General features: G+C 72.2%; 48 protein-coding genes and 3 tRNA genes (2 of these 51 only partly in view). 32 read left to right on the plus strand and 19 right to left on the minus strand.

The features are described from left to right. The 3 genes from EV562_RS14660 to moeZ all read left to right on the plus strand — a co-directional run. Nucleotides 1–691, plus strand: the 3' portion of a protein-coding gene (locus EV562_RS14660; RefSeq protein ID WP_133887238.1) for an NAD-dependent epimerase/dehydratase family protein. The gene continues 368 nt to the left of window position 1, outside the view; the window shows 691 of its 1059 coding nt (coding positions 369–1059); its start codon lies off the left edge, out of view; its stop codon occupies nt 689–691. Continuing rightward, a complete protein-coding gene (locus EV562_RS14665; protein ID WP_133887239.1) occupies nt 679–1428 on the plus strand; it encodes a spherulation-specific family 4 protein in 750 nt (249 codons plus the stop codon). The genes EV562_RS14660 and EV562_RS14665 overlap by 13 nt, the downstream gene beginning before the upstream one ends. Before the next feature lie 63 nt (nt 1429–1491). Then, a complete protein-coding gene (gene moeZ / locus EV562_RS14670) occupies nt 1492–2670 on the plus strand; it encodes an adenylyltransferase/sulfurtransferase MoeZ (RefSeq protein WP_133887240.1) in 1179 nt (392 codons plus the stop codon). A 116-nt stretch (nt 2671–2786) separates the two neighbouring features. Here moeZ and EV562_RS35080 read toward each other — a convergent pair whose 3' ends face one another. The 5 genes from EV562_RS35080 to EV562_RS14690 all read right to left on the minus strand — a co-directional run bounded on the left by EV562_RS35080 (nt 2787) and on the right by EV562_RS14690 (nt 9342). Further along, on the minus strand, nt 2787–2960 hold the full coding sequence (locus EV562_RS35080; RefSeq protein ID WP_166661784.1) for a hypothetical protein: 174 nt from the start codon (nt 2958–2960) through the stop codon (nt 2787–2789). Nucleotides 2961–3040: 80 nt separating this feature from the next. Further along, a tRNA-Trp gene (locus EV562_RS14675) sits at nt 3041–3115 on the minus strand. Between the two features lie 124 nt (nt 3116–3239). After that, nucleotides 3240–4781: an alpha/beta hydrolase gene (locus EV562_RS14680; RefSeq protein WP_133887241.1), complete on the minus strand. Its 1542-nt coding sequence runs from the start codon at nt 4779–4781 to the stop codon at nt 3240–3242. 140 nt (nt 4782–4921) lie between these two features. Continuing rightward, on the minus strand, nt 4922–6475 hold the full coding sequence (locus EV562_RS14685) for an alpha/beta fold hydrolase (protein ID WP_133887242.1): 1554 nt from the start codon (nt 6473–6475) through the stop codon (nt 4922–4924). A gap of 89 nt (nt 6476–6564) precedes the next feature. Continuing rightward, nucleotides 6565–9342, minus strand: a complete 2778-nt coding sequence (locus EV562_RS14690) for a lysylphosphatidylglycerol synthase transmembrane domain-containing protein (protein WP_133887243.1) — start codon at nt 9340–9342, stop codon at nt 6565–6567. Nucleotides 9343–9528: 186 nt separating this feature from the next. Between EV562_RS14690 and EV562_RS14695 the strand changes: the two genes are divergently transcribed. From EV562_RS14695 to nudC, 5 genes are all read left to right on the plus strand, one after another. Continuing rightward, complete coding sequence (locus EV562_RS14695; protein WP_133887244.1) at nt 9529–9957, plus strand: MGMT family protein; 429 nt, start codon at nt 9529–9531, stop codon at nt 9955–9957. Nucleotides 9958–10319: 362 nt separating this feature from the next. Next, nucleotides 10320–13913, plus strand: a complete 3594-nt coding sequence (locus EV562_RS14700) for an ATP-dependent DNA helicase (protein WP_166661786.1) — start codon at nt 10320–10322, stop codon at nt 13911–13913. 126 nt (nt 13914–14039) lie between these two features. Continuing rightward, nucleotides 14040–17552, plus strand: a complete 3513-nt coding sequence (locus tag EV562_RS14705) for an ATP-dependent DNA helicase (protein WP_166661787.1) — start codon at nt 14040–14042, stop codon at nt 17550–17552. Nucleotides 17553–17562: 10 nt separating this feature from the next. Next, the gene (locus EV562_RS14710; protein WP_133887247.1) at nt 17563–18984 is read left to right on the plus strand and encodes a dipeptidase; all 1422 of its coding nucleotides are present in this window, start codon (nt 17563–17565) and stop codon (nt 18982–18984) included. A gap of 159 nt (nt 18985–19143) precedes the next feature. After that, nucleotides 19144–20088 (plus strand): NAD(+) diphosphatase, encoded by a 945-nt coding sequence (gene nudC, locus EV562_RS14715; RefSeq protein WP_166661788.1) that lies wholly within the window; start codon nt 19144–19146, stop codon nt 20086–20088. An 89-nt stretch (nt 20089–20177) separates the two neighbouring features. Here the strand turns inward: nudC and EV562_RS14720 are convergent, their stop codons facing one another. After that, nucleotides 20178–20420 (minus strand): mycoredoxin, encoded by a 243-nt coding sequence (locus tag EV562_RS14720; RefSeq protein WP_030400692.1) that lies wholly within the window; start codon nt 20418–20420, stop codon nt 20178–20180. A gap of 183 nt (nt 20421–20603) precedes the next feature. Here EV562_RS14720 and EV562_RS14725 point away from each other — a divergent pair, with 183 nt between their 5' ends. From EV562_RS14725 to EV562_RS14740, 4 genes are all read left to right on the plus strand, one after another. Beyond that, entirely contained in the window at nt 20604–22808 is a 2205-nt protein-coding gene (locus EV562_RS14725) for an ATP-dependent DNA helicase UvrD2 (RefSeq protein WP_208298352.1), read from the plus strand. A 164-nt stretch (nt 22809–22972) separates the two neighbouring features. Continuing rightward, complete coding sequence (locus EV562_RS14730; RefSeq protein WP_166661789.1) at nt 22973–23305, plus strand: hypothetical protein; 333 nt, start codon at nt 22973–22975, stop codon at nt 23303–23305. A gap of 175 nt (nt 23306–23480) precedes the next feature. After that, a complete protein-coding gene (locus EV562_RS14735; RefSeq protein ID WP_133887250.1) occupies nt 23481–23849 on the plus strand; it encodes a WhiB family transcriptional regulator in 369 nt (122 codons plus the stop codon). Continuing rightward, nucleotides 23846–24169, plus strand: coding sequence for a hypothetical protein (locus tag EV562_RS14740; protein WP_133887251.1), 324 nt, complete (start codon nt 23846–23848; stop codon nt 24167–24169). Before EV562_RS14735 ends, EV562_RS14740 begins: the two co-directional genes overlap by 4 nt. Before the next feature lie 122 nt (nt 24170–24291). On the opposite strand, the gene EV562_RS14745 is transcribed toward EV562_RS14740, so the two are convergent. Next, entirely contained in the window at nt 24292–25707 is a 1416-nt protein-coding gene (locus EV562_RS14745) for an AarF/ABC1/UbiB kinase family protein (RefSeq protein ID WP_133887252.1), read from the minus strand. Further along, a complete protein-coding gene (locus EV562_RS14750) occupies nt 25700–26914 on the minus strand; it encodes a TOMM precursor leader peptide-binding protein (protein ID WP_133887253.1) in 1215 nt (404 codons plus the stop codon). Before EV562_RS14750 ends, EV562_RS14745 begins: the two co-directional genes overlap by 8 nt. Nucleotides 26915–27187: 273 nt before the next feature. Here EV562_RS14750 and EV562_RS14760 point away from each other — a divergent pair, with 273 nt between their 5' ends. From EV562_RS14760 to EV562_RS14775, 4 genes are all read left to right on the plus strand, one after another. Beyond that, entirely contained in the window at nt 27188–27784 is a 597-nt protein-coding gene (locus EV562_RS14760) for a M48 family metallopeptidase (RefSeq protein ID WP_166661790.1), read from the plus strand. A gap of 137 nt (nt 27785–27921) precedes the next feature. Continuing rightward, nucleotides 27922–29661, plus strand: coding sequence for a TerD family protein (locus EV562_RS14765; protein WP_133887255.1), 1740 nt, complete (start codon nt 27922–27924; stop codon nt 29659–29661). A gap of 13 nt (nt 29662–29674) precedes the next feature. Next, a complete protein-coding gene (locus EV562_RS14770) occupies nt 29675–30355 on the plus strand; it encodes an AIM24 family protein (protein WP_133887256.1) in 681 nt (226 codons plus the stop codon). Between the two features lie 15 nt (nt 30356–30370). After that, nucleotides 30371–31126 (plus strand): AIM24 family protein, encoded by a 756-nt coding sequence (locus tag EV562_RS14775; RefSeq protein ID WP_133887257.1) that lies wholly within the window; start codon nt 30371–30373, stop codon nt 31124–31126. Between the two features lie 66 nt (nt 31127–31192). Here EV562_RS14775 and EV562_RS14780 read toward each other — a convergent pair whose 3' ends face one another. Together EV562_RS14780 and EV562_RS14785 are read right to left on the minus strand one after the other, a co-directional pair. Then, entirely contained in the window at nt 31193–31708 is a 516-nt protein-coding gene (locus EV562_RS14780) for an NUDIX hydrolase (RefSeq protein ID WP_133887258.1), read from the minus strand. Next, nucleotides 31705–33198, minus strand: coding sequence for a zinc-dependent metalloprotease (locus EV562_RS14785; RefSeq protein ID WP_133887259.1), 1494 nt, complete (start codon nt 33196–33198; stop codon nt 31705–31707). The genes EV562_RS14780 and EV562_RS14785 overlap by 4 nt, the downstream gene beginning before the upstream one ends. A gap of 192 nt (nt 33199–33390) precedes the next feature. Here EV562_RS14785 and EV562_RS14790 point away from each other — a divergent pair, with 192 nt between their 5' ends. The 4 genes from EV562_RS14790 to EV562_RS14800 all read left to right on the plus strand — a co-directional run bounded on the left by EV562_RS14790 (nt 33391) and on the right by EV562_RS14800 (nt 36566). Further along, nucleotides 33391–34512, plus strand: a complete 1122-nt coding sequence (locus EV562_RS14790) for an SDR family oxidoreductase (RefSeq protein ID WP_133887260.1) — start codon at nt 33391–33393, stop codon at nt 34510–34512. Between the two features lie 136 nt (nt 34513–34648). Further along, nucleotides 34649–35110 (plus strand): molybdenum cofactor biosynthesis protein MoaE, encoded by a 462-nt coding sequence (locus tag EV562_RS14795; protein ID WP_133887261.1) that lies wholly within the window; start codon nt 34649–34651, stop codon nt 35108–35110. A gap of 145 nt (nt 35111–35255) precedes the next feature. After that, entirely contained in the window at nt 35256–35420 is a 165-nt protein-coding gene (locus EV562_RS35090) for a hypothetical protein (RefSeq protein ID WP_007444545.1), read from the plus strand. A gap of 51 nt (nt 35421–35471) precedes the next feature. Beyond that, nucleotides 35472–36566 carry a PDZ domain-containing protein gene (locus EV562_RS14800; RefSeq protein ID WP_133887262.1) on the plus strand — a complete coding sequence of 365 codons (1095 nt, stop codon included), beginning with the start codon at nt 35472–35474 and terminating at the stop codon, nt 36564–36566. 39 nt (nt 36567–36605) lie between these two features. Here EV562_RS14800 and EV562_RS14805 read toward each other — a convergent pair whose 3' ends face one another. Further along, nucleotides 36606–37148: a PPA1309 family protein gene (locus EV562_RS14805; protein ID WP_166661791.1), complete on the minus strand. Its 543-nt coding sequence runs from the start codon at nt 37146–37148 to the stop codon at nt 36606–36608. A 164-nt stretch (nt 37149–37312) separates the two neighbouring features. On the opposite strand from EV562_RS14805, the gene EV562_RS14810 reads away from it, so the two are divergent. The 3 genes from EV562_RS14810 (at nt 37313) to EV562_RS14820 (ending at nt 42543) form a co-directional block, all read left to right on the plus strand. Continuing rightward, nucleotides 37313–40315 (plus strand): UPF0182 family protein, encoded by a 3003-nt coding sequence (locus EV562_RS14810; protein WP_133887470.1) that lies wholly within the window; start codon nt 37313–37315, stop codon nt 40313–40315. Nucleotides 40316–40402: 87 nt separating this feature from the next. Continuing rightward, nucleotides 40403–40476, plus strand: a tRNA-Met gene (locus EV562_RS14815). Between the two features lie 231 nt (nt 40477–40707). Continuing rightward, entirely contained in the window at nt 40708–42543 is a 1836-nt protein-coding gene (locus EV562_RS14820) for a tetratricopeptide repeat protein (RefSeq protein ID WP_208298353.1), read from the plus strand. A 269-nt stretch (nt 42544–42812) separates the two neighbouring features. Here EV562_RS14820 and EV562_RS14825 read toward each other — a convergent pair. Beyond that, a tRNA-Met gene (locus tag EV562_RS14825) sits at nt 42813–42886 on the minus strand. 65 nt (nt 42887–42951) lie between these two features. Continuing rightward, the gene (locus EV562_RS14830; protein WP_133887265.1) at nt 42952–43368 is read right to left on the minus strand and encodes a Fur family transcriptional regulator; all 417 of its coding nucleotides are present in this window, start codon (nt 43366–43368) and stop codon (nt 42952–42954) included. 153 nt (nt 43369–43521) lie between these two features. Between EV562_RS14830 and EV562_RS14835 the strand changes: the two genes are divergently transcribed. After that, complete coding sequence (locus tag EV562_RS14835) at nt 43522–44973, plus strand: catalase (protein WP_133887266.1); 1452 nt, start codon at nt 43522–43524, stop codon at nt 44971–44973. A gap of 82 nt (nt 44974–45055) precedes the next feature. Here the strand turns inward: EV562_RS14835 and EV562_RS14840 are convergent, their stop codons facing one another. Both EV562_RS14840 and hisN read right to left on the minus strand, forming a co-directional pair. Beyond that, nucleotides 45056–45463: a CBS domain-containing protein gene (locus EV562_RS14840; RefSeq protein WP_166661793.1), complete on the minus strand. Its 408-nt coding sequence runs from the start codon at nt 45461–45463 to the stop codon at nt 45056–45058. 131 nt (nt 45464–45594) lie between these two features. Continuing rightward, the gene (gene hisN, locus EV562_RS14845; protein WP_133887268.1) at nt 45595–46395 is read right to left on the minus strand and encodes a histidinol-phosphatase; all 801 of its coding nucleotides are present in this window, start codon (nt 46393–46395) and stop codon (nt 45595–45597) included. 194 nt (nt 46396–46589) lie between these two features. Between hisN and EV562_RS14850 the strand changes: the two genes are divergently transcribed. Further along, a complete protein-coding gene (locus EV562_RS14850; protein WP_133887269.1) occupies nt 46590–47213 on the plus strand; it encodes a TetR/AcrR family transcriptional regulator in 624 nt (207 codons plus the stop codon). Nucleotides 47214–47223: 10 nt separating this feature from the next. Here EV562_RS14850 and EV562_RS14855 read toward each other — a convergent pair whose 3' ends face one another. From EV562_RS14855 to EV562_RS14870, 4 genes are all read right to left on the minus strand, one after another. Beyond that, nucleotides 47224–47547, minus strand: a complete 324-nt coding sequence (locus EV562_RS14855) for a multidrug efflux SMR transporter (RefSeq protein ID WP_087807323.1) — start codon at nt 47545–47547, stop codon at nt 47224–47226. Nucleotides 47548–47685: 138 nt separating this feature from the next. Beyond that, nucleotides 47686–48699, minus strand: coding sequence for a ribosome small subunit-dependent GTPase A (rsgA, locus tag EV562_RS14860; RefSeq protein ID WP_133887270.1), 1014 nt, complete (start codon nt 48697–48699; stop codon nt 47686–47688). Nucleotides 48700–48711: 12 nt separating this feature from the next. Next, nucleotides 48712–50028, minus strand: a complete 1317-nt coding sequence (aroA, locus tag EV562_RS14865) for a 3-phosphoshikimate 1-carboxyvinyltransferase (protein ID WP_133887271.1) — start codon at nt 50026–50028, stop codon at nt 48712–48714. Between the two features lie 138 nt (nt 50029–50166). Further along, nucleotides 50167–50889 carry a M50 family metallopeptidase gene (locus EV562_RS14870; protein ID WP_133887272.1) on the minus strand — a complete coding sequence of 241 codons (723 nt, stop codon included), beginning with the start codon at nt 50887–50889 and terminating at the stop codon, nt 50167–50169. Between the two features lie 50 nt (nt 50890–50939). Here EV562_RS14870 and EV562_RS14875 point away from each other — a divergent pair, with 50 nt between their 5' ends. The 7 genes from EV562_RS14875 to EV562_RS14905 all read left to right on the plus strand — a co-directional run. Beyond that, complete coding sequence (locus EV562_RS14875) at nt 50940–51755, plus strand: SOS response-associated peptidase (RefSeq protein WP_133887273.1); 816 nt, start codon at nt 50940–50942, stop codon at nt 51753–51755. A gap of 1 nt (nt 51756) precedes the next feature. After that, nucleotides 51757–52422: an alpha/beta family hydrolase gene (locus EV562_RS14880; protein WP_166661794.1), complete on the plus strand. Its 666-nt coding sequence runs from the start codon at nt 51757–51759 to the stop codon at nt 52420–52422. Between the two features lie 275 nt (nt 52423–52697). Further along, nucleotides 52698–53381, plus strand: a complete 684-nt coding sequence (gene sigR, locus EV562_RS14885; protein WP_121749131.1) for an RNA polymerase sigma factor SigR — start codon at nt 52698–52700, stop codon at nt 53379–53381. Then, complete coding sequence (rsrA, locus tag EV562_RS14890) at nt 53378–53689, plus strand: mycothiol system anti-sigma-R factor (RefSeq protein WP_133887274.1); 312 nt, start codon at nt 53378–53380, stop codon at nt 53687–53689. Before sigR ends, rsrA begins: the two co-directional genes overlap by 4 nt. A 160-nt stretch (nt 53690–53849) precedes the next feature. Beyond that, the gene (locus EV562_RS14895) at nt 53850–55175 is read left to right on the plus strand and encodes an HD-GYP domain-containing protein (RefSeq protein ID WP_133887275.1); all 1326 of its coding nucleotides are present in this window, start codon (nt 53850–53852) and stop codon (nt 55173–55175) included. 634 nt (nt 55176–55809) lie between these two features. Next, nucleotides 55810–56985, plus strand: a complete 1176-nt coding sequence (locus EV562_RS14900) for a metal-dependent phosphohydrolase (RefSeq protein ID WP_243860066.1) — start codon at nt 55810–55812, stop codon at nt 56983–56985. A 113-nt stretch (nt 56986–57098) separates the two neighbouring features. Next, nucleotides 57099–57671, plus strand: partial view of a hypothetical protein gene (locus EV562_RS14905; protein ID WP_133887276.1) — the 5' portion only. It continues 408 nt past the right edge of the window; the window shows 573 of its 981 coding nt (coding positions 1–573); it begins with the start codon at nt 57099–57101; its stop codon lies off the right edge, out of view.

Here is a 57671-nt window from a genome sequence, read left to right on the forward strand (position 1 = left end):
CGTGCCCCGCCCCGGCGGCCCGTACGGCGTCAGCAAACTCGCCGCGACCGAACTCGTCCTCGGCTCCGGCCTGGACGCCGTCGTCCTGCGGGTCTTCTCACCCGCGGGGCCCGGCACGCCCGCCGGCTCCCCGCTGGGCCGGCTGGCCGAGGCCATGCGGCGCGCGATGCAGTCCGGGGACGGCGAACTGCGCCTCGGCGGCCTGGGCGCCCAGCGGGACTTCATCGACGTCCGCGACGTCGCCCGCGCGGTGCACGCCGCCTCGCTCTCCGCGGCCCAGGGCGTCATCAACATCGGCTCCGGCCGTGCCGTACGCCTGCGCGACGCCGCCGCCACCCTCGCCCGGGTCGCCGGATACGGCGGCACCCTGCACGAACTCGACGGCCCCCCGGGGGTACTGCGGCCCACCATCGGCCATCCCCGCACCGAGTCCGTCGGCCACCGGGTCGACGCCCTGGGCCATCACCGCACCGACGCCCTCGGCCACCACCGTCCGGACCCCCTCGGGAGCCGCGGCGAGCGCACCGACCCCGAGCACCCGGCACCGGCCCCCCACCCGTACCCCGACGGCTGCGGCAGCTGGCAGCAGGCCGATGTGCGCACCGCACGCGACCGGCTCGGCTGGCGGCCCCGGATCGGCCTCGAGGAGTCCCTCGCCGACATCTGGATGGAGGCGGCGTGCCGTATCTGACCAGCACCAGAGCGGGCACCGCGAGCACCGGCGTCCGTACCGGCTTCGGCGTCCCGGGGCTGGCCCACCCACTCGTCGCCCCCGACGAGTGGGCGGGCCTCGGCTGCCCCGGCACCCCGCTGCACTGGGTCGTCCTGAACGTCGCCGACGGTCCCGGTGCCCACCCCGACCCGCGCTGCCTGGAGGCCGCCGGGCGCCTGCGCAACGCGGGTGTCCGCGTCCTCGGGCACCTCGACGCCGCTCACGGGGCCCGCAGTCTGGGGGAGCAGGTCTCCGACGCCCACCGCTACCTCGACTGGTACCAGGTCGACGGCTTCCTCCTCGACCACTGCCCCTCGGACCGGGCCGCCCTTCCGGAGGTCCGCCGCACGGTCAGCACCCTCCGGGCGAGCCGTGACGATGCCCACATCGTGCTCGGACACGGCGCCCACCCGTACCCCGGATACGCCGAGAACGCCGACCAGCTCGTCACCTTCTCCGGCTCCTGGGCCGACTACCGCTGGTCCCAGGCGGCCGAGTGGAGCGCCGACTATCCGCCCGACCGCTTCTGCCACTTCGTCCACGGTGTGCCGCGCGGGCACCTGGAGGAGGCGCTGCGCATCGCCCGCTGGCAGGGAGCCGCGACCATCTGGTTCACCGACCGCACGGACTGCGGCGGGCGCACCGACCCCTGGGAGACGATGCCCGGCTACTGGGACGAAATCGTCTCGCGGGTCGGGACAGGTGTCTCGGAATGAAAAAGGCCGTGGCAGTGTTACCGGGAGAACAACCGTAACCACTGACCGACCAACGGAGTCCCCGTGTCGCTGCCACCCCTGGTCGAGCCGGCCGCCGAGCTCACCGTAGACGAGGTCCGCAGGTACTCCCGCCACCTGATCATCCCCGATGTGGGGATGGACGGGCAGAAGCGGCTGAAGAACGCCAAGGTGCTCGCCGTGGGCGCGGGCGGCCTCGGCTCGCCGACCCTGATGTACCTGGCGGCAGCCGGTGTCGGCACGCTCGGCATCATCGAGTTCGACGAGGTCGACGAGTCCAACCTGCAGCGGCAGGTCATCCACAGCCAGGCCGACATCGGCCGGCCCAAGGCCGAGTCCGCCCGTGACACCATCAAGGGCATCAACCCCCTGGTGGAGGTGGTCCTTCACCAGGAGCGGCTCGAGGCCGACAACGTGATGGACATCTTCAGCCAGTACGACCTGATCGTCGACGGCACGGACAACTTCGCGACCCGCTACCTGGTCAACGACGCCTGCGTGCTGCTGAACAAGCCCTACGTGTGGGGCTCGATCTACCGCTTCGACGGCCAGGCCTCCGTCTTCTGGTCCGAGCACGGCCCCTGCTACCGCTGCCTCTACCCGGAGCCCCCGCCCCCCGGCATGGTCCCCTCCTGCGCCGAGGGCGGCGTGCTGGGCGTGCTCTGCGCGTCCATCGGCTCCATCCAGACCAACGAGGCCATCAAGCTCCTCGCGGGCATCGGCGAGCCGCTGCTCGGCCGCCTGATGATCTACGACGCTCTGGAGATGACGTACCGCCAGGTCAAGGTCCGCAAGGACCCCAACTGCGCGGTCTGCGGCGAGAACCCGACCGTCACCGAGCTCATCGACTACGAGGCCTTCTGCGGCGTCGTGTCCGAGGAGGCCCAGGCGGCGGCCGCCGACTCCACGATCACTCCCAAGCAGCTCAAGGAGTGGATCGACGACGGTGAGAACATCGAGCTCATCGACGTCCGCGAGCCGAACGAGTTCGAGATCGTCTCCATTCCGGGCGCCCGCCTGATCCCGAAGAACGAGTTCCTCATGGGCTCGGCCCTGGAGAGCCTCCCGCAGGACAAGAAGATCGTCTTGAACTGCAAGACGGGTGTCCGCAGTGCGGAAGTCCTCGCGGTCCTCAAGTCCGCCGGCTTCTCGGACGCCGTCCACGTCGGCGGCGGCGTGATCGGCTGGGTCAACCAGATCGAGCCGGAGAAGCCCGTCTACTGATCACCGGCACCGCCCACCGGCGAGGCTGAAGAAGCCCACGGCTCTGACCAGTTCAGAAGCCGTGGGCTTCTTTGCTTGTCGCTTGGCTTCGAACTGCCCCGGACAGCACCCGGACGTCACCTGCTGCAGGCGGCAGCGGCCCCGAGAATCACAAGGGCGACCAGGAACATCGCCACACAGCCGCCTACAGCACTCTCCGTCTCGGCGATGATTCCCTTGGGCTTCGGTCGAGACCTCTCGTAGTCGCGGATGCCCCGTGCCACCGCGCGCCTGATCTCGTCTTCGTCCACGTGCTCTCCCCGCGTCCTGAACCAACACGGGCAACCTACCGTTGCAGTAACCGCCGTTTCGCGGGGGAGGTCGGAACGGGCGAAACCAGCCGGATTCGAACCGGCGTCCTCGCGGTTTTGGAGACCGCGCGCGACGACCTCTGCGCTACGGCTTCGCCCGGCGGGGATCTTAGCCGACCGTGTATCGGAGAGACCCGGCTTTCGGTACCTTCGGTGGTCATGGGTGGCGGGGCACGACCTGGCTTCTGATCTGCTGACCGGTGCCCGCCCCCGCCGTCGTCATGAGCAGACCTTGCCGTCCTTCGGTACCGTCCCCTTCAACAGGTAGGCGTCCACCGTCGAGTCGACGCAGTCGCTGCCGCTGCCGTAGGCGCCGTGGCCCTGGCCTTTCCAGGTCAGCACCGTGCCGACGTCCTTGCCCAGCTCGTCCGCCATCCTGCGGGCGCCCTCGTAGGGCGTGGCCGGGTCGCCCGTGTTGCCCACCACCAGGATGGGGGCCGCGCCGGGGGCGCTCACCTCCGGCGTCTCGTGCCGGCCGGCCACCGGCCAGTCGTGGCACCAACCGGCCGCGTCCCAGCCGAGGAAGGCGCCGAAGACGGGTGAGACGCTTTCGAGCCTCGGCAGCAGCTTCTTCGTCTCCTCCACGGTGGGCCGTTGCTTGTCGTCCAGGCACGAGATGACCCGTTGCGAGTGGGTCGTCGTGCCGTAGTGCCCGGAGGGATCGCGCTCGTTGTAGCCGTCGGCGAGCGCCAGCAGTTCGGAGCCGTCCCCCTCCTCGGCGGCTTCCAGCGCGCTGGTCAGGGACGGCCAGCTGCCCTCGCTGTACAGGGGCAGGACGATGCCGGTGAGCGCGAGTGTCTGCGTCAGCTCGCGCCCGGGGGAGGAGGTGGGCAGCGGCTCCGCGTCCAGTCGCTCCAGCAGGTCGGTGATCTTCCGCGACCCCTGTTCGGGTTCCTGCCCGGTCGACTCCAGGTAGTCGTCCAGGGCGCGTTGGAAGCCCCTGGCCTGGTTCTCGGCGTGGCCCATCGTGTCGGCGCTCGGGTCGACCACGGCGTCGAGGATCACGCGTCCCACGTGCTTCGGGAACAGGTGCGCGTAGACACCGCCGAGTTCGGTGCCGTAGGAGATGCCGAAGTAGTGCAGCTCATCGTCGCCCAGGACGTGCCGCATCAGGTCCATGTCGCGAGCGGTGTCCGCGGTGGAGACGTGCCGGATGAGCGCGCCGGACGCCTTCTCGCAGCCCTTGCCGAAGTCGGAGGCGTCCTTCAGATAGGCCCGCTCCTCGGCCGGGGTGTCCGGCGTGGAGTCCACCGACTCGGCGGCGTCGATCGACTCGTCGGAGCGGCAGCGGACCCCTTCGCTTGCGGCCACTCCGCGCGGGTCCCAGCTCACCAGGTCGTACCGCTCGTGCAGGGAGGAGACGGTGTCGGCGTAGGACGGCATCGTGGCGACGCCGGACGCCCCCGGGCCGCCGAAGTTGAACAGCAGGGAGCCGACGGGGTCGTCCCCGGTGGACCTGGAGCGGATCAGCGCGAGGTCGATCGTCTCGCCTCCCGGCTGCGACCAGTCCAGCGGCGCCTCGAGCGTGGCGCACCTCCAGTCGCCGTCCGGCGCCGGGGCCTCGTCGGTTCCCTCGCAACGGGCCCAGTCCAACCTCTGGGACGCCAGTGCCTTCGGCACCCCGGGCGGCGCCACCGCCGAAGGGCCCGCGTCGCTGTCACGTCCCTCGTCCCTGTCCTCGTCGGACGAGCCGCCGCTGCAGCCCGCCGTCAGCAGTGCGGCGGCGGCCGTCAGAGCCGTCCACCTCGCGAGACGCGTCATGTCCTCTCCCCCCTGGCAAGCCGTCCGCGCCGTGCGGCGGATGGCGTTCCTGCCATGTTAGGTGGAGTCAAAAACGCCCACCGAGACCTGTGGATAACGCTCTGACCTGGCGGGTTTCCCAGTTTTGGCGTCGACTCGGGTCAGGAGCACACCGTGTTGGCCGGCGGTACCTTGCCGTCGAGCAGGTAGCCGTGCACCGCGTTCTGCACGCACCGGTTCTTGCTGTCGTAGGAGCCGTGCCCCTGTCCCTTGTAGGTCAGTTCCACGCCGACGCCCTTGCCCAGCGCGTCCACCATCCTGCCGGCACCCTCGTAGGGCGTCGCCGGGTCGCCGGTGTTGCCGATCACCAGGATCGGCGGCGCACCGGGCGCGCTGACGTCCGGATGGTCGGCGGCTCCGGCCACCGGCCAGTCGGTGCAGCCGACCATGGACCAGGCGAGGTAGTCGCCGAAAACCGGGGAGGCGTCGCGGAACTCGGGCAGCTTGCCCTGCACGTAGGCGGTGTCGTACCGCGGTTTGTCGTCGGCGCAGTTGATGGCGACGTTGGCGGCGGTGATGTTGCTGTACTCGCCGTCCTCGTTGCGCCCGTTCAACGAGTCCGACAGCACCATGAGCACGCGTCCGTCGCCGTCGTACGCCTGCTCCAGGCCCTCGGTGAGGTACTCCCAGAAGTCCTTCGAGTACAGCGCCTGCGCGATGCCGCCGGTCGCGGCGGTCTCGGTGAGCTTGCGGGGGAAGACACCGGGGATCGGTTTGCGGTCGAGGTCCTTCAGCAGCCGGGCGATGCGCGCCTTGACGTCCTCGGCCGTGTCACCGACGGGGCAGTCCTCGGTCTTCGAGACGCAGTCCTCGGCGAAGTTGTCGAGCGCCAGCTGGAAGCCCTTCGCCTGTCCCAGCGAGCTCTGCTCCGAGGTCTGCGTCGGATCGACGACCGCGTCGAAGACGGCACGTCCCACGTGCTTGGGGAACAGGTGGGCGTAGACGCCGCCGAGTTCGGTGCCGTAGGAGATGCCGAAGTAGTGCAGCTTCTCGTCGCCGAGTACCTGGCGCATCAGGTCCATGTCGCGGGCCGCGTCGGTCGTGCGCACGTGCGGAAGGACCTTCTTCGAGTTCTTCTCGCAGGCCCCGTTGAACTTCTCCGTGTTGGCCACCAACGCGGTGCGCTCGGCCTGGTCGTCGGGGGTGGCGTCCTGCTGGAAGTAGGTGTCGAGCTGTTCGTCGTCCAGGCACTCCACGGGATCGCTGCGGCCGACGCCGCGCGGATCGAAGCTGACCAGGTCGTAGCGGGTGCGCAGTTTCGCGTAGTCCTGGCCGAACGCGGGCAGTGTGGTGACGCCGGAGCCGCCCGGCCCGCCGAAGTTGAAGACGAGCGAGCCGATCCGCCGGTCCGGCTCGCCGCTGGCCTCGGCCCGGATGAGCGCGAGGCCGATCGTGGCGCCCTCGGGGTCGTCCCAGTCGAGCGGCGCCTTCATCGTGGCGCACTGCCACGCGTCGCCGTCGGGCAGGGGGGAGGGCGCGGAGCCGCCGCCCTCGGCCTCGGACGGTGCCCCGCAGTCCTTCCAACGCAGTTCCTGGCCCCACAGGTCCTCGTCGTCGTCCTCCTGCGACCCACCGCCGCAGCCCGCCAGCAGGGCGGACAGTGCGACGGCGGTGGCGGTCAGGGCGGCGGCGCGCAGCCGGGAAGGATTCGGCATGCGTCCATCGTGCGGCCGCACGGGGACACCCGCGCGGGCCCGGGGCCGTACGAGGTACGGGGCGTCCTTCGGGGCTCCGGCGCGCCCGGTTACAGCGCCTCTTTGCGCGTGAGGTGGTTGAAGACCAGCCAGCCCGGAAGAACCGGCAGCCACAGGGTCAGCAGCCGGTAGAGCAGCACCGCGGGCGCGGCGACCTCCTTGGGAAGGCCGACGGCGATCAGACCGACCGTCAGCGTCGCCTCCACCGCGCCCACACCGCCCGGCGTCGGCGCGGCGGACCCCAGGGCGTTGCCCGCGAGGAAGACGACCGCGACACTCGCCAGACTGATCGACGACGAGTCGTCGCCGAAGGCGCGGATCGAGGCGTCCAGGCACATCACGAAACAGGCGGTGAGCAGCAGCATGCCGCCGATGCCCGTGACCAGCTTCTGCGGCCGCTGCAGCACGTCCAGCATGCGCGGCACGACCCCGGCGAAGAGCGACCTCACGCGCGTGACGACGAACTTGCGCAGGAACGGCACCGACGTCACCACCAGCACCAGCACCGCCACGGTCAGCAGGCCCGCGATGACCGTCCGGGACGGGGACAGCGACGGTGTCTTCTCGGTGCCGGTCAGGTAGCCGAAGGACAGCAGCATCAGGATGTGGCAGCCCAGCCCGAACAGCTGGGACGCGCCGACACTCGCCACCGCCAGCCCGGGACGCACGCCCGCGCGTTGCAGGAAGCGGGTGTTCAGGGCGACGCCGCCGACCGCCGCGGGGGCGACGATCTTCACGAACGACCCGGCGACCTGCGCGGCCACCGTCCGCGGGAAGGGCACCTTCTCGGGCACGAAGCCCAGCAGGGACATCGCGGCGGCGACGTAACTCGCCGCCGAGAACAGCACGGCCGCGGCCACCCAGCCCCACTGCGCGTTCGAGATCAGCGGGCCGAACTCGATGTGGGTGAGCTGCGTCAGCAGGAAGTAGGCGCCGATCGCGCCGGCGATGAAGCTGATCAGCGTGCGCGGCCGTACCCGCTCCAGGCGCGCCGGTTCGACGGGGGCCTGCGGTCTGATGCGCAGCACGGCGTGTCGGATCTGGGTGAGCAGGTCCTCCTCGCGCGCCTCCTCGATGGCCTCTTCCACGGCCCGCTTCTCGGCCCGCTGCTCGGCACGCACCGCCTTCTTGTCCGGTTTGTCGGACTGGGTGGACTCGCCGGCCCGCTCCGCCGTGTGGCTCGTGGCGCCGTGCCCGGCTGCCTCCGCACGGGCCAGCTTGGCCTGCCGGGACGACTCCAGCACCGCGTCCCGCTCGCGTTGGGCACGCTCCCGCGCCAGCCTGCGCAGGGTCGCGCGCGTGGAGCGGCTGAGCGCGATGGGCTGCAGCATGGGCAGGCAGTCCGCCACGCTGTCGGGGCCCAGGACCCCCACCGCCGACGCGACCGCGCGCTCGGCGCCGACCCGCAGGCCCAGCGTCACCAAGAGCTGGGAGACGTCCATGCGCAGCAGCAGGTCGCCGGCGGCGATCTCACCGATGCGCAGGTCGGTGAGGATCACCGTGCCGGAACGATCCACCAGGATCGCGTCGCCCACCAGCCTGCGGTGCGCGATGCGGCGCGACTGCAGGGCCCGCACCTGCTCCCAGGTGTCGCGCAGCAGGTCGTCGGTGATCTCCTCGTCCGCCAGCGAGTCCAGGGAGCGCCCGCCGGTGTGCTCGTAGACCAGCATGACGGCGTCGGGACCCAGCTCCGAGGTCGCGATCAGCTTGGGGGCGTTGGCGCCGGCCGCGATGGCCGCGTACGCGAGCAGCGCCTCCTGTTCCAGGGCCTGCCGCAGCGAGGGGAGGCTGCTGCGGGTCGCGAAGCCGCGCAGGGTCAGGTTGCGCCACGCCCGGTAGAAGAAGCCCTGCGCCTGCTGCTCGCGGTCCACCACCGTCACGTCGAGCGGCCGGCCGTCCTCCAGCGTGACGAAGTAGCGCCGGCCCCGGTCACCGGTCTCGACGCTGTCCGACGGCGCTTCCTGCCGCGCGGCGGTCACCGGCCGGAAGCCGACGTGCCGCAGCCCCGCCATCAGCGTCCGGCCGGTGGGGCGGACATTGGGGGAGCCGACGGCGTACAGGGTGCCGTAGGCGACGGTCCAGCCGATGAGGACGGTCAGGATGATCGAGAACGGAGTCGTGTAACCGGTGACGAGCATCGAGAAGGCGTCGAGGAGCAGCACGATCCACAGCACCGCACGCCAGCGGGGTCTGCGGGACATGCCGACGGCCGTCATGTACGCGATGACCGGGGCGAGGTAGCCGTGCACGGGGTCGGTCAACGCGTGGATGTCGCCCGGCGACGGCTGGGTGAGCGCCTCCTGGATGGAGCCGGGAGCGGCCTTGGCGACCCACAGGTCCGTGGCGAGCGTCACGCCGTGCGCGAGGACCGCCGCGAGTACGCCGTCGGCGATCCGCAGCCCGTCCCGCTTGATCAGCCGCTCGATCGCGAACGCGACCGGCACCAGGAGGATCGCGATGCTGGAGGCCAGCCCCGCGATCTTGATGAGCAGGTCGGGTGCCTGTCCCGTGCCCTTGTTGATGTCCTGTTCGAGGCCCGAGGTGGTGCCGTGCGCGAAGGCGGCGACGGCCAGGAGGAGGGCGACGGCGAGCACGCCCACCAGGAGGCGGACCAGGTCGGAGGGACGGTGCACGCGCGCGGGGAGCAGCGGTTCGTCGCCCTCGACCTCGTCGATGTGGGCCACGTCGTCGGGGTCCGCGGCCGTCGCCGACGGCCCCTCGGCCGCCCGGTCGCCGGTCTTCTCGTCCCCCGCGTGCGCGGCGTCCGGGCGCGCGGAAGCGTCAGAGGTGCCCTCGGCGTCCTCGGGGTGCGCACCCTGCTGCTTCATCGGCTCTTCTTGCTCTCGTATCACTGGTCACCGCCCGCACGATGGTGGCATGCCGCGTCGGCCTCGGCAGGCATCAGGGTGCCGGTGCGGGCCGCACAGTCTGCCCGAAGCGCCCCGTTCCGGGCGAGGGACGCGCACCCTCGGGAGCGCGCCGCGTTGTCGGCGGGGTGCGGCAGGATGGGTCGGATGAGCGAGCAGAGCCTTCCGGACGGCGCCGGTCCACAGCACGCGGACGCGCTGCCCGAGTACGCCGAGCGGGTCCTCGACGTCACCGAACTCATCCCGCCGGGCCGCGTCATGACGTACGGGGACGTGGCCGAGTACCTGGAGGAGGGCGGCCCCCGCCAGGTCGGCCGGGTGATGTCCCTCTACGGCGGTGGCGTTCCCTGGTGGCGTGTCGTGCGCGCGGACGGGGCGCTGCTCGCGGGACACGAGCTGGAGGCGATGGACCGCTACCGGGAAGAGGGCACGCCCCTGAAGGAGGCGAGCAGAGCCGCCGAGGGCCACCTGCCTCGCCTCGACCTGAAGCGGGCGCGGTGGGACGGCGGCGACCGGGCACAGGGCGACGGCGGACACACCCAGGGGCGCGGCGGACGCGGACAGGGTCACACCTGACAGCTTCCGCCAAGCCTGCGGCCGATGTGTGACCTGTGATCCGTATGAGGGAAACCGGACGCTTCGGGCATGTCCGTGGCATGACGTACGTTCGTGGGGCAGGGGGCGCTCGTGCCGTGAGTGACCCGGGGGAAGAAGCGGAAGCACTGCTTCTGCCGCTTCCGTCGGCGTAGCGTCGGCCGGACGCGTCCCTCTCATCCCGTGGCCACCGCCCCGCCCGCGGCGCGGACGGCCCACCAGCACACCCACCAGGACCGGCGAACCACGTGAGCTCCTCTTCCTCCGACGGACACCCGTCGCACCCCCAGGTGCGACGGGGGAGCCGTGGCGCTTACCGACTGGTGCGTACCCCGCCAGCACGCATGGACCCCCCTCGTCTGGACGCCGCACAGCGCGCCGTGGTTGACCACCGGGCCGGGCCGCTGCTCGTCCTGGCGGGCCCGGGCACCGGCAAGACCACCACCCTGGTCGAGTCGGTGGCGGAGCGGATCGCCGAGGGCGGCGACCCCGAGCGCATCCTGGTGCTCACCTTCAGCCGCAAGGCGGCCGTCGAGCTGCGCGACCGGATGGCCCTGCGCATCGGAGCCGCGCGTGCTCCCCGGGCGACGACATTTCACTCCTTCGGTTACGCCCTGGTCCGCGCCCACCAGGACAGTGACCTCTTCGCGGAGCCCCTGCGGCTGCTGTCCGGACCGGAACAGGACGTGGCGGTGCGGGAGCTGCTCGCCGGGCAGGTGGACCTGGAGCGGCTCGGGCTCGCCCACGTGCGCTGGCCCGACGAGCTGCGTGCCTGCCTGACCACCCGCGGCTTCGCCGACGAGGTCCGCGCGGTACTGGCCCGCAGCCGGGAACTGGGGCTCGGCCCCGAAGCCCTGGGGGCCTTCGCCCGGCGCATCGGCCGCCCCGACTGGCGCGCCGCCGCCGTCTTCCTCGCCGAGTACCTCGACGTGCTCGACCTCCAGGGCGTGCTCGACTACGCGGAACTGGTCCATCGCGCGGTGCTCCTCGCCCGCCGCCCCGAGGTCGCCGCGCAGCTGAGCGCCCGGTACGACGCGGTGTACGTCGACGAGTACCAGGACACCGACCCGGCCCAGGTACGGCTGCTGCACGCCCTGGCCGACGGCGGGCGCACCCTCGTCGCCTTCGGCGACCCCGACCAGTCGATCTACGCCTTCCGGGGCGCGGACGTGAACGGCATCCTCGACTTCCCGGCCGCCTTCCCCCGCGACGACGGCCGACCGGCGCCGGTCGCGGTGCTGCGGACCTCGCGCCGGTCCGGAGCCGCCCTGCTGGGCGCCACCCGGCTGCTGACCCAGCGCATGCCGCTGACCCGCCTGCCCGCCGACAAGGTCCGCGCCCACCGCGAGCTGACCCCGGTACGGGACGGTGGACGCGTCGAGGCGTACACCTACCCGACCTCCGGCACCGAACTGGACAACATCGCCGACATCCTGCGCCGGGCGCACCTGGAGGACGGCGTCCCGTGGGGCGAGATGGCCGTCCTGGTACGCGCCGGCTCGCGCACCATCCCCACGCTCCGCCGCGCCCTCATCTCGGCCGGCGTCCCTCTGGACATCGACGGCGACGACCTCCCGCTGCGTCACGAGCCGGCGGTGGCGCCCCTGCTGACGGCCCTGCGGGCGGTGGCGGAGGCCGAGGCGGGCACGGGAGCGGCGGGGGAGCGGCCCGGGACGGGCACGGCCGGGACCCCGGCAGCCGACGGCCGGACCCGCGAAGCCGACGCCGGTGCCCCCAAAGTCGACGCCGGGGCCCGTGAAGCCGCCGCCAGGACCCTCGAAGCCGGCGCCGACACCCCCGCAGCCGGCGCCGGGACCACCGACGCCGACACCAAGACCCGCGAACCCGGCACCAGGCCCACCGAACCCGGCACCAGGCCCACCGAACCCGACGCCAGGCCCGCCGAACCCGACGCCGGGACCGACGTGGACGTACGGGCCCGGGACGAGGCGCCGACGAGCGACCCGCACGGACCGGCGGCCGAGCCCGTACCCGACGCCGACCGGACCGGGAAGCCCCAGCCCGGTGAGCGCGTGCACCGCGCGGAGGAACCGTGCTGGCTGCCGACCGAGACCGCCGTCACCCTCCTCGCCTCGCCCCTTGCCGGGACGGACGCCGCGGACCTGCGCCGCCTCGGCCGGGCCCTGCGCGACGAGCAGCGTGCCGCGGGCAACCCGCTGCCCCCGCCCTCGGACGAACTGCTCGCGCGGGCGCTGGCCGAGCCGGAGCGGCTCGCCGTGCACGACCCCGCGTACGCGCGCGGTGCCCAGCGACTCGGCGCGCTGCTCCGCAAGGCACGGGAACGCCTGGCCGGAGGCGGCAGCGCCGAGGAGGCGCTGTGGGACCTGTGGAACGGCACCCCGTGGCCCAGCCGCCTGGAACGCTCCGCCCGGCGCGGCGGTGCGGCCGGCCGCAACGCCGACCGCGACCTGGACGCCGTGTGCGCGCTGTTCGCGACGGCCGCCCGCGCGGAGGAGCGCACCGGCGGCCGCGGCGCCCTGAACTTCCTGGAGGAGATCGACGCCGAGGACATCGCGGCCGACACCCTCGCGCGGCGTGCCGTGCGCCCCGACGCCGTTCGCCTGATGACCGCGCACCGCTCCAAGGGACTGGAGTGGCGGCTGGTCGTCGTCGCGGGCGTCCAGGAGGGGCTGTGGCCCGACCTGCGCCGCCGCGGTTCCCTGCTGGAGGCCGACCGGATCGGCCGCGACGGACTCGCCGAACCCCTCACCCCCGGGGCCCTGCTCACCGAGGAACGCCGCCTGTTCTACGTGGCCGCCACCCGCGCGCGTGAACGGCTGGTCGTCACCGCAGTGAAGGCACCGGCCGACGACGGGGACCAGCCCTCCCGTTTCCTGACCGAACTCGGCGTCGAACCCACCGACGTCACCGGCCGGCCGCGCCGCCCCCTCGCCGTCGCGCCACTCGTCGCCGAACTGCGCGCCACCACCGTCGACCCCCGCGTCTCCGCGCCCCTGAGGGAAGCCGCCGCACGACGCCTGGCGCGACTCGCCGCCCTGGCCGACGACGACGGCCGCCCATTGGTGCCCTCCGCCCACCCCTACCGCTGGTGGGGCATGTGGGACCCGACCGAGAGCAAGGTGCCGCTGCGCGACCGCGACGAGCCCGTCACGCTCTCCGGCAGCGCCCTGGACCAGCTCGCCAACACCTGCGCCCTGCAGTGGTTCCTGGGCCGCGAGGTGAAGGCCGACGCGCCCGCGACCACCGCCCAGGGCTTCGGCAACGTGGTGCACGTGCTCGCCGACGAGGTGGCCTCCGGACACACCCCGGCCGACCTCGCCGTCCTGATGGAGCGCCTGGACTCCGTGTGGAACGCGCTCGCCTTCGACGCGCCGTGGAAGTCGGCACAGGAGATGGCCCACGCGCGCGTGGCGCTCGAACGCTTCCTGAAGTGGCACGTCATGGACCGTGCCGGGCGCACCCCGGTGGCCAGCGAGCACGACTTCGAGGTGACCCTGGAGGCCGGCGAATACGAGGTCCGCATCCGCGGGCAGATGGACCGCGTGGAGGCCGACGGCGACGGACGCGCGTACGTCGTCGACTTCAAGACCGGCAAACAGGCACCCACGTCCGCGGAAGTGGCCCGCCACCCGCAGCTCGCCGTGTACCAGCTCGCCGTCCGCGAGGGCGCCGTCGACGAGGTCTTCGACGGGGTACGCCCCGAATCCGGCGGCGCCGAACTCGTCCACCTGCGCCAGGGCGCGCCCAAGCGCGACGGCGGCGAGACCCTGCCCAAGGTGCAGACGCAGGAAGCGCAGCGGGGGCCGGAGGGCGAGTGGGTCGGCGACCTGCTGGCCACGGCGGCCGGCAAGGTCCTCGACGAACGGTTCACCCCGACCACGGGTCAGCACTGCACCCACTGCGCCTTCCGCGCGTCGTGCAGCGCCAGGCCCGAGGGGCGGCACGTCGTGGAGTGAGCGACGGGTCCGGCGGCCCGGGCGACCGGTGTGACACGTCGCACCACAGGGGCTGACCTGCGTTTCCCCCGCCCCGTGGCGGACATCCGGCATCCGCTGTCAGTGGCCGCCGCTAGCCTCTCTGACGTGCCCGCCCATCTCACCGATCCCGAGCAGCTCAAAGAGCTCCTCGGCATCCCCTTCACCCCGGAGCAGACGGCCTGCATCGTCGCGCCGCCCGCCCCGCAGGTGATCGTGGCCGGAGCCGGGTCGGGCAAGACGACGGTGATGGCGGCACGCGTGGTCTGGCTGGTCGGCACCGGCCAGGTGGCTCCGGAACAGGTCCTCGGACTCACCTTCACCAACAAGGCCGCCGGTGAACTCGCCGAGCGCGTCCGCAAGGCCCTGGTCGCAGCGGGCGTGACCGACCCGGACGTGATCGACCCGGACCACCCGCCGGGCGAGCCGGCGATCTCGACGTACCACGCCTTCGCGGGCCGTCTCCTGACCGACCACGGCCTGCGCCTCGGCCTGGAGCCGACCTCGCGTCTGCTCGCCGACGCCACCCGCTACCAGCTCGCCGCACGCGTCCTGCGCGAGTCCCCCGGCCCCTACCCGGCGCTCACCCGGTCCTTCGCCGACCTGGTCAGCGACCTCCTCGCCCTCGACGCCGAACTCGCCGAGCACCTCGTACGCCCCGAGGACCTGCGCGACTGGGACGCCGGCCTCCTGGACACCCTGGAGAGCGTCCGGCTCAGCAACGCCGACCTGCGCAAGGTCCCCGAGGCCGCCGCCGCCCGCCGCGAACTGGCCGACCTGGTGATCCGCTACCGGACCGCCAAACGCCGGCAGGACCTGCTCGACTTCGGCGACCAGATCGCCCTGTCCGCGCGGCTCGCCGGCCTCCCCGAGGTGGGACGCGTGCTGCGCGACGAGTACCGGGTCGTCCTGCTCGACGAGTACCAGGACACGTCGGTGGCCCAGCGCGTCCTCCTGGCGGGCCTCTTCGGCGGCGGCACCGGCCACCCCGTGACCGCGGTGGGCGACCCCTGCCAGGCGATCTACGGCTGGCGCGGCGCCTCCGTCGCCAACCTCGACGACTTTCCCGAACACTTCGCCCACGCGGACGGACGGCCCGCGACCCGGCAGGCGCTCAGCGAGAACCGCCGCAGCGGCGGCCGCCTCCTCGACCTCGCCAACGGCCTCGCCGAGCCCCTGCGCGCCATGCACGCGGGCGTGGAGGCCCTGCGCCCCGCCCCGGGCGCCGAACGCGACGGCACGGTCCGCTGCGCCCTGCTGCGCACCCATGCCGAGGAGATCGACTGGATCGCCGGCTCGATCGCCCACCTCGTGCGTACCGGAAAGGCACCCGGTGAGATCGCCGTCCTGTGCCGCACCGCGACCGACTTCGCCGAGATCCAGGGCGCGCTGGTGGCCCGCGACGTCCCCGTGGAGGTCGTCGGCCTCTCCGGACTGCTGCACCTCCCCGAGGTGGCCGACCTGGTCGCCGTCTGCGAAGTCCTCCAGGACCCCGGCGCCAACGCCTCCCTGGTCCGGCTGCTGACCGGGCCGCGCTGGCGCATCGGCGCGCGCGACCTCGCCCTCCTGGGCCGGCGCGCCCGGCTGCTGGTGAGCCACGCGCGCGTGGAGGGCGACGACGACCCCGACCGCAGGCTCGCCGAGGCCGTCGAAGGGGTCGACCCCTCCGAGGTGATATCGCTCGCCGACGCCCTCGACACCTTCCTGGAGACGCCGCTGGACGGCACCGGGGACGACGACGGGCTGCCCTTCTCACCGGACGCGCGCGTACGGTTCGCGCGGCTGGCCACCGAACTGCGCGAGCTGCGCCGGGCCCTGTCCGACCCGCTCATGGACGTCCTGCACCGCGTGCTCGCCGTCACCGGGCTGGAGGTCGAGCTGTCGGCGTCCCCGCACGCCCTCGCCGCCCGCCGCCGCGAGACCCTGTCGAACTTCCTCGACGTCGCCGCGTCCTTCGCCGCGGGCGACGGCGAGGCCACCCTGCTGGCCTTCCTGGGTTTCCTGCGCACCGCCGCCCAGTACGAGAAGGGCCTGGACAACGCGCTGCCCGGCGGCGAGAACACCGTCAAGGTGCTCACCGCGCACAAGTCCAAGGGCCTGGAGTGGGACGTCGTCGCCGTACCCGGCCTCGTCACCGGCACCTTCCCCAGCGGGCAGGGCCGCGAGAAGTGGACCTCCCAGGGCAAGGTGCTGCCGCACGGCCTGCGCGGCGACGCCGACACCCTGCCCGACGTCGAGTCCTGGGACTCGCGGGGCCTGAAGGCCTTCCACGAGGCCATGAAGGACCACCAGCACACCGAGGAGCTCCGCCTCGGCTACGTCACCTTCACCCGCCCCCGCTCCCTGCTCCTCGGCTCCGGCCACTGGTGGGGCCCCAGCCAGAAGAAGCCCCGCGGACCGTCCGACTTCCTCACGGCCCTGTACGAGCACTGCGCGGCCGGACACGGCGAGATCGAGGCCTGGGCGGACGAACCGGCCGAGGACGAGGAGAACCCGGCCCTGCACCGAGCGGCCGCCGACGAGGTCTGGCCCCTGCCCCTGGACGACGAGGCACTCGCCCGGCGCCGCGCCGCCGCCGAGACGGTCCTCGCCCACCTCGACGCCCTCGCCGGCCGGACGGAAGGCGCCCCGGCCCCGCCCGAGTCCCACGACGACCCGGACTGGCCACCGCCCCCCGAGGACGACGAGGCACCACTCCCCGAGGAAGCGGATCCGGACGACTGGACCGTGGACCCCGACGACTGGGACACCTGGACCACCGACCGCCCCACCGCGCACACGAGCCCCACCGACCCGCAGGCCGGCCCCACCGTCCCCCACCAGGCGGCGCCCCCCGCACAGCCCCCGGCAGCGGCACCGAGCCCGGCACCGGTCCCCGCCCCCGCACGCCTCGCCCCGGAGGAAGCCCGCACGGTCGCCTCCTGGGACCGCGACCTCGACGCACTCACCGGCGAGCTCCTGCGCGCCCGCGAGAGTGTCACCGAAGTGCCCCTGCCGGCGTCGCTGACCGCCTCCCAGCTGCTGAGCCTGGCCGCCGACCCGGACGGCTTCGCCCAGGAACTGGCCCGGCCCATGCCCCGCCCGCCCCAGCCCGCCGCCCGCCGCGGCACCCGCTTCCACGCCTGGGTCGAGACCCGCTTCGAACCGCTGACGCTCCCCCTGCTGGAACCGGAGGAGCTGCCCGGCCGGGACGCGGAGATCGCCGACGAGCAGGACCTGGAGTTCCTCAAGGACGCCTTCGAGCGCACCGAGTACGCCCGCCGCACACCGTTCCGCGTCGAGGCGCCCTTCCAGCTCACGCTGGCCGGCCGGGTCGTACGCGGCCGCATCGACGCCGTCTACAAGGAGGGGGACGGCCCGACGGCGACGTACGAGATCGTCGACTGGAAGACGAACCGCGTCACCACCGCGGACCCGCTCCAGCTCGCGCTCTACCGGATCGCCTGGGCCGAGCAGCAGCACGTACCGCCCGAGTCGGTGACGGCGTCCTTCCTCTACGTACGCACCGGCGAGGTCGTACGGCCCGAAGGGCTGCCGGACCGCGCCGCACTCGAGAGACTGCTGCTCGCCGAGCAGGCCGGTGACGAACCGCACGATCGGGGTGTCCGCGCGGGCCGATAGGCTCGTGAGCATGAGCCACCCCGTTGACAATGCCGTCAATGCTGTCAGCGCTGTCCGCACGTACATCGAACAGCACCGCACCGCCTTCCTCGACGACCTCGTCGAGTGGCTGCGCATCCCGTCCGTGTCGGCTCAGACCGACCACGCGACCGACGTGCGCCGCAGCGCCGACTGGCTCGCCGCCAAGCTGAAGGAGACCGGCTTCCCGAACGCGGAGGTCTGGCCGACCCCCGGCGCCCCCGCGGTCTTCGCCGAGTGGCCCTCCGGTGACCCCCAGGCCCCGACGGTCCTCGTCTACGGCCACCACGACGTACAGCCCGCCGCCCGCGAGGACGGCTGGAGCAGCGACCCCTTCGAGCCCGTCGTCCGCCGCAACCGCCTCTACGCGCGCGGGGCCGCCGACGACAAGGGGCAGGTGTTCTTCCACACACTCGGCGTCCGCGCTCATCTCGCCGCCACCGGCCGCACCGCCCCCGCGGTGAACCTCAAACTGCTGATCGAGGGCGAGGAGGAATCCGGCTCCCCGCACTTCCGTGCCCTCGTCGAGGAGCGCGCCGGGCGGCTCACCGCCGACGCCGTGATCGTCTCCGACACCGGTATGTGGTCCGAGGACACCCCCACGGTCTGCACCGGCATGCGCGGGCTCGCCGAGTGCGAGATCCGGCTGCACGGACCCGACCAGGACATCCACTCGGGATCCTTCGGCGGCGCGGTCCCCAACCCGGCCACCGCCGTCGCCCGCCTCGTCGCGGCCCTGCACGACGAGCACGCGCGCGTGACGATCCCCGGTTTCTACGACGGCGTGATCGAACTCACCGACCGGGAACGCGAGCTGCTCGCCGAGCTGCCCTTCGACGAGCGGCAGTGGCTGCGCACGGCCAAGTCGCACGCCACCCACGGCGAAGCCGGCCACACCACCCTGGAGCGCATCTGGGCCCGCCCCACCGCCGAGGTCAACGGCATCGGCGGCGGATACCAGGGCCCGGGCAGCAAGACGATCATCCCGTCGTCCGCCGTGGTGAAGCTCTCCTTCCGCCTGGTCGCGGGCCAGGACCCGGACCACGTCGAGAAGGCCGTCCGCGCCTGGACCGCCGAGCAGGTGCCCCCGGGTGTCCGCTGCGAGATCGTCTTCCGTCCGGCCACCCGCCCCTGCCTGACGCCGCTGGACCACCCGGCGCTGCAGTCCGTGGTCCGCGCCATGGGCCGCGCCTTCGGGAAACAGATCCGCTTCACCCGCGAGGGCGGCTCCGGACCGGCGGCCGACCTCCAGGAGGTCCTGGACGCCCCGGTGCTGTTCCTCGGCATCTCCGTCCCGTCCGACGGCTGGCACGCCCCGGACGAGAAGGTGGAGCTCGACCTGCTCCTCAAAGGGGCCGAAACCTCCGCCCACCTGTGGGGCGACCTGGCGGAGCACTGGCGCCACGCCCCCTGAGCGCCCCGCACCGTCCGGGACCCGACCGGCATCGCGCGCGGCACACTGGAAAGGCCGCCCGCACCGCCGAGCCCTCCCGGACCCGGTCGCCGCCCGCCGTACGAACCGCTGAACCCGTCTGCCGAACCGAACCGCTCACCGGGGGAGTTGGAAGCACCCGTGACCACCTGGACCGACCACACCGCCGACCGTCCCATCTCGCTCGCCGCCCCCAGCGGCATCGACCGCGCCGCCCACCACCGTCTCGACGAGGCCTGGCTCGCGGCGGCATGGAGCCACCCCTCGACGCGCTGCTTCGTCGTCTCCGGCGGTCAGGTCCTCATCGACGAGACCCCCGACGGGGCCACCGAACTCGTCATGACCCCCTCCTTCGAGGCCCCGCTCACCGAGGCCCACCGCTACTTCCTGGGCACCGACGACGACGGCACCAGCTACTTCGCCCTCCAGAAGGACTCCCTGCCCGGCCGCATGGACCAGTCCGCGCGCCCCGCGGGCCTGCGGGAGGCCGGCCTGCTGCTGTCGGACCGCGACGCCGGACTGATGGCCCACGCGGTCGCCCTGGAGAACTGGCAGCGCCTGCACCGGTTCTGCTCCCGCTGCGGCGAACGCACCGTCATCGCCGCGGCCGGGCACATCCGCCGCTGCCCCGCCTGCGGCGCGGAGCACTACCCGCGCACCGACCCCGCCGTGATCATGGCGGTCACGGACGATGCGGACCGGCTGCTGCTCGGCCGCCAGATGCACTGGCCCGAGGGCCGTTTCTCGACTCTCGCCGGCTTCGTGGAGCCCGGCGAGTCCATCGAGCAGTCGGTGCGCCGCGAGGTCCAGGAAGAGGTCGGCGTCACCGTCGGCCCGGTCGAGTACGTCGCGAGCCAGCCGTGGCCCTTCCCGTCCAGCCTGATGCTGGGCTTCATGGCCCACGCCACCTCGACCGAGATCAACGTGGACGGCGACGAGATCCACGAGGCCCGCTGGTTCTCCCGTGAGGAGCTGGGCGCCGCCTTCGAGTCGGGCGAGGTGCTCCCGCCCTACGGGATCTCGATCGCGGCCCGCCTCATCGAGCTCTGGTACGGCAAGCCCCTGCCGACCCGCAGCGCCTTCTGACCCCCGTCGTCACAAAAGGGGCGGCCCTCCCGCTGCGGGGAGGACCGCCCCTCTCACGCCTGCTACGACGGCCGGGTCCCGGCCGCCCGCTACGCGCCGATTTTCTGCTTCACCTGCGCGAGCGACGGGTTCGTGAGCGTCGAACCGTCGGGGAACAGCACGGTCGGGACCGTCTGGTTTCCGCCGTTCGCCTTCTCCACGAAAGCGGCGGACTCCGGGTCCTGCTCGATGTTGACCTCGGTGTACGCGATGCCCTCGCGGTCCATCTGGCTCTTCAGCCGACGGCAGTAGCCGCACCACGTGGTGCTGTACATCGTCACAGTGCCCGGCATGTCTCTCGTGCTCCTTCGGCGACTCGGGGAAAGCGGCGGCCCGGGGATGAGGTCGCAGGAGGGGAACGTCCGGGACGGCGCCGCCATTCCCGGTGCGTGACGCCCGTCGCATCAGTACGACTGTCGGACCCTGCCTGTGGACAACCGGCTCACCCGTCTCGCGAGACCTGGCAGCATTGCGGTGTGACAGCAGCAACGCACTCCACCCTCTTCCCGCAGGTACCGGACTCGGCCGACGCGGTGCTCGAAGGGCTCGACCCCGAGCAGCGCGAGGTGGCGACCGCCCTGCGCGGTCCGGTGTGCGTGCTGGCGGGAGCCGGTACGGGCAAGACCAGGGCGATCACTCACCGCATCGCCTACGGGGTGCGCGCCGGCATCCTCCAGCCCTCCAGCGTGCTCGCCGTCACCTTCACCAACCGCGCGGCCGGGGAGATGCGCGGCCGTCTGCGCCAGCTCGGCGCCGCCGGTGTCCAGGCCCGCACCTTCCACTCGGCGGCGCTGCGGCAGCTCCAGTACTTCTGGCCGAAAGCGATCGGTGGCTCCCTGCCGAGGCTCGTGGACCGCAAGATCCAGCTCGTCGCCGACGCGGCCGCCGCCTGCCGCGTCCGCCTCGACCGGGGCGAGCTGCGTGACGTCACCGCGGAGATCGAGTGGTCCAAGGTGACCCAGACCGTCCCCGCCGACTACGCCCCGGCGGCGGCCAAGGCCGGCCGTGCGGCTCCCCGGGACCCGGCGGAGATCGCGCAGCTGTACGCGGCCTACGAGGACCTCAAGCGCGCACGCTCCGTCATCGACTTCGAGGACGTGCTGCTGCTGACGGTGGCCGTCCTCCAGGACCGGCACGATGTCGCCGAGCAGGTCCGCGCCCAGTACCAGCACTTCGTGGTCGACGAGTACCAGGACGTCAGCCCCCTGCAGCAGCGGCTGCTCGAGCTGTGGCTCGGCGACCGCGACGACCTGTGCGTGGTCGGCGACGCCAGCCAGACCATCTATTCGTTCACGGGAGCAACCCCCGACCACCTGCTCGACTTCCGCAGCCGCCACCCCGGAGCCACCGTCGTCAAGCTGGTCCGCGACTACCGGTCGACCCCCCAGGTCGTCCACCTGGCCAACGGGCTGCTCGCCCAGGCCCGGGGCCGGGCCGCCGATCACCGCCTGGAGCTGGTCTCCCAGCGTCCCGCGGGCACCGAGCCCGTCTACACCGAGTACACCGACGAACCGGCCGAGGCCGAGGGTGCGGCACGCCGTATCCGCGAGCTCATCGACTCGGGTGTCCCGGCCGCCGAGATCGCGGTCCTGTTCCGTACCAATTCCCAGTCGGAGACCTACGAGCAGGCGCTCGCCGACGCCGGGGTCCCGTACCAGCTGCGGGGCGCGGAGCGCTTCTTCGACCGGCCCGAGGTGCGCAAGGCCGGCAGTGCCCTGCGGGCCGCGGCCCGCTTCGGTGGCAACGACTCGCTCCTCGACGACGTCGTCGACCTGCCCTCGCAGGTGCGCGCGGTGCTGTCCGGGGAGGGCTGGACGACCGAGCCGCCGGCCGGGTCGGGCGCCGTCCGCGAGCGCTGGGAGTCGCTGGCCGCCCTGGTCAGCCTGGCCCAGGACTTCGCCGCCGCCAGAGCCGGAGCCACGCTGGGCGATCTCGTCGTGGAGCTCGACGAGCGGGCGGGTGCCCAGCACGCCCCGACGGTGCAGGGCGTCACCCTCGCCTCCCTGCACTCGGCCAAGGGACTGGAGTGGGACGTCGTGTTCCTGGTCGGTGTCGCCGAGGGCATGATGCCGATCACCTACGCAAAGACCGACGAGCAGATCGAGGAGGAGCGTCGCCTCCTCTACGTCGGTGTCACCCGCGCGCGTGAACGCCTGCACCTGTCCTGGGCGCTGGCCCGGTCGCCCGGTGGCAGGCCGAGCCGCAGGCCCAGCCGCTTCCTGAAGGGGCTGCGGCCCGGTTCGGGCACGGTCGGCGGGCGAGTGGCCGCCGGGGGAGCCGGCGGGGTGGAGCGCGGCTTCCCCAGCGGTGGTGCTGCCGCGGTCGCCGCGCCGAGACGGACCGGTCGGACGCCGGCCCGCTGCCGGGTCTGCGGGCGCACGCTCACCGACGCGGGCGAGATGAAACTGATGCGCTGCGAGGGCTGCCCGTCCGACATGGACGAAGGCGTCTACGAGCGGCTGCGCGAGTGGCGGGCGGTGCAGGCGGAACGCAGTGGGCAGCCCGCGTTCTGCGTCTTCACCGACAAGACTCTGATGGCGATCGCCGAGTCCGTCCCGGACGACGAGCGGGAGCTGGCCCGGATCCCGGGAGTCGGGGCGCGCAAGCTGAACCGCTACGGAGCCGACGTGCTGGCCATCTGTGCAGGCCAGGAGGGAGTGGGGCTTGACGAGGACGACTGATGCGAACTCGTCGAAAAAATAGTTTGCGCATGCCCCGGGAATCCCCATAGGTTCTTGGTCACGGGAACAGCGGCCTTCCCGGAGGCCCTGAATCCGTGCTGTACTTGCATATCCGCGGACTGGTTCGTCCCAGTCCCCCGAGACGCCGAGAGGAGGCGAGCCCAGTGATCAGCATCGAGACCAGCTTCGTTGTCAGCTCCACCGCCAAAATGACCGATTGCTCGGCCGTCTCCCTGTGCATGCTCGGCGCTTCTCTCCCCGGCACCGGTCTGTCCGGCATTCGTGCCGTGCGTCCGGCTGCCGCCGCCGCTGCTCCTGCGGGCCTTCCCGTCCGCGAGCGCAATGAGCGACCGACCAAGGCACTGGAAGCAGCAGTAGCGGCGCAGGCTCAGGCCTATGCCTTTACCGCGACCGGTGCCGGATTCCGGAAGCAGACGACGCAGCACCACCTGATGTGGGCCTTCCGTGGGCCAGAACCCTGGAGTGATCCAGCCTGATCGTCGATCAGGCCGGCGCCTTCAGGGCCGCGGAACCCCACCCGGGATCCGCGGCCCTTCTGTTTGCCCCTGAACGGGGGCGACAGCACGAAGGAGCCTCGGGACAAGAAAAGAACCCGGTACCAAGCCGCCCCCCGGCCAACCGGCCGGAACGACCAGACGAGGAAGACCACTCGTGCAACTCGAAGCGCACGCCCCGTCCGTACCGCCTTCCGACTCGATCCCCAAGCCCTGTTCCACGGAGGACTCCACCTTGACCCCGCTCACCGCGCTCACCGCGCTCGACGACGCCATCGAGAACCTGGGCGTGCCCGTTCCCTGCCGGTCCTACGACCCGGAGGTCTTCTTCGCCGAGTCGCCGGCGGACGTCGAGTACGCCAAGTCCCTCTGCCGCACCTGCCCGCTGGTCGAGGCATGCCTCGCCGGTGCCAAGGAGCGGCGTGAGCCCTGGGGTGTCTGGGGTGGGGAGCTGTTCGTCCAGGGTGTCGTCGTAGCCCGCAAGCGGCCTCGTGGCCGCCCGCGCAAGAACCCGGTTTCCGCATGAACACCGCAGGCACGATCGACCGTCCCCTCACGTACGACCCCCAGAAGCAGGCCCCGATGAAGCCGTCCACCCACGACATCGCAGGCTCCGCGCCTGAAGACTTCACCACCACCGGCGCGAAGGACTCGCGCCAGAACAGGACCCGTGAAATGCAACTCATCCCAGAAGCCCTGGCACGTGCGCATATGCACGACCGCCTGCACGAGGCAGAGCAGGAACGCCGGGCGCTGCGCCTGGTGGCGGCTCGCCGGATGCAGCGACGGGCGGAGCGCGCCTCGAAGCGTGCTCGGCGTGCGCTGGCCATGGCGGTCATGCAGTAAGGCGGTCATGCAGTGATCGCCACACCGGAAGCGGTGGTCTCCCGACGGGGGACGAAACTCGGCACCCGGGGGCCGGTCCGTTCGAACGGACCGGCCCCCACCGTGCGTTCGGCTCCGGTGGATCAGGCCTCCGCGGCCGTCTCCTCCACCTCGTACGCGTCCTCGCCCTCTTCGACGGCGTCCCGGCCCGCTTCCTCGGTCTCGTCCTCGACGGCGAAGCCCACCAGCCACTCCTCCAGCTCGTCGCGCAGCCGGACCGTGGCCCCCAGCTGGCACAGCACTCCGATGGTGCTCAGCGTCACGCGGTGGATCAGCAGATACGCCGGCGGCAGGTTGAGCTGCTTGGCCAGCTGGTACGCCGGGGAGCGGGGGTCACCGATGCGGGCGGCCTGACTGCGCATCCAGCCGCGGGTGAAGGTGAACGCGTCGGCCCTGGCCGGCTCGATGATGGGCAGGAGGTAGTCGAGAACGGCGTCGGGGTCGAGCTCTATCGATTCCTTGACGAAGCCCTCCGTCCGGAGCATCTCGTAGACGGCCTCCGCGTCGCCGTCCAGCGTCATGCGCAAGGCCTCGCCGATGGGCTCCGGCAGACCGCCCGGGAGGCGGTCGACCGTACCGAAGTCCAGCACGCCCAGACGCCAGTCGTCCTCGCCCAGGGGCCCGCCGGGCAGCAGGCGGAAGTTGCCGGGGTGCGGGTCGGCGTGCAGCAGGCCGGTGCGCGCCGGGCCCGAGAAGAGGAAGTGGGCCAGCAGCTGGCCGGCCCGGTCCCGCTGCTCCTGCGTGCCCTTCGAGATGATCTCCGACATTGGGATGCCGTCGATCCACTCGGTGATCAGCACCTGCTCGCACTGGTGGACGACGTCCGGCACCACGATGTCCGGGTCGCCGGCGAAGACCTCGGCGTGGGTCCGCTGGGCGTCGGCCTCCAGGTCGTAGTCCAGCTCCTCCGAGACCCGGTCCTTCAGCTCCGTGATCAGCGGCTTGATGTCCATGCCGGGGACCAGCGGACCGAGCAGGCGGGCGAAGCGGCTGAGCTGGTTCAGGTCGGACAGCAGCGCCTCACCGGCACCCGGATACTGCACCTTGACCGCCACTTCGCGGCCGTCGTGCCACACCCCGCGGTGCACCTGGCCGATCGAGGCGGCCGCGGAGGGCTTGTCCTCGAATTCCAGGAACAGCTCCTGCCAGTCCTCGCCGAGCCGCTGCGCGAGCACGGAGTGCACCGTGCGCGTCGGCATCGGCGGCGCCGCCTCCTGCAGCTTGGTCAGTGCTGCCCGGTAGGGGCCGGCGACCTCCTCGGGCAGTGCGGACTCGAAGACGGACAGGGCCTGCCCGAACTTCATCGCCCCGCCCTTGAGCTCGCCCAGCACCTTGAACAGCTGCTCCGCGGTGCGCTGCTGCAGCTGCTGGCCGACGATCTCCGCGGACTCGCCCACGATTCGCTTGCCGAGCCCCCAGGTGGCCCGCCCGGCGAAGCCGAGCGGGAGCGCGGCGAGCTTGGCGGTCCGGGTGACCGCCTTGCGCGGAAGATCAGACATGCGTCCTCCAAGTCCCAGCCGGCCGCGCCGGTTCCGCCTCGTGGCGTGCTTCCGCTGACGGCCCTTGCCCAGCCATTGTCGCGCGCCACCCCCCGTCCTCGGGGATGTGTTCCTGCTTACCTTTTCCGGCGGCCCCGCAGGGGCACGCGGGGTGCGCCCGGACCGGCCGCAGCTGCCAGCACAGCCCGGGCAGCGAGACCTCCCAGCGTGCACCGGTGCCCGACGGCGTCCGGCCGTCCAGGAAGGCGAGCGCCTGGGCCGCCGCGAACCCCGCGACGGTCGTCGCGAGCGTGAGGTCGCAGGGCGGCACGCGGCGCTGCCGACCGGAGCGCCACTGCGCCACCAGCCGCGGCCAGGCCGGGTCCCGGTCGGTGCGGTCCGCGTGCAGGCAACCGGCGCACCCCGTCTCACCGGGCAGGACGAGCGGGCCGACCACACCGGTGCCCTCCACGACACCGGCGTACAGGTGGGGCGTGCCCGAGGCCATGAGGGGTTCCGCGGCGGCGGGGTCGGGTGCGTGCACCGCCACGTCGTTGCGCGGAGTGAGGACCACCAGGGAGAAACCCGGGACGTCCTCCTCGGGCGGGGTCGCCGGGCTCCGGCGCGACGGCCGGTCGGGAGCGGCCCGGCGGACGACCCGACGGGCGCTCTCGTCCCGGCGGTCGCCGACCGACTCGGCGGGCAGGCCGCCCGGTGCGACGTCCCACGGTTCGACGCGGCCGCCGTCGCGCACGTCGATATCGCCGACGCCCGCGCCCGACAGCACACCGGCCAGCACCGCGCCCACCCGTCCCGCGCCCCGCACCCCCACCCGCAGGGCGCCCCGGGCCGCCAGGTGTCTCATCGCGCCGCCCGGCTCCGAGGTGGTCAGGGACAGGGAGGCCACGTCGGGACGGAGCCGGTCGAGGACCTCCTTCTTCTTCCGCAGGGCGTCGGCGGCCGGCCCGCCGCCCCGGGAGTCGTCGAGGAGGCCGGCCCGCGCCAGGCGCTCCACGACCCGGTCCACGTGTCCTTCCGGCAGGTCCATGCGGTGTCCCGCCTCGCGCAGCAGGGCGGGGCCACGGGTGCCGTTGAGCAGTTCGAGGAAGCTGCCCGTTGCCGTGTCCACCGGGGCCAGCGTCAGCGCGTGCGCCGGAGTCATTCCGAACTGCACGGTGTTCAGATCGCGCCAGCCGCGCCTGAGCGCGGGCTTGACCATCGGATGCATGGCAGGTCCCCCGTATGTCTTCCAGTGTCTTGCGGGCTTCGCGGTTCTTCGCCGGTCGGTCGGGACTCGCCGGCGGTCGCGAGTCCGGCGGCGGTCGGGAATCCGGCGGCGAGTGCCAGCATGCCCGGATCCGCGATGGGGCGTCGAAAGTTGTCCACAGGCGGTGGGTGTTCGTCGTACGAATCGCCGCACCTCCGGCAGGACGGGTGGCGGATCGGCACCGAAGCGTCCCGGAGCCGGGACTTCCCCGGGTGCAGCGGGTAACGTCGTGGCGTGTCCGCCGACCCACTGCACCGTGCCGGGGCGCACCCGCGCACACCCACGAATCCGCCGCCGAGCGGCTCGGGCGCGAGCGCGATCGAGGTGCGCAGGAGCACCCGGCGACGCCGGACGGTATCCGCGTACCGCGAGGGCGATCGGACCGTCGTGCTGATCCCCGCCCGGATGTCCGAGGCGGAGGAGCGACGCTGGGTGAGCGTCATGCTGGACAAGCTGGCCGCGCAGGAGAGCAAGCGCGTCCTCGGCGACGCCGAGCTGGCCGAGCGCGCGGAGCGCCTGTCGGGGCAGTACTTCGAGGGTCGGGCCCGGCCCGCCTCGGTCCGCTGGGTCACCAACCAGAACACCCGCTGGGGCTCGTGCACCCCGTCCGAGGGAAGCATCCGGCTGTCGCACCGTCTCCAGGGCATGCCCGAGTACGTCATCGACTACGTCCTCCTGCACGAGCTGGCGCACCTGCTGGTCCCCGGGCACGGGCCACGGTTCTGGCGGCTCCTGGAGTCCTATCCGCGCACCGAGCGAGCCAGGGGCTACCTGGAGGGCGTGGTCGCCGCGGACCGGCTGCCGCACGTGCCCGGCGCCCGCAACGAGTAGCGCGCGGACCCGGCGGGGCGCCCGCCACGGTCCCGCACGGGTTTCGTACCGGCTCCGTACCGGCTGTCTCCGGTGTCGGTGTTTGCCGTTAGCCTGTCGCGACGCACTCGCATTCGGATGGGGGACGGTCGTAACGCATGGCCAGGGAATTCCAACGCGGCCACAAGGCCAGGATCAGTGACCTCACCGCGGGCACGGATCTGTACGTAGGCGTGCAGATCTCCGGCCCCGGGCTGAGCTTCGACATCAGCTGCTTCGGCCTCGACGCCGACGAGCGGTTGTCGGACGACCGGTACTTCGTGTTCTTCAACCAGCCGAAGACACCCGAGGAGTCCATCCAGCTCCTGGGTGCGCAGGCGGGTGACACGGAGTCCTTCCGGGTCACCCTCGACAAGATCCCCCAGCAGATCCAGAAGCTGTCCTTCACCGCGACGATCGACGGCGCGGGACAGATGTCGCAGGTGGGGCCCGGGTACATCCGGATCGTCGCGGGCGGCGAGGAGGTGGCCCGGTACCCGTTCAGCGGTGCGGAGTTCTCCACCGAGCGTGCCGTGATGCTGGGTGACTTCTATCTGAAGGACGTGTGGCGGTTCGCCGCCGTCGGGCAGGGTTTCGACGGCGGTCTCGACGCACTGCTGAGGAACTTCGGCGGTGAGGTGGCCGAGGAAGAGGCGCCCGCCCCGCAGCAGGCGCAGCAGGCGCAGACCGGGGCCGCGCCGGGCTTCGCCCCGCCCGCCCAGGCCTCGGCGCCGCCGTCCTTCGGTGCGCCCGCCGCCCCCGCCGCCCCCGCTCCGCAGCCCGCCGCGCAGGGTTTCGCCCCTCCCGCCGCGCCGCCGCCCGCTCCGGCTCCGGCTCCCGCCCCCGCGGCCGGTCCGGACGTGCACGCCGCGCAGACCATCGTGGCGCCGATACACACCCCGCCCGGCGGCGCCCCGGTGCCGCCCCCGTCCCCGGCACCCGCGCCGTACGGCCAGCCGGGCGGACCCGGCCAGCCGTCGCCGTACGGCCAGGTGCCCGGGCAGACCGCTCCGCCGCCCCCCGGTTACGGCGGGCCCCAGGCTCCCCAGACCCCGCCCCCGCCGCCCGGCTACGGTCAGCCGGCCGCGCCCCCCGGCTACGGGCAGCCCACCCTGCCTCCGGGCTACGGCCAGCCGGCGCCGCCCCCCGGTTACGGCCAGCAGCCCCCTCAGGGCATGCCGCAGGGCGCACCGCAGGGTGCCGGTGTGACCGCGGCGCTCCAGCAGTACCGGGAGACCGCGACCGGGCAGCGCTGGACACAGCAGAACAAGAAGCTGGTCCGCGTCGACCTCGGAGCGGAGGGCCTGCCCGTGCTCGCCCGGCAGGGCAGCATGGTGCTCTACCAGGGCAAGGTCGACTTCAGCTACAAGGGCGCCGGGTTCGCCGGCCGGGTCGTGGGCAACGCGACCGGCCAGGAGATGCAGCTGATGCGCTGTACCGGCAAGGGGCAGGTCTTCCTCGCGGACAACTCCGCGATGCTGCACCCCATCGAGCTCCAGGGCGACGCCGTGTGCGTCTCCGCGGAGAACGTCCTGGCCTTCGACGAGAGCCTCCACTACGAGGTGCGCCGCATCGAGGGGCACGGGATTCCCGGCGGTGCGCTGTTCACGATGCAGTTCCAGGGCACCGGCACCATCGTCGTCAAGACCCGCGGGGTGCCCGTGGTGCTGCCGGTCACGCCCACCACGTTCGCCGACTGCAACGCCGTGGTCGCCTGGTCCGCCGCAGCCCAGGTCGTGGTCTCCAGCCAGGTGCGCATGCGCCGCAACTCCTACGCGGGCGACACGGGCGAGAGCGTCAACCTGCAGTTCCGGGCCGCTCCCGGCAGCTTCGTCGTCGTCCAGCCGTACGAGATCTGAGGGAGAGCCCGACATGAACCAGCCGCTCGCGGGCTACGCTCCCGCACCCGTCGCCGCCCGCATGGAGAACCACGGCAACCACATGCTGAAGGTCGCCATGCAGACCGGAAACGACCTCTTCGCGCGCGTGGGCTCGATGGTCGCCTACGAGGGCTTCGTCCAGTACGAGCCCAACCCGCCGGCCGTCCGCCAGATCGCCAAGGACTGGATGACCGGCGAGGGCGCGCCCCTGATGAAGTGCTCCGGCGACGGACTGCTCTACCTCGCCGACTACGGCGCCAACGTCGTCGTCATCAACCTCAACGGCGACGGGATCTCCGTCAACGCCACCAACCTGCTCGCCTTCGACGCCCACCTCACCTGGGGCGTGGAGCGGGTCAAGGGCCTGGCGAAGTTCGCCGGGCAGGGCCTGTGGAACACCACGATCTCCGGACAGGGCTGGGTCGCGCTCACCTCCCGTGGCAAGCCGATCGTGGTCGACTGCGGCGGTGGCGAGGACGAGACCTACGTCGACCCCGACGCACTCGTCGCCTGGTCCCCGAACCTGAAGGTGAAGGGCAAGCGCAGCTTCAAGGCGCAGTCGCTGATCGGCCGCGGCAGCGGCGAGGCCTTCCAGATGGCCTTCTCCGGTCAGGGCATCGTCGTCGTCCAGCCCAGTGAGGACAGCACCGATCGCCTCCGGGTCCGGGGCTGAGGGGGAGCCAGAATCATGCAGAGCCCGCTTTTCGCCCACAACGACCAGCAGACCCAGGAAGCCTGGAGCCTGCAGAACAAGCACATGCTCCGCGTCGCCCTGACGGGCCACGACGACGTGCTCGCCCGCAAGGGCACGATGGTCGCCTACCAGGGGCTCGTCGAGTTCGACGCCGAGTACCAGAACAACAGCCAGTCACGCGCGCGGGCGCACACCGGCGAGGGCCTGGACCTGATGCGCTGCCACGGGCAGGGCACGGTCTACTTCGCCAACCTCGCCCAGTGCGTGCACGTGGTGGACGTCGACCAGGACGGCCTCACCGTCGACAGCAGCTACGTACTCGCGATGGACTCGTCCCTGCACCACGAGGTCATCGCGGTGGACAGCCTCTACGGCATCTCCGGCTCGGGGAAGTACCAGCTCAACATCACCGGCCGGGGCAAGGTCGCCCTGATGACCTCGGGCTCTCCCCTGTTCATGCAGGTGACGCCCGACAAGTACGTCAACTGCGACGCCGACGCGATCGTCGCCTGGTCCACCGGCCTGCGCGTGCAGATGCAGGCCCAGACGCACTCCTCCGGGGTGTGGCGGCGCCGCGGCAGCACCGGCGAGGGCTGGGAGCTGAGCTTCATGGGCAGCGGCTTCGCGCTCGTGCAGCCCAGTGAGCTGCTGCCGCCGCAGAACGCGCAGATCGGCTCGGGCCTCGCCGCCCAGTACGGCATGGGCCAGCAGGGAGCCCGCGGCCAGAACCAGGGCAACGTCTGGAGCTGACCGGCGCCCGGGCCGACGGCCACCGTCCGGCAAGGGGTGACCGCGAGAGCGGTCACCCCTTGCCGGTCACAGGCGGGCGCGGGTGGCCTCCAGCAGGCGTACGACCGACTCGTCGGCCACGTCCGCGACCTCGGTGTACGGGAACCAGCGCAGGTCGAGCGACTCGTCGCTGATCGCCTCCACGGCCCCTTCGGGAGCCAGGGCTGCGTACTGGACGTCCAGGTGCCAGGCGCAGGGCGTGTGGTGCCGGTCCAGCCGCACGGGACCGCCCGGCAGCAGCGTCAGTCCGGCGATGCCCGACTCCTCCGTGCCCTCGCGCAGCGCGGCCCGGGCGAGCGTGTCGTCGACCGGCTCGCAGTGCCCGCCCATCTGCAACCACATGCGCAGCTTCTTGTGCAGGGTGAGCAGGACGCGCTCGCGCGAGGGGTCGATCACCAGGGCGCTCGCCGTGATGTGCCCGTCGGCGCAGCCCTTCCACATCCCGTCCGGGTGCGCCGCGAGGTGGTCCAGGTAGAGCTGGCGCAACCCGTCCTGACCCTCGTACTCCTTCAGGACCAGGACCGCGTCGTCGTGGAGGCTCACTCGCCGTCGTCGCCCTCGGGCTCGTCCCGGCCGTCGGGCCGGTGCTCGCCCCGGGCGCCCTCGTCCTTCTTCTGGTCGTCCTTCTCCAGGTCGTCCTTCTTCTTCAGGCCGGGCTTGCCCGCCGCCTCGCCGAGCATCTTGTCCAGCTCGGAGAAGTCGAGCTGCTCACGGTGGACGAAGCCGTCCGGGTCGTCCAGGTCGGTCGCGGTCGGCAGCATGTCCGGGTGGGCCCACAGACCGTCCCGGCCGTCGACACCGCGCGCGTCCGTCAGGGACGCCCACAGGCGGGAGGCGTCGCGCAGCCGGCGCGGGCGCAGCTCCAGGCCGATCAGCGTGGCGAAGGTCTGCTCCGCGGGCCCGCCCGAGGCGCGACGGCGGCGCAGCGTCTCGCGCAACGCGTCGGCGGAGGACAGACGCGGCTTGGCGGCGGTGTGCACCACCGCGTCCACCCAGCCCTCGACGAGTGCCAGGGCCGTCTCCAGACGGGCCAGGGCCGCCTTCTGCTCCGGGGTGTCCTCCGGCTGGAACATGCCCTGCTGGAGAGCCTCCTGCAGCTGCTCGGGGTTCTGCGGGTCGAACTGGCCGACCACGTCCTCGAGCTTGGCCGTGTCGACCTTGATGCCGCGGGCGTACCCGTCGACGGCGCCGAACAGGTGCGAGCGCAGCCACGGCACGTGGGCGAAGAGACGCTGGTGGGCGGCCTCGCGCAGGGCCAGGTACAGCCGCACCTCCTCCTGCGGCACGCCGAGGTCCTTGCCGAACGACTCGACGTTCGCCGGCAGCAGCGCGGCCTTGCCGGCCGGGCCGAGCGGCAGACCGACGTCGGTCGAGCCGACGACCTCGCCGGCGAGCACGCCGACGGCCTGACCGATCTGCGTGCCGAACATGGCGCCGCCCATGGACCGCATCATGCCGATCAGCGGGCCGGCCATGGCCTGCATCTCCTCCGGCAGCACGTCGCCCATGGCGTTGCCGACGCGCTCGGCGACCGGGTCGACCAGCTCGCGCCAGGCGGGCAGGGTCGCCTCGACCCACTCCGCGCGGCTCCAGGCCACGGCGGTGCCCGCGCCGGAGGGCAGGGCGGTCGCGTCGTCCAGCCACAGGTCGGCCAGGCGCACCGCCTCCTGGACGGCATTGCGCTCGGCGGGGCCGACGCTGGCGTCCTTGCGGCCGTCCGGCGTCCCCTGGGAGACCGTCTGGCGGGCGATCTGCTTGGCCATGTCCCAGTTCACCGGGCCGCCCTCGTAGGAGAGCATCTGGCCCAGCTGCTGGAACGCGGCGCCCAGGTCGTTGGGGTTCATGGAACCGAACATGGCAGCGAACGGGTTGTCCGCACCGGGGCCGCCCAGGCCTCCGGCTCCGGACATCCCGAAACCGAACGGGTTGGCCGGTCCCTGACCACCGCCGCTCTGCTGGTCCTTCTTCTTGCCCTCGTCGCCGTCGTCCGGCTCCTCCGGCGGAAGGCCGAATCCGAATGGGGTGTCACTCACGGGGTTCCTCGGCTGGTAGGGCCGCCGGTTCTTTCCGGCGGCACGGCTGCCCGACTTCACCACCCAGCGTAGACACCCGAAGCCGATCGGGCCTCGGTGCTTCGCCGACTGACGGCCTGCGGCAGGATGGATGCCACCTGGTACGCACGCGTCGCTCGCGCTCGTACTGAAGACAACCTCTGGAGACGCCCGGTGAGTTCCCCAGATCCGCAGGTTCGCGCAGCGCGAAACCAGTCAACCAGTTCCTCCCGCTCCGGCGCGCGCGGACCCGTCGTGGCGGTCACCGGTGCCGCGTCCGGGGTGGGGGCGCTGCTCACCGAGCGGCTCATCGCATCGGACGAGGTCAGACAGGTCGTGGCCATAGACGAACGGCGCGCCGGGTGCGAGACGGCGCAGTGGCACATCCTGGACGTACGGGACCCGGCCATCGCCGAGAAGCTGCGAGGCGCGGACGTGGTGGTGCACCTCGCGCTCGACCTCGACCTGGAGACCGACGCGGCCGCCCGGACGGCTTACAACGTACGGGGGACGCAGACCGTCCTGACCGCCGCCGCGGCGGCCGGCGTGCACCGGGTCGTGCTGTGCACCTCCGCGATGGTCTACGGGGCCCTCCCCGACAACGAGCTGCCGCTGTCCGAGGACGCCGAGCTGCGTGCCACGGCCGAGGCGACCGGCGTCGGGGACCTCCTGGAGATCGAGCGGCTCGCCCGGCGCGCGCCGCGGGCGCATCCCGGCCTCAACGTGACGGTCGTGCGGCCCGCCGTGCTGGTCGGCGGCATGGACACCGCGCTGACCAGGTACTTCGAGTCGCCCCGGCTGCTCGTGGTGGCCGGATCGCGGCCGGCCTGGCAGTTCTGCCACGTCGACGACCTGTGCAGTGCCCTGGAGTACGCCGTCCTGGAGAAGGCCGATGGCGAGCTGGCCGTCGGGTGCGACGGCTGGCTGGAGCAGGAGGAGGTCGAGGAGCTCAGCGGCATCCGGCGCATGGAGCTGCCCTCCGCGGTCGCGCTCGGCGCGGCGGCCCGGCTGCACCGGATCGGCCTGACACCCTCACCGGCCGGGGACCTGGCGTACACGATGTACCCCTGGGTCGTCAGCGGCAGCCGGCTGCACGACGCCGGATGGCGGCCGAAGCACACGAACGAGGAAGTGCTCGCCGAGCTGCTCGAAGAGGTCTCGGGGCGGCACACGGTCGCCGGCCGGCGCCTCGGGCGCAAGGACGCTACGGCCGCGGGAGCCGCGGGAGCGACGGTGGCACTGCTGGGCGCGGCCGCGGTGGTGCGCCGCGCGCGCAAGGCCCGGCGCCGCATCTGAGGAGCCCCGGCCGCCCCGGCCTGCCGGGGGCCGCCGGGCGGGCCGAGGGCTCTGTAGGAGGCTCCAACGCCGTACGCGCGCGTGCCGGGCGATCACGCTATTCCGCGCCGTCCGTGACGTGGGGCACGATGGACGCATGGCAACCACGAACGACCACCCCGGTGAGCGGGCCGCAGCGGACCCCGTCAAGCTGATCGGCATCCGCGAGACGCCCCTGTCCGTGGACGAGGTCTTCCGCGCGGTCGGGGACGACGCCTCCGGCGGCACCGCGCTGTTCGTGGGGACCGTGCGCAACCACGACGGGGGCACCGACGTCGACCGGCTCGGGTACTCGTGCCACCCGAGTGCCGAGGCCGAGATGCGGCGGATCGCCGAGAAGGTCGTCGCGGAGTACCCCGTACGGGCGCTCGCCGCGCTGCACCGGGTGGGGGACCTGGAGGTCGGGGATCTCGCGGTGGTCGTCGCGGTCTCCTGTCCGCACCGGGGCGAGGCCTTCGACGCCTGCCGCAAGCTGATCGACGACCTCAAGCACGAGGTGCCCATCTGGAAGCACCAGACGTTCTCGGACGGCACCGAGGAGTGGGTGGGGGCCTGCTGATCATGAGGGTGGGGCCCTGCTGATCGAGGGAGGTACCTGCGCGGCCCGGGTTGCGTAACCCACCCCCCGGCGTGAGCGTTGTCACTGCGAATGGTTAATCTGCTGATCAGTCAGTCGCGGACACTCATGGGGTTGGGAGGTCGGCATGGCGGCGCTTGCCTGGTTGCTGATTCCGCTGGTGGCCGCGGTCGGTGCGGGCCTGTGGGGAAGTTGGGCCAACCGGACCCGGAAGGCACGGAGCGACGGTCCCGAGCTGGACGGTTACGCCCGTTTCCGCGAGGCCATGGAGAAGCCCCGTACCGGTGCCTGACGGACGCCGCCCTGACGGTGTTCCGACAGCCGCGTCCCGTACTGTCGTGCCATGCCACGCCGCACCGCGACGATGCTCGCCTCCACCCTGATGCTGATCGCGCTCCTGTGCGCGGGTGTGTTCATCCCCGTGCCCTACTCGGAGATGTCTCCCGGGCCGACGGTGAACACCCTCGGGGACCACGACGGCGAGCCGGTGCTGCAGATCTCCGGTCACAAGACGTATGAGGCCAGCGGTCATCTGAACATGACCACCGTCCGGGTCACCAGCGCCGAGTACAAGATGAACCTCGTGGAGGCCGTCTACGGCTGGCTGGCGCACGACAACAGCGTGGTGCCGCACGACACCCTCTACCCGGACGGCAAGACCGAGGAAGAGGCCACCCAGGAGAACGCGGAGGAGTTCAGCCACTCCCAGGAGACCGCGAAGGTCGCCGCCCTGGAGGCGCTCGACATCCCGGTGAAGTCCTGGGTGATCGTCTCCACCGTCGTCAAGGACTCCCCGGCGCAGGGCAGGCTGCACGCCGGTGACGTGATCAAGGCCGTGGACGGCACGGAGGTCAAGAAGCCGGCGGACGTCGCCGACCTGGTGACCAAGCACGAGCCGGGACAGGACACCGTCTTCACGGTCGTGCCCGCCAAGGAGCAGGCCGCCGCGGAGAAGGAGGGCCGGACGGCGACGAAGACGCAGAAGGTCACCCTCACCACCGAGGCCTCCGACGACGGGGGCGAGAAGCGAGCCATCGTCGGCATCTCCGCCGGGACCGACCACACGTTCCCGTTCGACATCGACATCAAGCTGGCCGACGTCGGCGGTCCGAGCGCCGGTCTCATGTTCGCCCTCGGCATCTACGACAAGCTCACCCCGGGCGACCTCACCGGCGGCAAGTTCGTCGCCGGCACCGGGACGATCGACGACGACGGCAAGGTCGGCCCGATCGGCGGCATCGGCATGAAGACCATCGGCGCGCACGACAAGGGCGCCCAGTACTTCCTGACACCGGCGGACAACTGCGTGGCAGCGGCCGAGGACACCCCCGACGGGCTGACCCTCGTGAAGGTCGACACCATCGACGACGCCCTCGGCGCGCTGAAGGACATCCGTTCCGGGAAGACCGCCGACCTGCCGAAGTGCACGGAGGGCTGACCCCCGCACAGCCGTCCCGACAGTCGGCGTCCCGCGTTCCTACTCCTCGAAGGTCGCCGTCAGGGCCTCGGCCAGACCGGGCACCAGGTCGGACCCCGTGAGGACCTCCGTGGCCGTGTCCTTCTCGCGCAGCCGCAGGGCCGAGTCGCGGGAGCCGTCGCGCAGGACGGCGACCGTCATGCGGACCTCCTGACGGTCGGGGTGCTCCGCCACCCACTGGGCGAGCTTCTTCTCGTTCAGCCCCTGGGGCACCTGGGCCTCGGCGGAGGGGGGCAGCATCAGACGCTCGACGGCGAGCGCGCAGCCCACCACGGCGTCGGGCCAGGCGATGGTGCCCAGGAACTCGTCGAGTGCCTGGCCCGTTGGAATCTCGTCCTGCTCGATCGGGGTGAGGCCGGAGGTCTCCGCCTCGTCCCGCAGACCGAGCCGGTCCGCGAGCGAGGGCTGGTCGGCCCTCAGCCGTGCGGTGTCGACAAGTGCGAAGAGGCGTGCGGGCTGGTCCCAGCCGAGTCCGGAGACGTACTCGTCGATCTCGAGTACGGCCCGGGTGAGGGGGCTCGCTGCCATGGGGGTGTTGGACATGGTCACAATCCTGCCTCGTTCATGGCCCGAATCGGGAACCGAGTAAACGATGAGTAAGTTGCATAAGTGTGGGCCCACGATCACGGGGGCGCACGGGGGGCCCGCGAACCCGAGGGCCTGACGGATCAACAGCGAACTTCGAGGTGCGCACCTTGGCTTTCCAGATGCCGGACCGCGGCGGAGGCCCCCCGACGGGGCCGCGGATCAGAGTGGGCCGCCCGTCCCGGCGTGTCCGAACCCTGCTGCTGACACTTGGTGTCCTCGCCGTGCTCGCCATGGCGTTCACCATGTTCGCGGGATTCTGGACGGACTGGCTCTGGTACCGGTCGGTCCACTACTCGTCGGTGTTCACGACGACCCTGTGGACCAAGATCGGGCTCTTCTTCGTCTTCGGCCTGCTGATGGCGCTCGCCGTCGGGTTCAACATCTGGTTGGCCCACCGCCTGCGCCCGCCGCTGAGCGCCATGTCGATGGAGCAGCAGAACCTCGACCGGTACCGGATGGGCATCGCCCCGTACAAGAAGTGGCTGCTGCTCGGCATCACCGCCCTGGTCGGCCTGATCGCCGGCGCCTCGGCGTCCGGTCAGTGGCGCACCTGGCTGATGTGGGTCAACGGCGTGCCCTTCGGGCAGAAGGACCCCCAGTTCAAGCTGGACGTGTCCTTCTACGCCTTCGACCTGCCCTGGTACCGGTTCCTGCTCGGCTTCGGCTTCGCAGCCGTGATCATCTCCGTGATCGCCGCCGCCCTGACCCACTACCTGTACGGCGGGCTCCGCGTCACCAGTCCCGGCGCGCGTGCCACGGCCGCCGCCACCGGGCACCTGTCGGTCCTCCTCGGCGTCTTCGTCGCCCTGAAGGCCGTCGCCTACTGGCTCGACCGGTACGGCCTCGCGGTGAAGTCCAGCGACTTCAAGGCGACCGACAACTGGACGGGCCTCAGGTACGTCGACGCCAACGCCTACCTGCCGGCCAAGACGATCCTGTTCTGCATCGCGGTCATCTGCGCCCTGCTGTTCTTCGCCACCCTGTGGCGGCGCACCTGGCAGCTGCCCGTGATCGGCTTCGGCCTGATGGTGCTCTCCGCGATCCTCATCGGCGGCCTGTACCCGGCCCTGGTCCAGAAGTTCCAGGTCCAGCCGAACGAGCAGGCCAAGGAGGCGCCGTACGTCGAGAAGAACCTCGCGGCCACGCGCGACGCGTACGGCATCGAGGGCACCCAGGTCGCCGAGTACCCGGGCAAGAGCGAGACCAAGGACAAGACCAAGCTCCGTGACGACGCGGACGCCGCCGCGTCCGTCCGGATCATGGACCCCAACATCATCTCGCCGACCTTCCAGCAGCTCCAGCAGATGCGGAACTACTACGCCTTCCCGACCAACCTGGACGTCGACCGCTATGCCAAGGACGGCAAGGACCAGGACACGGTCATCGGTCTGCGCGAGCTGAACCTGGCGGGCATCCCGAAGAAGAACTGGATCAACAACCACTTCCGCTACACCCACGGCTACGGCGTGGTCGCGGCGAAGGGCACCCAGGTCGACTCCGAGGGGCGCCCGGTCTTCACCGAGTCCAACCTGCCGTCCGAGGGCGACCTCGGGACGTACGAGCAGCGGGTCTACTACGGCGAGAAGACCACCACCTACTCGATCGTCGGCGGTCCCCAGAAGGAGATCGACTACTCCGACGACACCGGGGAGAAGACGTTCAGCTACAAGGGCGACGGCGGCGTCGACCTGTCCAACCCGATCAACCGGGCGGCGTACGCGGCGGCGTTCAGCGAGCCGCAGATCCTGTACTCCGGCGCGATCGGCGACGGTTCGCGCATCCTGTACAACCGCACGCCCAAGGAGCGCGTCGAGGCGGTCGCCCCCTGGCTGACCATCGACGGCGACGCCTACCCGGCGGTGGTGGACGGCCGCATCCAGTGGATCGTCGACGCCTACACGACGACGAACGGCTATCCGTACGCCTCGCGCACCACGCTCGGCGACACCACGGCCGACTCGCTGACGGCCAACAACAACTCGCGTGCGGTGGTGGCCCAGCAGAACCAGGTCAACTACATCCGCAACTCCGTGAAGGCGACCGTCGACGCGTACAGCGGTGACGTGAAGCTCTACCAGTGGGACACCCAGGACCCGATCCTCAAGACCTGGATGAAGGCGTTCCCCGGCACGGTGCAGGACAAGAGCGAGATCTCCAAGGAGCTGATGGCGCACCTGCGCTATCCGCAGGACCTCTTCAAGGTCCAGCGCGAGCTGCTCACGCGCTACCACGTGAAGGACGCCAACACGTTCCTCAGCGGCAGCGAGGTGTGGCAGGTGCCGGACGACCCGACCAACAAGTCGGGTGACGCGGTGCCGCCGTACTACCTGAGCATGAAGATGCCCGACCAGGACGCACAGGCGTTCTCGCTGACGACGACGTTCACACCCAACGGGCGTGACAACCTCAGCGCGTTCATGGCGGTCGACGCCGAGGCGGGCACCAGCGACTACGGCAAGATCAGAATTCTGAAGCTGCCGACGAGCACGACCGTCGACGGACCCAAACAGGTGCAGAGCCAGTTCAACTCCGAACAGGACATCGCCGAGTCCATCAGGCTGCTCAGAGGCGGCGACTCGGAGGTGGAGTACGGCAACCTGCTGACCGTGCCGCTGGACGGCGGACTGCTGTACGTCGAGCCCGTCTACGTCCGCGGTGGCGACCTCAAGTACCCCTTGCTGCGCAAGATCCTGGTGAGTTACGGGGGCAACACCGCCTTCGAGAACACGCTCGACGCGGCCCTCAACAAGGTCTTCGGAGCCCAGGCCGCCGAGAACGAGGAACCGCCGGCGGACGAGGGCGACGACACGACCCGGCCGCCGACCTCCACCAACCCCACGGTCCGGGAAGCGCTCAGTGATGCGCAGAAGGCCTTCGACGCCGGGCAGAAAGCCCTGGAACAGAAGGACCTCGCCGCGTACGCCGAAGCGCAGAAGGACCTCGAGGACGCGCTCCAGCGGGCCGAGGACGCGCAGGCCAAGGCCGATCAGAGCGCCGACGGCAAGAACGGCGACGGCGAGAGCGGCGGTGACAAGGCCGGGGCCGACAAGGCCGGAAGCGACAAGGCCAGTGCGGACCCGACCCCCACGGGTGACGCCGGCGGGGGGTCGGACACCAGCTGACCGGCGCCCCGGAGCCGGACGTACGCGTCCGGCGTTCGAGCTGGTCAAAGCCCATCCCGCGCCGTGTTAGGGTTGTGAACACAACGGCGCGGGGTGGAGCAGCTCGGTAGCTCGCTGGGCTCATAACCCAGAGGTCGCAGGTTCAAATCCTGTCCCCGCTACTGAAGTCGTGAGCTGGTTGCGAACGACCACGAAGGCCCGGATTCCCACAAGGAATCCGGGCCTTCGTGATGTGCGAACGCATGTGCCGGTGAACACGACGGCCGCGCCGCCAGGGGGAGTTGGGCCGATCTGTGTTTGACTTGTCTCCCTGTGGGCATGTCGACAAAACGCTGAAGTGACCTCACTGGCTGCGGTATACCGGATGTACCCAGGTTGCAGGTGGTGCGACGATGGACGTTATGGGGGACATGGCAAATCTGTTCGGGACGGGGCGTTTTGCGCAGCCGTCCGGTCAGCCGCCCGGTCAGGAGGAGGCCACGGACGAGGCGCAGGAAGCCGCCGACGAGGCCGCCGAGGAAGTGCGTCTGCGGCTCGCCGTCGACTGCGGTGACGTCGAGGCGATGAGCGTGCTCGGCGCGCTGCTGCTGCGCCGCGGGGACTTCGACGGGGCCGAGTCGCACCTGCGCGCCGCCACCGCGGCCGGTGACCGGGCCGCCGCCAACAACCTGGGTGTCCTGCTGCATCAGCGGGGATACGCCGACGAGGCCGCGGGATGGTGGCGTGTCGCCGCAGTCGCCGGATCCGCCGCCGCCGCGCACGCGTTGGGCCGGCACTTCCGTGAACGCGGGGACGAGCCCGCCGCCGAGTACTGGCTGTGCCAGTCCGCGGAACAGGGCCACGTGCTGGGCGCCTACGCGCTCGCCGACCTGCTGGAGCACCGCGGCGACGACGCCGGGGCCGAGCGGTGGATGCGGGCCGCCGCCGAGCGCGGTCACCGGGAGGCCGCGTACCGGTTGGCGCGGACGCTGGACCGGCGGGCCGGGCGCCACGGCGGCGGTGACGACGAGGCGGACGCCGCGGCCGACGAGGCCGAGCAGTGGTACCGGCAGGCCGCCGCGCGCGGTCACCGGCGCGGCGCGCTGCACCTCGGGACGATCCTGGAGAAGCGGGGCGAGCTGAAGGAGGCCGGACGCTGGTACCTCACGTCCGCCAAGGACGGTGAGGCCCGCGCCGCCTGCGCGCTGGGCTTCCTGCTGCGGGACGCCGGGGACACCGAGAGCGCCGCCGTGTGGTGGCTGCGCGCCGCCCAGGACGGCGACGGCAACGCCGCCAACGCCCTGGGCGCGCTGCACGCCGAGCGTGGCGAGACGCAGACCGCGGAGCGCTGGTACCGGGCCGCCATGGACGCCGGTGACGACAACGGGGCGTACAACCTCGGGCTGCTCTGCGCCGAGCAGGGCCGCACCACGCAGGCCGAGCAGTGGTACCGGCGAGCCGCCTACGCGGGTCATCGGGAGGCCTCCAACGCGCTGGCCATCCTGCTGCTGCGCGCCGGGGACGAGACCGGCGCCGAGCCGTGGTTCTCCAAGGCGGCCGAGGCGGGCAGCGTCGACGCCGCCTTCAACCTCGGCATCCTGCACGCCGGCCGGGGCGAGGAGCGGTTGGCGCTGCGCTGGTACGAGCGGGCCGCCGCGGCCGGGCACACCGAGGCGGCGCTGCAGGTCGGGATGGCCCGGTTGCGTGCCGGGGACGAGCGCGAGGCGGAGCGGTTCCTGCGGTGCGCGGCCGGAGGCGGCAGCGCGGAGGCCGCGTACCGGCTGGCGACGGTGCTGGACGCGCGCCGGCCGCCCCCGCCCGCGCACGAGCTGGGGGAACCGGCGCAGGAGAAGTCCGAGTGCGAGGAGTGGTACGAGCGGGCGGCCTCCCAGGGGCACCGGCGGGCCCAGGTGCGGGTCGGGATGCTCGCCGCGGCCCGGGGCGACGTGGTGGAGGCCGCGCGGTGGTACCGCGAGGCGGCCGAGGCCGGGTCGCGGAACGGCGCGTTCAACCTGGGACTGCTGCTGGCCCGTGAGGGCAGCGAGCCGGAGGCCGTGGTGTGGTGGCGCCGGGCGGCGGATGCCGGCCACGGGCGGGCGGCGCTGCGGCTGGCCCTGGTGTGTGCGCGGCGGGGGGAGCTGGCGGAGGGGCAGCGCTGGGCGGACCTGGCGGTGTCGCTGGGGCCGGAGGAAGTCGGGGAGCGGGCGGCGCGGCTGCGGGACGCGCTGCGGCAGGAGCTGTCGGCGTAGCGCCGCGCCCAGCTCGGGTGCCCGTCGGAGGGGGCCGGGCCGGGCGGACCCGGCGGCTGGAGCGGACCCGGGGTGAGGAAGCCCGGGGGGGGCGGGGTGCGCAGCCCGGCGGCACGGGGTGCCGCTGCCGTACCATCCATGCCGCCCGGGGAACCGCTCGGGCCGATCAGGCTCTGGGGGAGGCGCGCTGCCCGCAGCTACGCGGTGCGCATGCTCGCGGGATGCACCGAGGGCCGGAACCCTTTCGGATTCCGGCCCTCGGTCCTGAGTAGCGGGGACAGGATTTGAACCTGCGACCTCTGGGTTATGAGCCCAGCGAGCTACCGAGCTGCTCCACCCCGCGTCGATGAAGGGAACACTACGTCAAGCGGAAGACGAGAAGCAAATCCGTGCTCACGAAGCCCGTGCTCACGCCGCCGCGCAGTTCGGGCAGGTGCCCCGGTACGTCACCTCGACCTCCGACACCGAGAAGCCGAAGCGCTCCGAGTCGGGGAGGTCGGCCAGCGGGTTGCCGGTCGGGTGGACGTCGCGGATCGCACCGCACTGGGCGCAGACCAGGTGGTGGTGCGGGCGGTGCGCGTTCGGGTCGTAGCGCTTGGCGCGCTTGTCCGTCGCGACCTCCAGCACCTCGCCGAGCGAGACCAGCTCGCCCAGGGTGTTGTAGACCGTCGCCCGGGAGATCTCGGGGAGCTTGTCCACGGCGCGCGAATGCACCTCGTCGGCCGTCAGGTGGACGTGTTCGCCGTCGAGGACCTCGGCCACCACACGCCGCTGTGCGGTCATGCGCCATCCGCGCCCGCGCAGCCGTTCCAGAAGGTCACTCATGCCGACCAGCCTAACAGTAAGGGGGACCAGGTCCCGAACGAGTGTGACTTTGGAGTCCTGCTTGACTTAGACAATGTCTATTGTAGGATCTGTAATGGTTTTAGCCAAGGAACAGATCGCTCAGGACTGCCAGGACCGGCACAGGAGGAGCTCGTGACCCAGGGACCGCTCACTACGGAGACAGGTGCTCCCGTAGCCGACAACCAGAACAGTGAGACCGCGGGCGTCGGCGGCCCCGTGCTCGTCCAGGACCAGCTCCTTCTGGAGAAGCTGGCCCACTTCAACCGTGAGCGCATCCCGGAGCGCGTCGTGCACGCCCGCGGCGCCGGCGCCTACGGCACCTTCACGGTCACCGCCGACGTCACCCGCTACACGCGTGCGGCCTTCCTCTCCGAGGTCGGCAAGGAGACGGAGACCTTCCTCCGCTTCTCCACCGTGGCCGGCAACCTGGGCGCGGCGGACGCCGTCCGTGACCCGCGCGGCTTCTCGCTGAAGTTCTACACCGAGGAGGGCAACTACGACCTCGTCGGCAACAACACCCCGGTGTTCTTCATCAGGGACGCCATCAAGTTCCCCGACTTCATCCACACCCAGAAGCGCGACCCCTACACGGGTTCGACCGAGATGGAGAACGTCTGGGACTTCTGGAGCCTGTCGCCGGAGTCGACGCACCAGGTGACCTGGCTGTTCGGCGACCGCGGCATTCCGGCGTCGTACCGCCACATGGACGGCTTCGGCTCGCACACCTACCAGTGGAACAACGAGGCCGGCGAAGCCTTCTGGGTCAAGTACCACTTCAAGACCGACCAGGGCATCAGGAACCTCACCCAGGCCGAGGCCGACAGGCTCGCCGGCGCGGACCCCGACTCCCACCAGCGCGACCTGCGCGAGGCCATCGAGCGCGGCGACTTCCCGTCCTGGACCGTCGGCGTGCAGATCATGCCCGTCGCGGAGGCGGCGACGTACCGCTTCAACCCGTTCGACCTGACCAAGGTGTGGCCGCACGCGGACTACCCGATCGTCTGGTTCGGCAAGCTGGAGCTCAACCGCAACCCGGAGAACGTCTTCGCCGAGGTCGAGCAGTCGATCTTCTCCCCGGCGCACTTCGTGCCCGGCATCGGGCCGTCCCCGGACAAGATGCTCCAGGGCCGCCTCTTCGCCTACGGCGACGCCCACCGCTACCGCGTCGGCATCAACGCCGACCAACTGCCGGTGAACCGCCCGCACGCCACGGTGGCGCGCACCAACTACCGTGACGGCCATCTCTACGACGGCCGCCACAAGGGCGCGAAGAACTACGAGCCGAACAGCTTCGGCGGGCCCTTCCAGACGGACCGGGCCCTGTGGCAGCCGATCCCGGTCTCCGGCGTCACCGGGGAGACCGAGACGCCCTCCCATGCCGAGGACGACGACTTCGTCCAGGCGGGCAACCTCTACCGGCTGATGACGGACGAGGAGAAGGAGCGGCTGATCGGCAACCTGGCCGGCGCCCTCTCCGGCGTCCCGCGTGACGACATCGTCGAGCGCGCGGTCGGCAACTTCCGTCAGGCCGACGGTGACTTCGGCAAGCGACTGGAGGCCGCGGTCCAGGCCCTCCGCGGCTGACAGCCGGTACTGGACCGCTTGCCGTGGCGACGGGCCGGACCCCCGGGGACCGGGGGCCCGGCCCGTACGTCGTTCCGCTCCGTCAGGCGGTCACCACCGGCGCGTTGTGCGGGGCGCGCGCCGGTGCCCAGTGGCGGATGATGTCGCGCACCGAGACGATGCCGACGGGCTCGCCGCCGTCCAGGACGATGAGGTGGCGGAAGCCGCCGTGCGCCATCGCGCCCGCCGCCTCCTCGACCGTCCAGGCCGGGGCGGCGAAGACGACGTCGGTGGTGGTGTGGCCGTGGGCGCGCTCGGTGTCCGGATCCTGGCCCCGGCCGACGGAGTTCAGGACGTCGCGCTCGGTGAGGATGCCGATGCCGTCGGCGTCGGGGTCGTACACCACGGCCGCGCCGACGCGACGGGCGGACATCAGCGCGGCGGCCTGGCGGAGCGTGTGGGCGGGACCGATGGTGAGGACGACCTTGCTCATGATTTCGTGGACGAGCATGGGTGGAGCCACCTCCTGCCGGTGATCCATGAGTTAGTTCATGGATTCACAAGTTCACAAGTGGGGGACTCTCAGAGTGGCAGGTGAAGCAGGGGTCAACAAGGGGGCGCGAAGGGCGAGTAGGCGGGCGCTCAGTAGCGCTGGTTGAGATACCCCAGCAGTTCGTCGTGGAGCCGGCCGTTCGACGCCGCCGCGTTGCCGCTGTGCGGGCCGGGGTGGCCGTCGAGCCCGGTGAAGGTGCCGCCGGCCTCCGTGACGATGATCGCGTTGGCCGCCATGTCCCAGAGGGAGAGCTCCGGTTCGGCGCAGATGTCCACCGAGCCCTCGGCGACCATCATGTACGGCCAGAAGTCGCCGTACGCGCGCGTGCGCCACACCTCGCGGGTCAGGTCGAGGAAGCCGTCCAGGCGGCCCTGCTCCTCCCAGCCGCTGAGCGAGGAGTACGCGAACGAGGCGTCGGAGAGCGTGGAGACCTGGGAGACGTGCAGCCGGGACGCGGAGGTCAGACTGCGGCCGGTGAACGCGCCGTGGTCCTGCACCGCCCACCAGCGGCGGCCGAGGGCCGGCGCCGAGACGAGGCCGACGACCGGCTGGTAACCGCCCTCCTGCGCCTCCGTCAGGGCGATGAGGGTCGCCCAGACCGGGACGCCGCGCACGTAGTTCTTGGTGCCGTCGATCGGGTCGACGACCCAGCGGCGGGGGCCCGTGCCCTGGGCGCCGAACTCCTCGCCGTGCACCGAGTCACGGGGGCGGGCGCGGGCGAGGTGGCCGCGGATGAGTTCCTCGGCGGCCTTGTCCGCCTCGCTCACCGGGGTCATGTCCGGCTTCGTCTCGACCTTCAGGTCGAGGGCCTTGAAGCGGTCCATCGTCGCGGCGTCGGCGGCGTCGGCGAGCACGTGGGCGAGGCGGAGGTCGTCGAGGTAATCGGCCATGCCGTCACGCTATCCGGCGCGGACGGGGCACGGCCACCAGGGTCTCGGCGGGCGTGGCGGGCCGGGGGGAACGCGGTCCGGGGAGCCCGTGCGGGGATGCGAGGACCCTTGACAGTGCCCCCATACCCGTCAAATCTGACAGCACGTCGCCCGGCACGTCCGGCGGCACGTCGTTCGGCCCGAGGGAGGCGAGGGTGCCTGCAGCCCGGGAGTCCCTGCTCGACGCCGCCCGCACGGCGCTGGCCCGCCGGCCGTGGTCCGCCGTGCGGATGGTGGACGTGGCCGCCTCCGCCGGGGTGTCCCGGCAGACCCTCTACAACGAGTTCGGCAGCAAGGAGGGGCTCGCCCGCGCGCTGGTCCGGCGGGAGGCCGACGACTATCTCGCCGGCGTCGAACGCGCCCTGTCCGGGCCCAGCGACCCGGGCGAACGCCTCACCGCGACCGCCGAGTGGATGATGTCGGCGGCCCACGACAACGCCCTGGTCCGGGCCATGCTCACCGGTTGCTGGAGCGAGCGGCTGCCCGCACCGGCCCTGACGGCGGTGCGCTCCTCCTCCGCAGCCGCGCCGGCCCAGCGGCGGGCCGACGGCCCGCTGCCCTCGCCCGGCGACTTCGTGAGCCTCGTGCGCGACCGGGCCGTGGCCGTCCTGTACGGCGCCGGTCCGCTTCCGCCGCCGGACGCCGCCGAGCTGGCCCGCTCCTGCGAACTGGCGGTGCGGCTCGCCCTGTCCTGTGTGACGGCGCCGCCCGCCGAGGGCGGGGTGGCCGACCTCCTGCGCTCCGCCCTGCCGCGCCCGCCACGCCCGTCGACGGCATAGCGGACGGGGCTCAGTGGGCCGATCCGGACAGCTGCAGTCCGATCACACCGATGATGACGAAGCTGATCGAGACGATCTTCAGGGTCGAGACCAGGTCGCCGAGGAAGACCATGCCGTAGATGGCGGTGCCCGCCGCGCCGATGCCGGTCCACACCGCGTACGCGGGACCGACGTCGAGCTTCTTCAGCGACATGGTCAGCAGGCCGAAACTGCCCAGGGCGAAGGCGCAGAAAGCGACGGTGGGCCAGAGCCGGGTGAAGCCGTGCGACAGCTTCAGGCAGACGGCGAAGCCGGTTTCGAGCACTCCGGCCACTATGACCAGCAGCCACGCCATGTCTCGTCCTCCCGTAGTGCCCTGCCGCGACCGCTGAGCCGACCGGTGCCGACCGGTTTCCCTCTTTGCCCGGGCTTGGTTCCGGCTTGGTGCGATTATGCACTTGCCGCCCGCACGGCACGGCAAACAACGCGGTGGTCAGTCGCCTTCCTTGCGTTCCCGCGTCGAGAGCAGACGACGCAGCGAGTACAGCCGGGCCGGGTCGGCGTGCCCCTCGGCCACCCAGGCGTCCAGCGCGCAGTCGGGCTCGTCGTGACTGCACGCGCGCGGACAGCCCTCCGTGCCGGGCACCAGGTCGGGGAAGGCGTTGATCACCCTGGACGGGTCGATGTGCGCCAGGCCGAACGACCGTACGCCCGGGGTGTCGACGACCCAGCCGCCCTCCGCCGAGGACAGCGGCAGGGCCAGCGCCGAGGTCGTGGTGTGGCGGCCGCGGCCGGTGACCGCGTTGACGTGCCCCGTCACCCGGCGGCGGTCCTCCGGCACCAGGGTGTTGACCAGAGTCGTCTTGCCGACGCCGGAGTGACCGACGAAGGCGGTGATCTTCCCGTCCAGGTGTTCGCGCACCAGCTCCGCCGCGGCGCCGTTCTCCAGCTCCTCGCGGCTGGTGACGACGAAGGGGATGTCCAACGCGCCGTACAGCTCCAGCAGTTCGTCCGGCGGCGCCAGGTCCGACTTGGTCATCACCAGCAGCGGGGTGAGACCGCCGTCGAACGCCGCGACCAAGCAGCGGTCGATGAGGCGGGGGCGCGGCTCGGGGTCGGCGAGGGCGGTGACGATGGCGAGCTGGTCGGCGTTGGCGACGACCACCCGTTCGTAGGGGTCGTCGTCGTCCGCCGTGCGGCGGAGCACGGAGGCGCGCTCCGCGATGCGGACGATGCGGGCGAGCGTGTCCTTCTTGCCGGACAGGTCGCCGACCAGCGCGACCCGGTCGCCGACGACCGCGGCCTTGCGGCCCAGCTCACGGGCCTTCATGGCCATGACGATCCGGTCCTCGACCAGACAGGTCAGCCGGCCCCGGTCCACCGTGAGGACCAGGCCCTCGGCGGCGTCCTCGTGCTTGGGCCGGATGTGGGTGCGCGGCCGGTTGCCCTTGCGGTTCGGGCGGGTGCGGATGTCGTCCTCGTCGGTGTGCTTGCCGTAGCGGCGCATGGCGAACCGTCCCTACGCCCCGAGCATCCCGGTCCACAGGTCGGGGAAGTCGGGCAGGGTCTTGGCGGTCGTCGCCACGTTCTCGATCTGCACCCCCTCGACCGCGAGGCCGAGGACGGCACCGGCGGTGGCCATGCGGTGGTCCTCGTAGGTGTGGAAGACGCCGCCGTGCAACGGGCGCGGGCGGATGTGCAGACCGTCGGCGGTCTCGGTGACGTCCCCGCCGAGTTCGTTGATCTCCTTGGTGAGCGCGGCCAGCCGGTCCGTCTCGTGCAGACGCAGGTGGGCCACGCCGCGCAGGGTCGAGGGGGAGTCCGCGAGGGCGGCGACGGCCGCGATGCCCGGGGTCAGCTCGCCGACCTCGCTCAGGTCGACGTCGATGCCGTGGATCGCGCCCGAACCGGTGAACACGAGCCCCGCGTCCGTCAGTTCGCAGGAGCCGCCCATCTCGGTGAAGATCTCGCGCAGCCGGTCACCGGGCTGGGTGGTGCGGGACGGCCAGTCGGGGACGACCACCTTGCCGCCGGTCACCAGCGCCGCCGCCAGGAACGGCTGGGCGTTGGACAGGTCCGGCTCGATCGTCAGGTCCCGGCCCAGCAGCGCACCCGGCGTGACCCGCCAGACGTTCGGCTCGCCACCGGACTCGGGGGTGTCGACCTGGGCGCCGACCGCGCGCAGCATGTCGACGGTCATCCGGATGTGCGGCATGGACGGCAGCGCGGAGCCCGTGTGACGCACCTCGACGCCCTGGTTGAAGCGCGGGCCGGACAGCAGCAGGGCGCTGACGAACTGCGAGGAGGACGACGCGTCGATCTCGACCGGACCGCCCTCCAGCGCGCCGCTGCCGTGCACGGTCAGCGGCAGCGCGCCGCGCCCGTCGTCGTCGATGCGGGCACCGAGCACGCGCAGCGCGTCGATCACACCGTGCAGCGGACGCTCGTACGCGCGCGGGTCGCCGTCGAAGCGGACGGCGCCGTCCGCCAGCGCGGCGACCGGCGGCAGGAAACGCATCACCGTGCCGGCGTTGCCGACGTCGACCGTGGCCGGCCCGCGCAGGCCCGCGGGCAGGACCCGCCAGAACTCGCCGGTGCCCTCGGGACCGACACCCTCCTCGATCTCGATGCCCAGCGTGCGCAGCGCCTCGGCCATCAGCAGCGTGTCGCGCGAGCGCAGCGGGCGGCGCAGCCAGCCGGGCTCGGAGGCGAGGGCGGCCAGCACCAGGGCGCGGTTGGTGACCGACTTGGACCCGGGCACGTGGACGGTCGCGACGACGGCTCCGCTCGCATGCGGGGCGGGCCAGAGGGCGGTGTGCGCGGGGTTCACGGTCATGGGCCCCACTTTAATGGCTGAGGACGACCGGAGATCTTGATCAAAAGCGGCGAAACCTGACCGAAAACGCAACACCGCACGTGCCGCGCATATATGCGCAGACGCGAGCCGCCCCGCGCTGCCGCGCTGCTCCGGGCCTCACAGCTCCAGCAGCCAGCGCCCCCCGCCGACCAGCGAGCACAGCGACACCGCGTGGAACAGGAAGAACCACACCCCCGCCGGCGCGTGGGTCAGCCGCGCCAGCTGGTCCGCGTCCGAGTCCCCGGCGGCGCCCCGCGCCCGCTTGGCCTGCAGCTCGAAGGCCGGACGGACCCCGCCGAGCAGCAGGAACCACACCACCGCGTACGCGAACGCCGCCTGCACCTGCGGTCCGGCCAGCCAGGACACCAGGACGAACGTGCCGCCGGTGACCACCACCGTCAGCACCCCGTACGCGTTGCGGATCATCACCAGCAGGGCCACGAGCAGCGCCGTCGCCGCCCACAGCAGCAGCGTGATGCGGCCCGCGGCCAGCAGCGCGGCGCCGCCGAGGCCGAGCAGCGGCGGAGCGGTGTAGCCGGCGACCGCGGTGAGGATCATGCCGACGCCGTGCGGCTTGCCCCGGCTCACCGTCAGGCCGCTGGTGTCCGAGTGCAGCGTGATGCCGGTCAGGGTGCGGCCGGTGAGCAGGGCCACGAGCCCGTGACCGCCCTCGTGCGCGATGGTGATCGCGTTGCGGGCTATCCGCCAGGGCCGGTGCGGCACGACCACGACCAGCGCCGCCACCAGGGTCGCGACCACCACCCACAGGTCGGGATCGCTCTGTGTGCCGGAGACCTCGTCCCACAGGGAGGGGAGCGCGGTCGTTGCGAGGTGGTCCATGTTCGGTGAGGGCTCCTCGTGTCTGCGCGGGGTCTGGCAGTCTGGCACGTATGTGCGGACGGTATGCGGCGAGTCGTGGACCCGAGGATCTCGCGGGGATCTTCGAGATCGAGAAGTGGGAGCCCGAGGAGAGCCTGGAACCCGACTACAACGTGGCGCCCACCAAGGAGGTCTACGCCGTCCTCGACCGCCCTCTGAAGGACGCCGAGGACCCCGACCCGGTTCGCCAGCTGCGGAAGCTGAAGTGGGGCCTCGTCCCGTCCTGGGCCAAGACGCCCGAGGGCGGTGCCCGGATGATCAACGCCCGTGCGGAGACCGTCCACGAGAAGCCCTCCTACCGCCGTGCCTTCAGCACCCGGCGCTGCATCCTGCCCGCCGACGGCTACTACGAGTGGGTCACCGGCAAGCAGGAGCGGGACCTGGAGGTCGAGGGACGCAAGAAGCGGCCGCGCAAGCAGCCGTACTTCGTCACCCCGGCCGACGGGTCGGTGTTCGCCATGGCCGGCCTCTACGAGTTCTGGCGGGACAAGACGCTGCCGGACGACCACCCGCAGGCCTGGTGGGTGACATGCTCGGTGATCACCACCGAGGCGGAGACCGCGCCGCTCGCCGTCGCCCCGGCCGACGGCCCGCACGCCCTGGCCGACATCCACCCCCGGATGCCCCTGATGCTGACGCCGGACCGCTGGGACGACTGGCTCGACCCGGCGCGGACCGACCCCGACGAGCTGACCTCCCTGCTGGCGCCCCCGCCCGCCGGCCTGATGCGGGCCTTCCCGGTCTCCACGGCCGTGAGCAACGTCCGCAACAACGGGCCGGAGCTGCTCAAGGAGCTCGACGCACCGGAAGAGGGCACACTCTTCTGACGTGACCAGCGAGCCCAGCGAGACCACTGTGACCAGCGAGACCGCCGACACCGACGCCGGACCCGCCCGCATCACCTGGCACCCGGCGGAGAACCCCCGCCTCGTGCTGGCCCTGAGCCACGGCGCCGGCGGCGGCATCGAGGCACGCGACCTGCGCGCGCTGGCGGCCGCACTGCCCGCGCACGGGGTGAGCGTCGCCCTCGTGGAGCAGCCCTGGCGGGTGGCCGGCAAGAAGCTGGCGCCCGCGCCGAAGACCCTGGACACCGGCTGGCGGGGCGTCTGGCCCGCGCTCACCGCGCCCGGCCTCCCGCTGATCGCGGGCGGGCGCAGCGCCGGCGCCCGCGTCGCCTGCCGCACCGCGCGCGAACTGGGCGCCCACGCCGTCCTCGCCCTCGCCTTTCCCCTGCATCCGCCGGGCAAGCCGGAGAAGTCCCGCGCGGACGAGCTGCTCGGGGCCGGGGTGCCCACCCTCGTGGTCCAGGGCGGCAACGACCCCTTCGGCAGGCCGCCGGAGTTCCCCGAGGCGCCCGAGGGGACCTACGACCTGGTCGAGGTGCCGTACGCGGACCACGGCTTCGCCGTGCCCAAGCGGGCCGGCATCACCCAGGAGCAGGCGCTGGCGCTGATCACCGACGGTGTCCTGAAGTGGACCGGCTCACTCGGCTGAACGCCCGGGAATGACCGGCGTGCGCTCACTGTTGTGCCGTGCGTACGTTGCTGGGAATCAGCACCGACGCCGTAGGAGAGGAAGTCCGCCGCATGGGTTCAGCCTTCTGCCCGAGTCGCAGCCGTGTCGACCTGGACTGGACCGTGCTGCACGCTGCCAAGACCGCCCCCCTCCGGACGGCTGGCGGAGCGGATCGGCAAGCCGCTCCGGCCGCAGGTCGTCTATCCTCCGATTCGGGTGAGACCGGTCTCGGTTTCACGACGTCACTGGAGGAGGTGGGTCCGGTCACTGGGACCGACGCAGGGACCGAACACGGCCAGGCGGAGCAGCCCGAGGGCCGGGGTGCGGGAGCGGAGTCGACCGCGGAGCGCAGCGCGCGCTTCGAGCGGGACGCGCTGGAGTTCCTCGACCAGATGTACTCGGCCGCGCTGCGTATGACGCGTAATCCGGCCGACGCCGAGGACCTGGTGCAGGAGACCTACGCCAAGGCGTACGCGTCCTTCCACCAGTTCCGTGAGGGCACCAACCTCAAGGCGTGGCTGTACCGCATCCTCACCAACACCTTCATCAACTCGTACCGCAAGAAGCAGCGCGAACCCCAGCGCAGCGCGGCCGAGGAGATCGAGGACTGGCAGCTCGCGCGAGCCGAGTCGCACATGTCGACGGGTCTGCGCTCCGCGGAGTCGCAGGCGCTCGACCACCTGCCCGACTCGGACGTGAAGCAGGCGCTCCAGGCGATCCCCGAGGAATTCCGTATCGCCGTGTATCTGGCGGACGTCGAGGGCTTTGCCTACAAGGAGATCGCGGACATCATGGGGACACCCATCGGTACGGTGATGTCCCGGCTGCACCGTGGACGCCGTCAGCTGCGCGGCATGCTGGAGGACTACGCCCGCGACCGCGGCCTGGTCCCCGCCGGCGCCGGAGAGTCGAACGAAGCGAAAGGCTCGGGGTCATGAGCTGCGGAGAGCCGCACGAGACGGATTGCAGCGAAATCCTCGATCATCTCTACGAGTTCCTCGACAAAGAGATGCCGGACTCGGACTGCGTGAAGTTCGAGCACCACTTCGAGGAGTGCTCGCCCTGCCTGGAGAAGTACGGGCTGGAGCAGGCCGTGAAGAAGCTGGTCAAGCGGTGCTGCGGCCAGGACGACGTGCCGGGTGACCTGCGGGCCAAGGTCATGGGACGGCTGGATCTCATCCGGTCGGGGCAGTCCGTTCCGGAACACGACGTGACGGCCGCGCCGTCGGCTCCGCGGGAGTCCTGACCCGCCCGCACACCCCCGGTGTGCCGAGCCGTCCGGACACCCTGAGCGTGCCGAGTCACGCCCAAGTCACTCGTACGTGCTAATCCGCGGGTTATCTGCCCGCGGCCTCCCCTCCCCGCCCTAGGCTCCGAGCCTCACAGACGTGGCCGGGGAGGGGCTCATGAAGGCGGTACCGGCACGCGCGCGTGCGTACGTCGTGTGCGTCACCCTCGCCGCCCTGCTCTGCCTGCGACCGCTGCCGACCGTGCGCGCCCCCTGGGGGGCGGTGCTGCTGCTGGCCGGGCTGTACGCGGGCTCCGAGCTGGTCGCGAGGTCCCGGTTCGTCGGGACCTGCTACCCCGTCCTGCTCGCCGGAGCCTTCCTGCTGCCGCCGCCCGCCGCGGCGCTCGTGGCACTGCCCGGGGCACTGCTGTCCCCGGTGCCGCGGCGGCCGTCTGGCATGCGGCGCGTCTGGCGGGCCGCGCAGCTGGCCCTCGCGGTATGGGCCGCCGCCTGCGTCCACTGGCGGCTCGGCGGCCGGGACGCGGTCGTCGAGGCCGAGTTCCCCCACGCCCTCGTGCCGGCCGGAGCCGCGGTCCTCGCGTTCTGCCTGGTGCTCACCGTCCTGGACGGCGGCATCCTCACCCTCGCCGACCGCGTGCCGCCCAGGCGGGCCTGGCGGGGGTCGTTCTCCCGGTCGCTCGCGCCGATCGCCGTGCACGGGCTCGCCGGGCTGATGATGGCCGTCCTGTGGCGCAGCCCGTACGGTCCGGTGGCCGCGCTGCTCGTCCTGCTGCCGATGTGCGTGGCCTGGTGGGCCTTCGCCCAGTACCACCGCGAGCGGGCCGCCCACCAGGCGACCATCCGTGCCCTGGTGCAGGCCGTCGACATCAAGGACGGCTACACGCGCGGCCACAGCGAACGCGTCGGCCAGGCCTCCATGATGATCGCCCGCGAGCTGGGCATGGACGACGAGCGCGTCGAGACCCTCCGTTTCGCGGGCATCCTGCACGACGTGGGCAAGCTCGGCGTGCCCACCCGGCTGCTGCGCAAGGACGGGCCGCTCACGCCCGAGGAACGGCGGGTGATCGAGCTGCACCCCGAGTACGGGCACGAGATGGTGCGCGGGATCCGCTTCCTGGGAGAGGCCCGTGCCGCCGTCCTGCACCACCACGAACGGCTGGACGGCAGCGGCTACCCCTACGGCCTGGTCGGCGACCGGATCCCCGAGTCGGCCCGGGTGGTGGCCGTCGCCGACGCCTTCGACGCGATGACGTCCACCCGCTCCTACAGCAGGGCCCGCCCCGTCGCCGCGGCGCTGGAGGAGCTACGGCGGTGTGCCGGCGCGCAGTTCGACCCCCGGATGGTGCGGGCGCTGATCCACGCCCTCGGGCGTCACGGCTGGCGCCCGTCGGTGACGGCGGACGGCACCCCCACCCTCCCCGGCACCCCGCTGCCCGGCCCCGGCGGAGGCACGCGGGACAGCGTCGGCAGGGGGGCGCCGTGAGGGGCGCGGGACGACCGGCGCGGTGCGGCCGTGTCCGGAGGAAAGGGTCCGGCGGGGAGCCGGAGAGGAGGGGCGTCGTGGTGGGGGATCTGCGTGCGTGGACCGGTGACGGGGTGCCGGCCGCGTGCGGCGGGGCGTGGCGGGGGCGGGCCGTGAGGGGCTCGGGACGACCGGCGCCATACGGCCGTGTCCGGAGGTCAGGGCGCGGCGGAGGGGCCGGGCGGAGGGCCGTGGTGGCGGACGTCGCGCCGGGCGCGATGACCGCCCCAGGGGCGCGGGGAACTGCGCGACCAGCCAGAAACCCCCCGCACCCGGCAACGAAACGGCTCTCGGCGGCCCCGTGCGGCGCGGTCGCCACCCTGCTACGCCGGGTGGCGACCCGCCCCCCGCGGGGCCGGAAGGTGTGCACGGAACAAAGGCGCCGGCCGGAGGCCGCGGGGCGTGGCGGGCGTGCGGGCGGAGGTGCAACGTGACGCCTCCGGAGCCACGCGTCCCGACCCCCGCCCCGCCACCGCCGGGGCGGGAGCGCACCCTCTCGTCGCCGGGAGACGGGGGGAGGCGCCGGTCCCCGTTCCCCGCCCCGGCTGCCGGACTGCTCGTCCCCGGGTGCGCCGGGCTCGTCGCGCTCGGGTGCCTGGCCTCCGTGCTCGCGACGGGTCCCGTGCAGCGGCACGTCGCGCTCGCCTTCGGGGGCCTCGTCGTCCTCGGCGAACTGACCCGCAGGACCGGTGCCGAGGTCCGCGAGGCCGCTCCGCTCGGGGCCGCGGGCGCGCTGGCCTACGCGCTGCTCGGCGACGTCCGCGGGCAGCCCGCGCAGCACGGCGTCGCCCAGACCGTCACCGTCGTGCTCGCCGCCTCCCTGCTCGGCAGCGTGCCCTACGTGGCCCGGGGCAGCGGACCGGTCCTCGACCACCTGGCGCGGCGCGTGCTCACCGTCGCCTTCGCCGCCGTGTGCTTCCAGCCCCTGTCCGGTCAGGGCGCCTTCCGGGACTGGAGCGGCCCCGCCTACGCGCCGCTGCTGCTCGCGCTGCTCGCCCTGACCACCCTGTGCGACGCCGTCCTCGCCGCCGCGCCCGCCCACGCGCGCACCGGGTGGCCGTTCGGCCCGCTGCTGCGGGAGGAACTGCGCGGCATGGTCGGCATCACCTCGGCGGTGTGCGCGACCGGCGCGGTGATGGCGCTCGCGGTGAGCGTCGCGGGCCTGTGGGCGCTCCCCGTCTTCTGCGTGCCACTGCTGCTCGCCCAGCTGTCCTACCGCCGGTACGCGGCCGTCCGGGCCACCTACCGGCAGACCATCGCCTCCCTGGCCCGTGCCACCGAGATCGCCGGGTACACCCCGACCGGGCACGCCCACCGCGTCGCCGGGCTCGGCGTGGCCGTCGGCCGGGAGCTGGGGCTTTCCGGGGCCGAGCTGACCGTGCTGGAGTACGCCGCCCTCATGCACGACATCGGCCAGCTGAGCCTGGTCGACCCGGTCCCGGCGGGGGCCACCGCGGACCTGCCGGTCTCCGAACAGCGGCGGATCGCGCTGCTCGGCGGAGCCGTCGTCCGCCAGACCGGCGTCGACGCGGCGGTCGCGGTGGTGGTGGAGCGGCAGGCCGACCCCTGCCGGGAGCAGCCCGTCGCCGCGCGGATCGTGCGCGTCGTGAACGCCTACGAGGAGAAGGCGCGGGACGCGGGACCGGGCGGGGTCCTGACGGCCCTGGAGGAGCTGCGCCTGGCCACCGCGGGCGACTACGCTCCCGAGGTCGTGGAAGCGCTGGCCCGGGTCCTTGCCCGGAGCAGCCTTAGCGAGCCCTCGGCTGGGTAACCCATGGGTAATGAGCGCCTCCGCAGCCGTACGTGGTTTGATGCCCGGGAGAGGGTGTCCGGGGGCGCGAAAGGCACAGCCAGCCCACTGAACGGAACTGGCAGGCGGGAATCGTGAGGATCTTCGGCAAGGCACGGCACCGGCCCTCCGCCTCCTGGCGGCAGGCCACCGACCGCGCGTTCACGCTCATCGGCGACGGTCGCTACGAGGACGCGGGTGCGCTGCTGACGCGGGCGGCGGACCTGGAGCCCTGGCTGTCGGAGTCCTGGTTCAACCTGGCGCTGCTGCACAAGTTCCGGCACGACTGGGAGCAGGCGAGGGCGGCCGGTCTGAGGGCCGTCGCCCTGCTCGACCGCGACACCGGCGCCCCCGACTGGTGGAACGTCGGCATCGCCGCGACCGCCCTGCAGGACTGGCCGCTGGCCCGCCGGGCCTGGCAGGCCTACGGGCTGCGCACCCCCGGGGACGCCACGGACGCCGGGGAGCCGCTCGGCATGGACCTCGGCAGCGCCGCCGTACGGCTGTCGCCGGAGGGCGAGGCCGAGGTGGTGTGGGGGCGGCGGCTCGACCCCGCCCGCGTCGAGGTGCTGTCCATCCCGCTGCCGTCGTCCGGGCGGCGCTGGGGCGAGGTCGTCCTGCACGACGGCGTGCCGCACGGGGAGCGGACGACCTCGGCGGGGCCCTCC

The sequence above is a fragment of the Streptomyces sp. BK208 genome (assembly GCF_004364245.1).
Classification (GTDB): Bacteria; Actinomycetota; Actinomycetes; order Streptomycetales; family Streptomycetaceae; genus Streptomyces.

Bases quoted from the DNA above. Each gene is read 5' to 3' on its own strand.
- EV562_RS14765 (WP_133887255.1), top strand. From the start codon at position 27,922: ATGGCCAGGGAATTCCAACGCGGCCACAAGGCCAGGATCAGTGACCTC.
- EV562_RS14740 (WP_133887251.1), top strand. From the start codon at position 23,846: ATGAACACCGCAGGCACGATCGACCGTCCCCTCACGTACGACCCCCAG.
- rsrA (WP_133887274.1), top strand. From the start codon at position 53,378: ATGAGCTGCGGAGAGCCGCACGAGACGGATTGCAGCGAAATCCTCGAT.
- EV562_RS14875 (WP_133887273.1), top strand. From the start codon at position 50,940: ATGTGCGGACGGTATGCGGCGAGTCGTGGACCCGAGGATCTCGCGGGG.
- EV562_RS14840 (WP_166661793.1), bottom strand. From the start codon at position 45,463: ATGCTCGTCCACGAAATCATGAGCAAGGTCGTCCTCACCATCGGTCCC.
- aroA (WP_133887271.1), bottom strand. From the start codon at position 50,028: ATGACCGTGAACCCCGCGCACACCGCCCTCTGGCCCGCCCCGCATGCG.
- EV562_RS14745 (WP_133887252.1), bottom strand. From the start codon at position 25,707: ATGTCTGATCTTCCGCGCAAGGCGGTCACCCGGACCGCCAAGCTCGCC.
- EV562_RS14720 (WP_030400692.1), bottom strand. From the start codon at position 20,420: ATGCCGGGCACTGTGACGATGTACAGCACCACGTGGTGCGGCTACTGC.
- EV562_RS14695 (WP_133887244.1), top strand. From the start codon at position 9,529: ATGAGCGAGCAGAGCCTTCCGGACGGCGCCGGTCCACAGCACGCGGAC.
- EV562_RS14870 (WP_133887272.1), bottom strand. From the start codon at position 50,889: ATGGACCACCTCGCAACGACCGCGCTCCCCTCCCTGTGGGACGAGGTC.
- EV562_RS14795 (WP_133887261.1), top strand. From the start codon at position 34,649: ATGGCAACCACGAACGACCACCCCGGTGAGCGGGCCGCAGCGGACCCC.
- EV562_RS14775 (WP_133887257.1), top strand. From the start codon at position 30,371: ATGCAGAGCCCGCTTTTCGCCCACAACGACCAGCAGACCCAGGAAGCC.
- EV562_RS14805 (WP_166661791.1), bottom strand. From the start codon at position 37,148: ATGTCCAACACCCCCATGGCAGCGAGCCCCCTCACCCGGGCCGTACTC.
- hisN (WP_133887268.1), bottom strand. From the start codon at position 46,395: ATGGCCGATTACCTCGACGACCTCCGCCTCGCCCACGTGCTCGCCGAC.
- EV562_RS14800 (WP_133887262.1), top strand. From the start codon at position 35,472: ATGCCACGCCGCACCGCGACGATGCTCGCCTCCACCCTGATGCTGATC.
- rsgA (WP_133887270.1), bottom strand. From the start codon at position 48,699: ATGCGCCGCTACGGCAAGCACACCGACGAGGACGACATCCGCACCCGC.
- EV562_RS14770 (WP_133887256.1), top strand. From the start codon at position 29,675: ATGAACCAGCCGCTCGCGGGCTACGCTCCCGCACCCGTCGCCGCCCGC.
- EV562_RS14830 (WP_133887265.1), bottom strand. From the start codon at position 43,368: ATGAGTGACCTTCTGGAACGGCTGCGCGGGCGCGGATGGCGCATGACC.
- EV562_RS14895 (WP_133887275.1), top strand. From the start codon at position 53,850: ATGAAGGCGGTACCGGCACGCGCGCGTGCGTACGTCGTGTGCGTCACC.
- EV562_RS14710 (WP_133887247.1), top strand. From the start codon at position 17,563: ATGAGCCACCCCGTTGACAATGCCGTCAATGCTGTCAGCGCTGTCCGC.
- EV562_RS14810 (WP_133887470.1), top strand. From the start codon at position 37,313: ATGCCGGACCGCGGCGGAGGCCCCCCGACGGGGCCGCGGATCAGAGTG.
- EV562_RS14750 (WP_133887253.1), bottom strand. From the start codon at position 26,914: ATGCATCCGATGGTCAAGCCCGCGCTCAGGCGCGGCTGGCGCGATCTG.
- EV562_RS14855 (WP_087807323.1), bottom strand. From the start codon at position 47,547: ATGGCGTGGCTGCTGGTCATAGTGGCCGGAGTGCTCGAAACCGGCTTC.
- EV562_RS14820 (WP_208298353.1), top strand. From the start codon at position 40,708: ATGGACGTTATGGGGGACATGGCAAATCTGTTCGGGACGGGGCGTTTT.
- EV562_RS14700 (WP_166661786.1), top strand. From the start codon at position 10,320: ATGGACCCCCCTCGTCTGGACGCCGCACAGCGCGCCGTGGTTGACCAC.
- EV562_RS14690 (WP_133887243.1), bottom strand. From the start codon at position 9,342: ATGAAGCAGCAGGGTGCGCACCCCGAGGACGCCGAGGGCACCTCTGAC.
- EV562_RS14680 (WP_133887241.1), bottom strand. From the start codon at position 4,781: ATGACGCGTCTCGCGAGGTGGACGGCTCTGACGGCCGCCGCCGCACTG.
- EV562_RS35090 (WP_007444545.1), top strand. From the start codon at position 35,256: ATGGCGGCGCTTGCCTGGTTGCTGATTCCGCTGGTGGCCGCGGTCGGT.
- EV562_RS14685 (WP_133887242.1), bottom strand. From the start codon at position 6,475: ATGCCGAATCCTTCCCGGCTGCGCGCCGCCGCCCTGACCGCCACCGCC.